This window comes from Oceanispirochaeta sp. M1 (genome assembly GCF_003346715.1).
GTDB lineage: Bacteria > Spirochaetota > Spirochaetia > DSM-2461 > DSM-2461 > Oceanispirochaeta.
In genome coordinates, this window is record NZ_QQPQ01000029.1 from 1 (window position 1) to 57671 (window position 57671).

Here is a 57671-nt window from a genome sequence, read left to right on the forward strand (position 1 = left end):
CTGTCCAAACGTTGTAGTATGATGACTCATAGCCGATTTCCTTTTGTTGTATTGTTTTAGTCGACTTAAGAATAAACGGAGATCGGCTTTTATAAAACCCCTTTCAAATTATCTTGGACAGCTGTGACTTTTAATGACTAAATTATTTACCACTATAATTTCAAATGTCTGGTAAATGTCATAGATACGACATGGTCAGAAGTCTCGATTATTGTGAAAATAATATCGGATAACAGATGTCAGTGATGTTTCTTTTTCATGCTTTTGTATCTATTAGGAGATATGTTATGAACCAACCAGAAATTGGGAACAAAGTGATCCACTTGAGGGAGTTAAAAGGAATAACTCAGGAAAGACTGGCAGAGTTATGTGAGGTGAGTACAAGAACAATTCAACGCATAGAAAATGGAGAAGTTAATCCGAGAGTCTTTACATTAAATAATCTGAGTAATTGTTTAGAATTCAACTTTAATGATGATTATAGAAGTACTGAATTAATCTGGATTATTGTTTTACACTTAAGTTCTATGTTCTGTATTGTCATTATTCCTCTTGTCATCTGGTCATTCAAAAAAACAAATAGTATTAAAATAGATGATCATGGAAAAAATGTTCTTAATTTTCAGATAACAATGACTATACTTTTGATTAGTACAGCAATTTTATCCATATTTATAATTCCAGCCCTGATTCTTTTTCTTGACCAGTACAATCTGGTCTTTCTATTTCGATATACAATAATCACTCTTATACCTTTTCTATTCTTGATTGGTATTGGTTTAATCTGCTTTTTCCAAGGTCTTATTAACGTTTTGAAAATCGTTAAAGACAAACCCTATAGATATATACCCTCAATTCCATTTCTAAAATAACTTATCATCATCCAGTGTAGAACACAAAATATGGAGAAATCTGATGGAAGTTAGAATGAAACATTTAAAGCTCATTATTGCTCTTTCTATAATAGTCGTCATTCCATTTTGCTTGATGATATGGTTTCGTATCCGTAAATCAACAGGTTTTGCATCAATTGAATTAATAGCCTATCCTCTTTTCTTTGGTGGAGGAAGTGTTGGAGTTCTCTTTCTTCTTAAAGCACATTTTCTGAAAGGAATCCTATCAGACTTTAATTTTAGACAGTCAAAATGGTTTTATGATATAGGATGGGGTGTTGCTATCTCTGTTATTTACTTTATTCTTTTCTATCTTGAAAGGATGACATTGGCCAAAGTTCTGCGATTTAATCCAAACAGAGAATTATTAGGCTTAATGCTAGATATGCGTAGAAATCCGATTCTGTTGATTTTATGGTTTGGTCCTGTTTTATGGATTGGTATCGCATTGTATGAGGAATCTATAAGAGTTTTCATTCTACTTAGCTTATGGGATTTCTCTCGAAATATTTTTTGGATAATTACAGTGATTATCTTCTCAGCGATAATCTTTGGTCTATTACATTGGAGTCAAGGATTATATGGGATTGTAACTATTTCTATTAAAAGCTTGGTAGGTGGTTTTTTTTATTTTAAAAAAAGGAGATTGGCCCCACTTATTTATGCTCATGTCTTATATGACGGTTTACAAGTTGGAAACTTGTTGCTCACATATGGAAAACCGTAAAGCGAAATATTGAGTATCATCACATTTGATAGATTACATCCCTGGATTCTGTTTCTTCAATTAGTAAGGTAATTAAGGTAGTTCTAATCCATTCTCAATGCAGTTATATATCTTTTCTGCGAGCGGGGTAGGGAGAGTAATAAAGAAACATTTCCACATTCAAAATGGCCCATTTAGAAGGGCGCAAAAACCAGAATCACAAAGCAAAAAGCGTCAATACTGGCGTCAGTCCATAAAAGGATGCTTATAAATAAAAAAGAGCAACTCGTTAAAGTTGCTCTATGCTCTTGCCCCGAAAGGGTTTAAGCGATGCGGTAGAGAGGACTTGCTGTCCAGTCAGAAGCATCGTGCTTCTTCCTTTCCAGCCCTCCTGCGTTCCTAACTCAACATCCCTGTTGAGTTTCGCTCCAAGTATTCGCGAACGTCACTCCGGTTCAAGTCCTCTTTTATAACGAAAAAAAAGATCCAAAGTACAATAAGTACTTTAGATCTTTTTATGCGGTAGAGAGGACTTGAACCTCCACGAGCTTGCGCCCACCAGCCCCTCAAGCTGGCGTGTCTACCAATTCCACCACTACCGCGTAATTGGTGTTGTGATAATACATAAGGGATAATTTTTTGTCAACGGAATTCAGCTCTTTTTTTATGTTAAGAGTTCAGGGGTTTTTTATGTCGTTTCAGCAGCCGATTTATAATAAACGGGAGTTCTTTCGTAAATACATACCTGAATGAAAAAAAACTAACCTAATCCTAACAAACGTTTAATCAAATCTAATAGTTTCGTGAGGATTATTATGAACAGATATTGTCGAAGAGTCGGCGTTTCAGAAACAAGGAATTATTGTTTGTGGCAAAATTATTGATCATAGAAGATGACTCTGATATCAGAGAACTGATCTCTTTTAATCTGGAGATGAGGGGCTACGAGATCCTGACAGACCGGGCATGAGAGTCTCCCTAAGGATGATCTTATAGATTTCACGGCGACTGAATTTTATATATTGAAGTTTCCTACAGAGAATCCAGGTCGGGTATTTTCGAGAAATCAGAATATTGACTCCCTTAAGGGCGAGGACTATCCTGTTACTGAACGGTCCGTTGATGTTCAGATTCCGGGAATCAGAAGAAAACTTGGTGATTCAGTAAGCATGATTGAAACTGTTCGTGGTATCGGCTACCGCATGAAGGGTGAGTAATGTACAAAAAATCTTTTTTTCAGCAGCTTTTCTATACAATTTTTATTCTGCTTGTGATCACTGTTACGCTCTATTTTGTTGTAACCATCACGGTGGTTAAAAAAGGGATGTACAGAGACGCTCTACAGCGTCAGATGTCTGTAACACGTATGGCTGTGAACCTTATGCCTTCTGATAGTATCAAAGACGGTGATAATGCTCAGGATTTTGCTGAGGGTCTCTCTCTGGGAACAGACGTTCGTGTGACTATTGTTGATCGCGCGGGGCTTGTTCTTGCGGATAACAAAGAAGACACATCCACTATGGATAATCATGCCTACAGACCTGAGATCCGTAAGGCCTTTATGGAAGGACAGGGAAGTTCATCACGCTACAGTGATACTCTCTCATTAATGATGCTTTACACGACTGTGTATGATGAGAATCAGGATTTAGTGGTCCGTCTTTCTCAATCGATTGAAGAGATTCAGGAGGATGTTGACCGTATTTATGAGAAGATCCTTCTTATATTCGTACTGGTTCTGGTTCTCGGCAGTCTTTTTACTGTCTTTATAGCCAGAAGACTCAGTTTTACCCTCAAATCGGTTCAGGATGTTGCCGGAGAATTTGCAAGGGGAAATTTCAATATTGAACTGGATGTCGCAGGTTCAAGAGAGGCAATTTCCCTGACACGGTCCATCAATGCCATGGGTCGTCAGCTTCAGGATAAGATCAGCACAACTACCTATCAGAAGAATGAGCTTCAGGGAATGCTCAACAGTATGAGGGAGCCTGTTCTTCTGCTGAACCATCGTCTGGAAGTCACAGAGATGAATCCTTCGGCTCAGGCCATGCTGGAGCCTGGAGACGGTCTTGCCTATCTTGGCAAAGGTCTCCTTCAGGTAATGAGATCAGTAGAGGTCTGTGAGCTTGTAGAGCAGACTCTGGCGAAAAAAGATACGGGTGAAGCCATTGTCCACTATGCCGATAAGGATCTGTTTTTACAGGTTTATACCAACTACCTGTACAGGGATGAGGATACTCCTCCAACGGTGTTGCTGGTTATGAATGATATAACCCAGATTAAGAAGCTTGAACAGATGCGTAAAGACTTTGTTGCCAATGTCTCTCATGAGCTGAAAACTCCGCTAACTTCCATCATGGGTTATGTGGAGACCCTGCGGGCCGGTGCTTTGAAATACCCTGATAAGGCGGAAGAGTTTCTTGAAATCATGTTCCACCAGACCAGAAATCTTAATACTCTGATTGATGATCTTCTGACTCTCTCCAGAGTAGAGGATGGACGTCGTCGATTTCATAAGGAACAGTTCCCTCTGGTAGATCTTTTATCCAGTGCTGTTTCAGTCTGTCAGCTGAAGGCAAAGGAGAAAGAGTCCCCCATTGAAGTAGACTGTGATTCCTCCTGCCTTGTGTCAGCACATCCTGTACTGATGGAGCAGGCTGTAACAAATCTGATTGAGAATGCGGTCAAGTACTGTCCAGAGAAGACAAGAATAACTGTTAAGGGATACTGCACTGATTCAAATATCCTTATAGAGGTGAAGGATTACGGGAATGGTATTCCTGAAGGGGATATTCCCCGTATTTTTGAACGATTCTACAGAGTTGATAAGGCCCGCAGCCGCAATATGGGGGGGACAGGTCTCGGTCTGGCCATTGTGAAGCATATATCCCAGATTCATGGTGGAACGGTTGCTGTTGACAGTTCGGAAGGGGAGGGCTGTACTTTTACCATTTCCCTTCCGAAAGTCGTAGAATCTGATTCAGAAATCTAATTTATATGAAACTAGTTTATTGAAAACTGATAGGAACTGGTGTGAGTATAAACCTCACCCGGCTTCAGTATACAGCTTGGAAACTGGGTCTGGTTTATACAGTCGGGGTAGAGCTGGGTTTCAAGACAGAAACCCCAGTTCCTTTCAAAGCTCTGACCGCCATGACCTTTGACTCCGTTCAGGAAATTTCCTGTGTAGAGCTGTACCCCGGGCTGGTCAGTAAACACATCCATAGTTCGCCCCGATGCAGGATCATAAACTGTGCCGTATTTTCTTACACCCTTTCCGGGAGGGAGGATGTAGCAGTGGTCATAACCGCCGCCTTCTACATCTTCTATTCTGGTGCCGATCTTTTCCTCTTTTGTAAAGTCCATCACTGTGCCTTTGACTGAGAGGATCTCTCCGGTAGGAATCTGTTTCTCATCAACAGGCAGGTACCAGGGGCAGTCCAGTTGAACCTGATGATCCAGAACATTCCCGTTCTCCAGACCCCTTAAGTTGAAGTAGCTGTGGTTTGTAAGGTTAACAGGGGTCGCCTTGTCTGTGACAGCCTTATAGTCGAAAATAAGCTCACCCATTGAGCTCAGGGTATAGGTCATGGTGGTACTCAGGTTTCCAGGGAATCCCTCTTCCCCATCGGGGCTGAAGGAGTTCAGGATCAGTCCTATGGCCCCTTTTCTTTCAAAGGGGGTTACATTCCAGTTCTTCCTATCGAATGTATCTGTCATACCACCGTGAAGGCAGTTGGTTCCATTATTTTGTTTTAGTGTGTATTCAGAACCATCTAGAGAAAACTTTCCATTGGCAATTCTGTTACCAACGCGGCCGATGGCGGCACCGAAGTAATTGCGGGTGTTTACATATTCGTCCAGAGTCTCGAATCCCAGGTTGATTTCTTCAACTTTTCCGTTCCTGTCGGGGCAGCGGATTGAAGTGATGATTCCACCGAAGCTTGTGACCCTTACTGTGAGGTCGTTTTCACCTGTCAGTGTATATATATCGGCTGTGCTGCCGTCAGGTAGTGTTCCGAATACTTCTTTAGTGACTTTCATATGGTTCTCCTTACACTATCAGAACTCTATTAGCGTCCTGATGTTTAATTCTCTGAGACCTAAGGGCCTTATAATAAAAAAAACTCCGGATGATTCCGGAGTTTTATTGTAATCAAAATATATCTTTAAGCCAACAGATTATTGTGTACAGATCTCAAAGGCTTTTTCAGCAGCAGTTGCCGCATCAGGTGTATAGATATCGGCACCGATTGAATCACAGAAAGACTGTGTTACAGGTGCACCACCGATCATGATAGTGATATCATCTCTGATACCTGCATCTACAGCAGCCTTAACAACATTTTCCATCTGAGTCATAGTTGTTGTCAGAAGAGCGGAAAGGGCAATGATATTTGCTCCTTCTGCCTTTGCTGTTTCAACATACTTTTCGGGGGATACATCTGTTCCCAGGTCAATTACTTCCAGACCCTTTCCTTCGAGCATTATTTTAACAAGATTTTTACCGATGTCGTGAAGGTCTCCCTTAACGGTTCCCAGAACGGCTTTTCCAGCAGCTTTTGATCCACCGGCTTCCAGTTCGGGCTTGAGAATTACCAGTCCTGCATTCATTGCTCTTGCTGCAATAAGTACTTCAGGTACGAAAACCTGATTGTTTTTGAATTTAACACCTACGATATTCATGGCAGACAGAAGGGCGTCATCGAGGACTGTCTGTGCAGCAATTCCTGCTTCCAGTGCTTCCTTACAAAGTTCCGCTACTTCTTTTGCCTTACCTTTCTGCATCAAATCAGAAATCTGTTCTAGATTAACCATTGTTTCTCCTTGGTAGAGCCCTGTTTCAGACTCTATATTAAGTAAATTGTTTGAGACATTCGACTTAATCCACGAAGTGCGAAATGCGGCATACGGCTGAGCGGTGACGCCCTGTAGACCGGTTCATAAGAAGTATCCTGACTTGCAGTTCAATCTCCCCTGAGCCTTCCCGGTCAGCAATCTGCTGCCAGTGGCATGATTCAGGTTTGTCCCTGCTCACAGTGACGGGATCGTGGAGGATTTTCACCTCACTTCCTTCCCTCTGAACGAGCTTCAGTATGCTATGACCTGAGCCAGCCGTATTGGAGAAAATTAGCTATTTTTGGTAAAAAATAGGAATAATAGATAAAAAATAATCCATATAAAAATACTAGTAATTGTTTGTCAGCTGTGGATTTCCTGGGTCTCAAGATCAATCTTTCCGCGCTTTTCACGGTATTTACCCGGAGAGAGTCCGGCCATCTTCTTAAATACCTTTGTAAAATAGCTCTGATCTTCATAACCCACCATACCGGCGATTTCTACAAGAGAAAATTTACTGTTCATTAGGAGATTTTTGCTCTTGTTGATACGAACCTGATTCAGATAGTTATTGAAGTTGCACTTCATCTCTTCTTTGAAGATTTTACTGAAGTAGGCTGGGCTCAGGTAGACAGCGGATGCAACTTCATCCAGAGTCACCTTTTCGGCATAATTTTTATTAATGTACTGAATAGTCTGATAGATGGCATCCGCATGTTTAACATCCCGCAGGTCGAAGACCAGGTCGGAGAAGCGGACAATAACACGGGCCAGCCAGCCGGCAAGGCCTTCTACAGAGTTGTAATTATTTATTTCACTCAGGTACTGGTAGTTCATACCGAATATCTGTTCTGCATCCGCACCGCCTTCCACAGCGGCTCTGGACAGGAGTACCAGAAGTTCAAGAACCCTGGCTTTCACTACATCGAATTTTCCACCTGAGGAGAAGAAAACGGCACCGAGTATTTCGTTAAGAACTGATCTGGCTTCTTTGGAGTCTCCTGTCTGAATCAGATGCAGAAGCTCCCGTTCCTTCTCAATGGGGTATTGTGCGAATTCGGTATCCTTGGTCTCCATCTCCTTAATGTACTGAATGTACTCAGAGATCTGGGCCTGCTGATCCATATTCTCTTTCTTGGAAGTGAGCTGAGAATGGTCTCCTTCAATAAGATGAGAAGCAGTAATAAGGAGCATTTCTGACAGGGCCTTTGCCTGCTCTGTGCTCAGTTTGGGTATTTCACGGACTTTCTCTTTAAGATTTGCCTTGCGGACAGACTCTGGATCAAACTTCTGGTTCAGTTCTTCTATAAGTTCCTCTGAATCAATAATAAGAGCAGGGCCTGCGATTAGAGCACCGGTCATTATTCCCTCTTCCATAAGGGGAGAGGCCCAGTGAAGCATATTGATAGGGCAGAAATAGATATAACTGCCGCCGAAACGTTCCGCCTGATAGCCGCCGTAAAGATGGGCCTGACGGCAGTCCGCTTTATTATTGCAGATCTCATTGAGAGAGTTGCAGAAGGGGCATATTGCTTCTTTGGCGCCCTCCATACTCATACGGTAGCCTTTGCTGTTTATTACAAAACACTCAATGCCTGTTGCCTTTTTATAGACATCGGCAATTGCCAGAGCTTTTTCATAGAATGGAGATATATAATTTATAGCTTTGCCGTTCATATCAGAATAGTATAGACCATTAATCAAATTCGGGAAAATACATGCTCATCATATATTCTTCCTGAAATCCCTGATTGGACGATAATTCTATATACTCGCAATGTCTGCGGATATCTTCTGTCTTTTTGAGTTCATCCTGATTGACAGCACAGCGGATAACACCGCCGCCGCAGGAGTTTCCCACTGAACTGATTTTACCCCGGAGTCCTTCCGGGAGCAGGCCGATATCCAGGGCACTCTCTTTATTTATATAAGAACCGAATCCACCGGCAATATAAACATTTTTTATATCATCAAGTTCATAACCCGACTCTTTTATCAGGGTATTTATTCCCGCAGCAATAGAGCCTTTTGCCAGCTGAACTTCTCTCAGGTCTCTCTGTCCGAAGAAGAGCGTCTTTTTTTCATCTCCCCAGGTAAAGCGGGTTTCTTCTTCAGTTTCTTCGAGGTATTCACTTCCTGCAGGAGCATTATCACCCCAGTCAGAATCATCCTGTATCCTGCCGGTATAATCGGCAATTCCGCTTCTTAGAAGATACGCTGTGATATCGATAATACCTGAACCGCATATTCCTGTTGTCTCTGCACCGGGAATAGTTTCCCAGGCAAAATCATGACCTTTTCCTTTCACAGCGCTTACGGCTCCCGGAATGCCCGCCATACCGCAGCGGATATTGGCGCCTTCAAAGGCAGGGCCGGCAGCTGTGGAGCAGCTGATCATCTTTTTCCTGTTACCAAGTACAATTTCTCCATTTGTACCTATGTCTACCAGAAGTGATAGATCATCAGATTCGGCTATCTCTGTTGAGAGTATTCCTGCCACAATATCTGCACCTATATAGGATGCAAGGGAGGGGAGAAGTATAATACGCATATGATCAGGGAGAATCGATCCTATTTCCCATGGTTTTAATCTCATTGATTCAATAGATATGGGCAGAAACGGGGCTACTGCTATGGTCTCGGGAGAGAGGCCCTGAATGATATGCATCATTGTTGTATTTCCGGCCATAAAAAGTCCAAGCAGATCATTCGAATTGATATCTGCTTTCTCCATAACTTTCTGAACAAGAGATTCAATCTGGTTTATAATCTTCTTCTGCAGCTCCAGGAGCTTAGCCGGATCATCTCCGATGTATTCAATACGGGAAACAACATCAGCTCCATAGCCTTTCTGGGCATTCAGTCCCGAAGATGTTGCTATACGGTCACCTGTTTCAAGATCTATCAGGTAGGCAACCACAGTGGTGGTGCCGATATCCACAGCTACTGCATATGTTTTTGCGGCTTTTGCGGATTCAGCAGCCTCAACTCTTGTTATCTCATCGCCGCAGAGACTGATGTTCAGTTCATATATATCCCCTTTCTGTAAAGAGGGAAGCATTGCTCTGATCTGATGACTCATAACTGTTCCATCGGGCAGAGAATCAAGAATCCTCTTTTCGTAGGATCTCTGGTCTGATATATCTCCAGAGGGCATTTTTATTATGATGCGTTTTAATAAGGGATTTATCTCACCATGATAGGGAAGGCCGCCGGATTCTTTGATACGTGCCGATCCGCTGACCCCGATTACTTTCACTGTTATAGAGCCTTTTGGGACAATCTGACATGCCAGTCTGACACCCTTTTTCAGCTCTTCTGTACTCAGTAATTTCAGTTCCTGTTCATTGGGGTCTGCCAGGTCTCCGTCAACTACAATTATTTTACATTTACCACAGGTCCCTTTACCCGCACAGGGGGATTCAATTTCCACAGACAGGGTGTTGCGCATTATTTCAAGAAGATTTTCTCCGGGAGGTATTACTTCTTTGATGATATGATCACCTGAATGTATAGTTAAAGTTGTTGAATTCATAAGTATCTCCAGCTACAGTATAGATGGAGTTAAACAGCTGGAAGACGGGAAATCTTGTAATTTACTCTTATTTTTTTGTAATAATCGGTTTCTGGAGCTGAAATGAAGAATTTATTACTATATATACTCATCTTTATACTGACATTTCCTCTTTTTGCGACTCCTGAGGAGGATTTTCTGGCAGCCTTGCGGGATTCCCGTCTTCAGGATGCCAGGTTCTTTCTTGACTCGGATAATTCTGTAGATCAGGTCATAGAAGATGGAAACAGTGCCCTTATTATAATGTGTGATGAACAGCGCAGCCATGAAGTGCGCTGGCTGATGAGTCAGGGTGCTGACCCAAATCAGACTGATTCTCTGGGCCAGACTCCTCTTATGTATGCGGCCATGAAGGGCAATAGAAATATTATTCAGATTCTTCTGCAGGAGGGAGCCATCCTCAATCTTCAGTCTCCCATGGGATATACCGCTCTGCAGATGGCTGTTAATCATGGACAGTTTGAAACAGCTGCCGATCTGGAGGCCCGGGGAGCCAATATCATTGAAGGATATTATGATCATCCCGCCTTAAGTGAAATATGGTCCCGAAGACAGCACTATGCTGTAGCCCTGGCATTAAAGGAATCCCGCTGGAAATATCATGACTTTCTGAAGGCTGTGGTGTCCGGTGATTACCGTGTTATCAGAAATATGATCGATACAGGAACTGACCCGAATGCTGCTGATACAGAAGGGGTTACAGCCCTGATGCTGACCGCTTCTGCTCCCGGTATCTATCAGGCAGAACTTCTCCTGTCAAAGGGTGCTGATCCGGCATTGCTTGATTCCATGGGCTTATCAGCACTCTGGTATGGTGCATTCCGTAATAACCTCCCCATGGTGGAGCTTCTTCTGGAAGCCGGAGTGGTGGATGATGCTCCTTATCTTGAGAATTCAGCCCTGTTCGGAGCCTTTTCATCAGGGGCTCATGAGGCGATGGTCATGCTGATAGAAGCCGGCTGGAATGCAGGTCTTACAGGACGGCTGGGAACTTCACTTGTACACTATGCCGCTTTTACCGGAGATCTTCGTACATTAAAAGAATTGAAAGAAGCCGGTATTTCTTTATTATCTGCTGATGCAGAAGGAAATACAGCTCAGGATTATCTGATACAGGGTTTTCACCTTAATGAGCAGGAATCTCTGTACATTCCGGTTGCGAGCTACCTGAAATCGGAAGAAGTCTCAGCTACAACAGATCCTTCTGTCTTGGATAATATGAGACTCTCCCGTATAATCTATTCAAAATGGTAAGAGACCTTTCCGGAAGCACCGGATTTAACTGGTCCTGCTCTGGAGTTAAAAAATGATTGATTTTATTGCTGATAATTTTTATTACGTATTTTTGGGATGGCTGGTTCTTAATCTCATTCAAAGACGTTACCGTTCTAGAGGCGCAAAAAAAAGAACAGCCACCTTGTACCAGGCTATTCTGATTTTTATTATTTACATCGGAGCCACTATCATCCGGGAAGAAAGCTTTGAAGTAAAATGGATTATCGTTCCTCTGGCTGTTGTTGCAGCTGCCATCTATTTTTTCAGAGACAGAATCCTCCCTTACAAGAGAAATTGTGTTAACTGCGATGCCAAGCTGAATATGAATCAGATTTTTATTTATGATGCAAACCTCTGTGCAGACTGTGATCCTGATGAACAGGAAGATGAGACATCTGAAGAAGATATAGAGGAAGGAACTGAAGAGGCCACGGCTGAGATCGAGGCTGATGAGGCTGAGGCTAAAGTTAAAGCCGAAAGCGAGTAACATCATGGATCTTGAAAAAGCACTGAGTGATCTGGTCGTTTCAGATGATCCGGAGAAAATCCGGCAGACTGCCGAGGCTTTGAAAGGGATGCGTTATTCTCCCATTCTCCTCAGTGATTTTGAAGAATTCCTTACTGTTGATTCCACCCGTTTCTTCCCTGAGCTGGAGCGGGTTATTAATTCTCCCGATATAGCAGAAGATCAATTACCCAGGGGTTTCGATCAGGCTGGTTTTCGGGATAAGAAAGTCAGTCTACTTTTATATCATTACAAGCTGCTCAACAGGCTGCGCCGGGGTGAACCGGAAGCCTGGGATGAAATCAATGAGCTGATGGAGGATGACTGATCAGGAAATCTCCGATCAGTCCTGCAATTATCTCGGCGGCACTGTCATTCAGATGTATGTTATCAGTAAGAAGGGTCAGTCCGTTTTTCTCTGATATATCATCCCAGCTTTTCCTCAGAACATAGCGTTTTACAGAAGCAACATTTATTGCAATATTATTTGATGCGAAGGGGATACCCCTTTTCCGCCTTTGGGCTTTTTCATAGAGTATCCTGTCCATCACCTCATGAAGAGGAAGATATATGATATCTGTTTCCTTTGCGATTTTCTTCACTATTCCCGAGTAGGATGCCGCAGAGATATAACCCTGGTGTGAAGGATCTTCAGTGACAGGGGGTAGGGATAAGACCGCAATTTCTGCATTTGTTTTACTCTTCAGTGTTAATATCAGTGATTTCAGGTTGTCTTCGAACCATTGGCTGTCGGCTTTTTGAGGAATCCCCTGGTTCTTCATGTATCTTTTCATTCTGGAATCACTTAAGGTGGCCAGTACATCATTGCTGCCTATGAGAATTGTAATATAGTCAGGATCACAGGCTACTATTCCGTCCATTCTCTGCAGTACATTCCATACGAGTTCAGCATTTATTCCTGCATTGATAAACCTGTAATCATCCTCTGAAAACCTCTCCTCAAGGCGTCTTACATAGTTGGCACTCATGGCTCCATGAGTAATACTGTCTCCAATATTAAGAACCGTTATTTCATCAGTAGGTTGAGATTTTATAAAAGTATCAGGTCGGGACTCCGGGAGTCTGTTGACCATTATGAAGGTATAAAAGAGAAGTCCGGCTATTAAGATGTATAGTACGATCATGTTATAGAAAATCTTCTTTTCATCTGCCGGTTTGTTTACTGTTATTATCTTTCATCAAAATCCTCACTGGCAGAATAACAGTTTTATGTTTTTCTCTCCATACCTTTTCTGCACAGCTTATCCATTTGAGGGCTAGGGGCAGCGGATAAATCCCTGAGCCCATAAACAGCCGCCGCAGCTGACGGGGAGACTTCCAAAGCAGTCCTCTTCGTTGGTCTCGGCCATTTCACATCCGGTACATCCTGTGCAGGGTGAAAAATCAAAATCCTGTACCTTTCTTCTGAACTCCCTGTATTCACTGCTTTTCCAGATATTCAGTAGGTCTTCCGATTGGAGTGATCCGAAAAACAGCTCCTGACTTGTTCTTTTTCGATCCTTCATGAAGTGATCATTGCTGTGAAGAAGGGGGAGGCAGGGACCAACCATTCCATCCTGTCTTACGCTGACACTTCCTCTCTTGATGAAGCTGCAGTTATTCCTGGGATTATTGAACTCATCCCCTCCAATTTCATGAAACTCATATTTTGAAAGAAGGGCAAGAATCTCATCCCGGTTTTCACTGTTTACATCCATTCTTGGAAAGATGATGGAACACTGTCTGGATTCCCTGTCGGCGGTGTAGAGAATTTCATCCTTCATATCAGAACTGTGGGGCAGCAGATTGGATACATGAAAGCTGACGGCTCCCAGGTCGTAGCTGAGTTTTATCATGGCAGGCAGATCTTTTATATTCTGTTTCATAGCCACAAAGGTTATTCCCAATTCCGGTTTCGGTCCGTTATGACTGAATTTCAGACTGTTCAGTCTTTTAATATTCTCAATTATTCCCGGAAGCTCATTGCCCAGCCTCACATCTTCATAACTGGAAGGATCAGCACCATCTATTGAAATCCACAGCCGGTCCAGATCAAGTTCGATCAGGCTTCTTGCCATCTTTTCATCCAGTAGTATTCCGTTTGAAATCAGTTCAACCGCAGCTCCCCGCCTCTTGGCTTCATAGATCATTTCCGGCAGATCAGGGTGGGAGAGAGGTTCTCCAAAACCACCGAAGAATACTTCCGGAGGAGTAGCACTTTGATCGAGAGTATCAAGAATTTTTTTATATACATCCCGGCTCATAAAACCCATGGGTTCATCCCAGGAATTACGGATACAGGTGGAACAGTCGAGATTGCAGCTGTTTGTGGGTTCCACATAGATTCTGGCCAGACGGCTTATGGTACTGTGGAGCAGAAGACCATCCCGTCCTTCCTCCAGAAGCAGTTCTTCTCCTGGATTTATGCCGTATTTATCTTTCAGATATTCAGGAAGGATAATTCTCCCCTGTTTATCAAGGCGTATTTTATGTTTTTCCATTTTTCTACCTTACATGATGATTATATTATACATAAAGGAGACTTTTAAATGATTACTGCAGATGTTCTGATAATCGGGGCTGGAGTTGTAGGCTGTGCACTTGCAAGACAGCTGAGCAGGTATGAATTAAAGATCCTTCTCCTGGAAGCTGAGGATGATGTGGGGACGGGAGCAACTAAAGCCAATTCCGGCATTGTTCATGGTGGTTATACGGCAAAAGCAGGAACCCTGAAAGGAGAGCTCTGCATCAGGGGCAATCGTATGTTCGAGGCTTTGGACAGGGAGCTCCATTTCGGATTTAAGCGAAAGGGTTCTCTGGTGCTGGCCTTTAATGATGAAGATCTGATCACCATTGAAGCTCTGAAATCTAACGGTGAGAAAAATGGTGTAAATGGGCTGGAGATACTTTCATCCACTGAAACCCTTTCCCGTTATCCTTCACTGAACCCTGATCTGAGTGCCGCTCTGTACTGTCCTGAAACAGGTATTGTCTCACCCTATGAATTCTGTATTGCTCTGGCTGAGAATGCTGTTCAGAACGGAGTGACACTCTCACTCGATAGCCGGGTTCAGGCTATCCGCAAAGAGGAGGGGCGATTCATTGTCAGAAGTGGAGAGCATACATACAGCGCAGAATATGTTGTCAATGCGGCGGGTTCCGGCAGTGCTTCTATCGCCGCTATGCTCGGTCCTCCGGGATTTTCTATAAATCCCAGAAAGGGTCAATATCTCCTACTCAGGCGTGGAAGTGGAGATCTCCTGGATACCGTCGTTTTTCAGACTCCCAGTGATAAGGGTAAGGGAATTCTTGTGACTCCCACTGTATGGGGTAACCTGCTAATAGGTCCGAATGCAGAGGATGTAAAGAGTCCGGATGAGCTGGGCACTGACCCTGAAACCCTGGCTCAAATCCTGAGTATTGCAAAGAAATCAGTTCCCGGTCTTGACCCGAAAGAGTCAATCCGTTTCTTTTCTGGCATTCGTCCCAGAGGGGACAGGGGTGACTTTATTATTGAAGAATCTTCTGTAGAGGGCTTTTTTAATCTGGGGGGAATTGAGTCTCCCGGGCTTACATCATCACCGGCCATTGCCATGAAGGTGGAAGAGCTTCTGGAAAAGAGAGGACTGGAGCTCATTGAAAAGGATGCTTTTAATCCCTTCAGAGACGAGATCTGCCATCCGGGAGCCCTGGGGAAAGTCTCTGAAGCTGCTGCAGGAGCAAAAAAAGAGTACGGAGATCCCCATAGAGTCGTCTGCCGCTGTGAGCAGGTTAAGGAGTCAGTTATTAAGGATGCTCTTGGCAGAGGCATTCCCATCCGCTCTCTTGATGCAGTAAAAAGAAGAACCAGAGCCGGTATGGGAGCATGTCAGGGAAAGTTCTGCGGACCCAGGGTACAGGAATATCTGATCAGAGAATGCGGGATTACTCTTCAGGATTTGATTCCTCCTTCAAGAAATAGTGATGAAATTCGGAAAACCGTCCTCAGAATCCAGGAAATTCTTGAAATTCAGGACTGAATTCTCATGGATTAGGCTTTCCTAAGTTCATTTTCTTGACTTCCCGATTTCTACATCCCATAGTTTAAGTAAAGTCTTACAGAATGGAGATGTATATGTCCCGGGAAAATCTTTTTTTCAAAGGTAAAAAAGTAGAATACTTCAGCCTTGTACAGTTTGCAGATGATTATGGCTTTGACCTTTCAAAGGTTCCGGTTGCCATCAAAATTCTGATGGAAAACCTCTTACGTCATAGAAAAGGCTCTTTTGTTTCGGATAAAGACATCACCGCACTTTCCTCCTGGCTGGATAACAGAGGAAAGGCATCCAGGGATATCAACTTTCATCCAGGCAGAGTGGTTATGCAGGATTTTACCGGCGTACCGGCGGTGGTTGATCTGGCTGCCATGAGAAATGCATTAGCCGAAGATGGGGGAGATCCGGCAAAAATAAATCCCGTAATACCCGTGGATATGGTTGTGGATCACTCTGTTCAGGTTGATTTCAGCGGCATGCCTTCAGCTTATTCTCTAAATGTGCAAAAGGAGTTTCAGCGCAACAGTGAGCGCTACCGCCTCCTGAACTGGGCTCAGAAAGAGTTCGAAAATTTTAGAGTTGTTCCTCCGGGCACAGGAATTGTTCATCAGGTAAATCTTGAATACCTTGCTGATGTCATCTCTGTAAGACAGGTCGATGGAAAGGATACGGCCTTTCCCGACACCCTGGTAGGTACCGACAGCCATACCACCATGATCGGTGGACTTTGTGTTCTTGGCTGGGGTGTGGGTGGTATTGAGGCTGAGGCTGCTCTCCTGGGTCAACCACTGACAATGCTGATCCCCGAGGTCATCGGGTTCAGGCTCACAGGTTCTCTTCCTGAAGGGACCACAGCGACAGATCTAGTACTTTTTGTAACACAGATGTTACGTAAAAAAGGGGTAGTTGGTAAATTTGTCGAGTTCTACGGACCCGGTCTGGATCAGCTCACTCTGGCCGACAGAGCCACCATCAGTAATATGGCTCCCGAATACGGTGCAACCTGCGGTCTATTTCCTATTGATGATGAACTTTTGAAATATCTGAAGTTAACCGGACGGCCCGAAGAGAGAATTCAACTTGTAGAGGATTATGCCAAAGCCCAGGGGCTGTGGAGAGAAGCGGGTGTGGAAGCTGAGTATACAGATAATGTAAGCCTGGAACTTAATGATGTCCGTCCCTGTCTGGCCGGGCCCAATAAACCGCAAAATCGAGTCCCTCTGGAAAATATGTCCCTGCAGTTTGAGAAGGTTCTTAAAGAAGTGTATGAAGTGAAAGATCCCGAAGCTGTTTCTCCGGTACAAGGAGAGGAATACAGTCTTCATCATGGGGATGTTGCCATAGCGGCCATAACAAGCTGCACAAATACATCCAATCCTGCAGTTCTTATTGCTGCCGGACTTGTTGCTAAAAAAGCTGTTGAGGCAGGACTGAAAAGCAGGCCCTGGGTTAAGACATCCTTTGCTCCCGGAAGCCAGGTGGTCATAAGTTACCTGGAAAAGGCAGGGCTGCTTTCTTATCTGGAGACTCTGGGATTTCATCTTGTGGGTTACGGCTGTACTACATGTATAGGCAATTCAGGACCTCTGCGTCCTGAGATAGAGAGATCAATTATTGATGGCGATCTTGTTACAGGAAATGTCCTTTCCGGTAATAGGAATTTTGCAGGCAGGGTTCATCCTGTATCCCGGGCCAGCTTTCTGGCCTCGCCTCCCCTTGTTGTATGCTACGCCCTGGCAGGTACAATCCGTAAAGATCTGACGAAAGAAGCTATTGCCCGAAATTCAAAAGGCCTGGATATTTTTCTTAAAGATCTCTGGCCCTCAAATGAAGAGATCGAGTCCTATATGGGAGACAGTGTCAAATCAGAACTGTTTCGGGAAAAATATGCTGATGTATTTAAAGGAACTCCTGAATGGGCGGCACTTTCTGACAACAGCGGCAGTCTCTACGGCTGGTCCGATGAGAGCAGTTATATCCGCCGGCCTCCCTTCTTTGACAATTTCAGGGGAGAGAAGAGGTTCCGGGATATAAAAGAGGCCCGGGTTCTGGCTATATTGCCGGATTCTACAACCACTGACCATATCTCTCCGGCGGGAGTCATACCTCATAATGAGCCTGCCGGACAGTATCTTAAGAGCCTGGGTGTTCAGACATCTGATTTCAACTCATTCGGCAGTCGTCGTGGGAACCATGAAGTTATGATGCGGGGTACCTTTGGTAATATCCGCTTGAAAAACAGGATGCTCAAGGATGTGGAAGGGGGATATACCCTGAACCGCCGGGGGGAGCAGCAAAGTATCTTTGAAAGCTCCATGGAGTATCAGGCTGAAGGAATCCCGCTTATTCTTTTTGCCGGCAAAGAATACGGTGCGGGCTCTTCCAGAGACTGGGCTGCCAAGGGAACCCTTCTACTGGGTGTTCAGGCGGTTATTGTCGAAAGTTATGAGAGAATCCACCGTTCCAATCTTGTAGGGATGGGAATACTACCCCTTGAATTTTCAGATGGAGACTCTGTGGACAGTCTCGGGATATCCGGAACCGGCAGTTATGATCTTCTTGGTATGGAGGATCTTAAGGCTAAGGGCAGCCTGACTCTTGTAATCAATGAAAAGGAACAGACCCGCAAAGTTCAGTTGAAAGTCCGTATTGATACGGGGGGAGAACTGGAATATTACAGATCAGGAGGAATTCTCAACCTCGTTCTTAAAAATATGAGTCACTGATTGTCTCCTGTCAGGAGTGTCTGAAATCATAAAAGGAAGGGCTTAGCATGGATTTTGACTATGAAGTATTGATTGTGGGTGCCGGAGGTGCCGGTCTGTATGCTGCACTTGAAGCCAGTAGAACAGGGAAAACCGCAGTTCTGACAAAAGTGTATCCCCAGAGAAGTCATACAGGGGCTGCTCAGGGAGGTATCGGTGCCGCTCTGGGTAATGTAGAAGAAGATAAACCGGAATGGCATGCCTTTGATACTGTCAAAGGGGGTGATTACCTTGTGGATCAGAACGCTGCTCTCATACTGGCTGATGATGCCGTCCGCGCAGTATATGACCTTGAAAACAGAGGTCTTCCCTTTTCCAGAACAGAGGAAGGGAAAATTGATCAGCGCCGTTTCGGCGGTCATACAAGAAACTTCGGAGAAGGGCCTGTGCGCAGGGCCTGTTATGCTGCCGACAGAACCGGTCATATGATTCTTCAGACCCTCTATCAGCAGTGTATAAAAAATGAAGTTGCCTTTTATGATGAGTTTTTTGTTCTGGATATCATGATGGACGGAGATACACCTACGGGGCTGATAGTCTTTGAGCTGGCCACGGGTAAGGTCCGTACATTTCGGGCAAAGGTCATTCTGTTTGCCACCGGTGGATTTGGACGTATGTTCAAGATCACTTCCAACGCTTATTCAAACACAGGTGACGGCCCTGCTATCCTGGCGAGAAACGGTATTCCCCTGATGGATATGGAGTTTTTTCAGATTCACCCCACAGGAATAAGAGATATGGGAATCCTCATTACTGAAGGAGTCCGGGGAGAGGGTGGTATTCTTTACAACTCCCAAGGGGAAGCATTTATGAAACGTTATGCTCCCACCATGCTTGATCTGGCCCCCCGGGACATGATCAGCCGGGCTATTATGACAGAAATATTTGAAGGCAGAGGCATCAAGGGAAACCGCAAAATTGATGACTATGTCTATCTGGATGCCAGTCACCTGGGCAGGAAGAAAGTTGAAGAGAAAATCCCTGATATTGCAGAATTCTGCAGAACATACCTTGATGTTGATCCGGCAGATGCTCCCATGCCTGTTCAACCCACAGCACATTATGCCATGGGAGGAATACCCACTAATATTGACGGTCAGGTCTGGACCGGAGAAAAACAGTACATGGGTCTCTATGCCGCAGGTGAATGCGCCTGTGTTTCGGTTCATGGAGCCAACAGGCTGGGAACCAACAGCCTGGTAGATCTTGTGGTCTTCGGCCGGCGGGCCGGGCAGCATATCGCTGAATATGTAAAGGATGCCCCCACAGGCCAAGCGGACAGCGACAAGGCTGCCTGGTGGGAAGACAGAATTGAGAAACTGAAATCATCCAGGGGGAATCATCCCGGTGAAATCTTTGATTCCATGCAGGAAACCATGATGGGGAAAGTAGGAGTCTACAGAACAGGATCAGAAATGGAGAAGGCTGTTAAGTCACTACAGGATCTCCGACTTGCCTATGAGAATGTCTCTGTTCATGCCAAAGCCGAAAACTTCAATGCCGAGGTTCAGACGGTTCTTGAACTGGGTAATCTTCTGGATCTCGCCCTCCATACCGCAGCCTCTGCTCTGAACAGGGAGGAGAGCCGGGGGGCCCACAGCAGAGATGATTTCCCCGAAAGAAATGATGAGGATTGGCTGAAACACAGTCTGAGTACCCTTAAAGAAAATAAGGTGACCTTTCGCTACAGAGCTGTGGATGTACATAAATGGGAACCCAAACCCCGGGTCTATTAAGATGAGGAGATTTGCATGAAAGTAGAACTAAAGATATTCAGATTCAACCCTGAGACAGATAAAAAATCCCGTTTTGATACATATAAAGTAGATGCAGAGCCCACAGACCGGGTATTGGATTCCCTGATGCATGTCTACAGAAATGAAGACGGCTCCCTGGCCTTCCGCAAGAGCTGTGCCCACGGGGTCTGCGGTTCCGATGCCATGAGGATCAACGGAAAAGAGAGGCTGGCCTGTAAAACCCTGATTCAGGATGTGGCAGATGCTGAGGGGGATACCATTCTTATTGAACCCTTAAGGCATATGACTGTTCAAAAAGATCTGATGGTGGATCAGAGTGAGTTTCTGGAGCGTTTTAAAAAAGTCTCACCTTTTCTTATACCCCTTGAAGAGGCTCCGGAAAAGGGTGAGTATATTCAGAGCCAGATACAGAGAGATGCCATAGACGATGCTACAAAATGCATCAACTGCGGTGCCTGTTATTCTGCCTGCCCCATTCTGGAAACAAATCCTGACTTTCTGGGACCTGCCGCTCTGGTTCATGCGTCCCGTTTTATCTATGACAGTAGGGATAAGGGACTGGACACCCGTCTGGAAATACTGGATCAGCCCAATGGTGTGTGGGCCTGTGACAGTCACTTCGAATGTACAAGGGTCTGCCCCAGAGGGATTAAAATTACCAAACTTATCAATATGACCAAGAGGGAAATCAAAAAGAGAAAAGGAGAATAGAGCTCCATGAATATTCATGAATATCAGGCTAAAGAACTGTTTCAGTCCTATGGGATACCCATCAAACCCTTCCGCCTTGTCACAGAAGTTTCCGGGCTGGCACAGGCTGCCGTAGAACTGGGGGGAGAGACCATTGTCAAAGCCCAGGTACTTTCCGGGGGGCGGGGTAAAGCCGGTGGTGTAAAGTATGCCAAAACCGTGGATGACGCCGTCCGCTACGGTAAAGAGATCTTCAATCTGACGATCAAAGGATTTCCTGTTGAGAAGATCATCCTCACAGAAGCCGCGGATATAAAGAAGGAATTCTACGCGGGTTTTATCACGAACCGGAACAGCAAAGCTGTTACCCTTATGCTCAGCAAGGCCGGGGGGATGGATATCGAGGATCTGGCGCTTAATGCGCCCGAAGAGATTCTTAAAGTCGATTTTTTTGCCGAGGATGGTGCTGACCCGGATCTTTATGATTCGGCATTAAAAGAAATCTTTGAAAGGGAAACTCATATTGCACAGGCCCGTGATATTCTGGATAAACTCTATCGGCTCTTTCTGGACAAGGACTGCAGCCTGACCGAAATCAATCCCCTTTCCATTGTGGATGATGATACTCTTATGGCCATTGATGCCAAGATGAGTTTTGATGATAACGCCCTTTTTGCCCATCCCGAAATCCAGGCTCTGGAAAATCCTGAAGAATCCAGTCAGGACGAAAAGGACGCCCGTGATGCGGGACTCAGTTTTGTCTCCCTTGATGGAGAGATAGGCTGCATCGTCAATGGAGCCGGACTGGCCATGGCTACCCTGGATATCATCAAACTGGCCGGAGGGGAACCCGCCAATTTTCTGGATGTTGGGGGGAGCTCCAATCCTAACAAAGTTCTCACTGCATTAAAAATAATTACCCGGAATCCATCTGTCAGTGCAATCCTTATAAATATTTTCGGAGGTATTACACGCTGTGATGATATTGCCAAAGGCCTTCTTATGGCCAGGGAACAGATCAAAATGGATCTGCCCCTGGTAATCAGACTGGTGGGAACCAATCAGGATGAAGGCCGGGCTCTACTGGAAGAAGCCGGTCTCAAGGCCTATGACGGCCTGAGTGAATCAGTTGATAAAGTTGTGAAACTTGCCTATTCCCGGGAAGAGAATGGAGGAAATCAATGAGCATACTCCTTGATGAAAATACAAGAGTCATCGTACAGGGCATAACCGGAAGAGACGGTTCTTTTCATACAAAGACCATGGTTCAGGACGGGACAAATATTGTCGCCGGCGTGACTCCCGGAAAGGGCGGTCAATCCATGGATGGGATAACTGTTTACAACAGCGTTGAGGACTGTCTGAAAGAACATGAAGTAGATGCCTCTGTCATCTTCGTTCCCGCTCCTTTTGCAGCCGGAGCCGCCCGTGAAGCCATTGATGCCGGAATAGCACTGGTTGTCTGCATCACCGAGGGTGTCCCCGTGCAGGAGATGACAGAGCTCTACCACAGAGCCCGTAAAAAGGGTTCTGTACTGATCGGTCCCAACTGTCCCGGTCTGATATCCCCCGGAAAAAGCAAGATAGGTATTATGCCTCTGAGAATCCATAAAGCCGGTGGAATCGGTGTAATTTCCCGAAGCGGTACTCTGACCTATGAAGTTGTCAATGAACTGACACTGGCTGGCATGGGTCAGTCCAGCTGTATCGGTATCGGGGGGGACCCCATAGTCGGTTCCGGATTTGTAGATCTTCTGGAGCGATTTGAAGCGGATACTGATACAACGGCTGTGGTGCTGATTGGAGAAATCGGCGGGGAAGCGGAGGAGGAAGCGGCTCTCTATATTAAAGAAAAAATGACAAAACCTGTTGTTTCCTTTATTTCGGGAAGATCCGCTCCCAAAGGGAAGAGGATGGGTCATGCGGGTGCCATCATCTCCGGCGGGAAGGGTACGGCCGAGGCCAAGGTGGCTGCATTTATAGCCGCTGGTGTGGATGTAGCTGATAAACCGGATGAGATCCCCGGTCTTCTAAGGAAAAAAATGATCTAGAGGAAAAGTAATCAATGGCAGACATGGGACTATCAATAGACAATCTGGCCTATCTTGAATCTCTTCTTGAACATGCTCCGGAACTATTGGAAGGGCTGGAAGAATCCCTGCCCACAGAAAGGGGTCTTCCCGTACTCAGCTCTGGAGACTCGGATAAGCAGAGCCGTTTAAATGCCATGATATGGGCCTATCGGGATGGAGGTTATCTTCACGGTCATCTGAATCCCCTGGGTTCCTATATGACCAAAGAGATGAAATATCTCTTTCTAACCATGAAAGGCGGTGTGGAATCTTTGAAACCCGAACAGTTCGGGCTGGACTCTTCCGATAGGAACCAATTGTTTAATCCCGGACGTTTTTTTAAAGAAGATTCCGTCCCCCTGGCTGAGATAGTCAAGAGGATGGATGAGACCTACTGCGGTACTCTGGGAGCGGAGATCCTTCATATTCAGAATCAGTCCATGCGGAACTGGCTTATCAGCAATATGGAAAATCCTGATAAGTCTGTTTCCATAGATCCTTCATTGCAGAGAGAGATTCAGGAAGACCTTATCCGTGCAGAGGAATTTGAGAAATTCATAAACAGCAGTTTTGTGGGGCAGAAACGATTTTCCCTGGAAGGGGGAGAGGCCGTTATTCCTGCTCTGAAGTATCTGTTTAAGAAATCAATCAGCCTGGGTATCCGGGAAGTTGTCATCGGAATGGCTCACCGGGGACGGTTGAATGTTCTTGTAAATGCCATCAGTAAACCCGCGGCGGAAATATTCGCCATGTTTCAGAACAATTATCAGCCCTATGTCTACGGCGGCAGCGGGGATGTCAAATATCATATGGGACAGAGCTGTGATTTCTTTGATGAAGAAGGGCGAAGTCTCCATATCTCCCTTGTCTCCAATCCAAGCCATCTTGAAGCGGTAAATCCGGTGGTTGAGGGTAAAACCAGAGGAATCCAGAGGAGACGGGGGGATGAAAACAGGAAAAAAGTCATGCCCGTACTTATTCACGGGGATGCCGCCTTTTCCGGACAGGGTGTGGTGTATGAAACCCTCAATCTCTCTCAGTTGAAGGGATACCGGACAGGGGGTACCATACACATTATCATCAATAACCAGATCGGATTCACCACGGCCTCCCGTGATTCAAGGTCCACCTATTTTGCAACGGATGTCGCCAAGTCTCTCCCCATTCCTATTTTTCATGCCAACGGGGATGATCCTGAATCGGTGATCAAGGCCATGGATCTGGCCGTCCGCTGGCGGCACAAATTCGGCTACGATGTCATTGTGGATATCATCTGCTACCGCCGACTGGGGCATAATGAAGCCGATGAGCCATCTTTTACTCATCCCATCATGTATCAGCTTATTAAACAGCATAAGAGTGTCACCTTTATTTATGGTGAATTCCTCAAAGAGAATAATATTTTAAGCAAGACTGATCTGGAGAGTTTCAAGACATCCTATATCACAGAATTAACTGCTGATTTTGAGCTTGCAAAGGGTTATGCCGACTATCAGTGGAATAATGCCTTCCGAAAGGGAGACTGGAAGGGAATGACCTTTGACTATTTTTTTGAATTTCCCCATACCGGTGTGAAACCGGATCGTCTGAGACGCATTGCCGGGGTTCTAACCCATATTCCCGAAGGCTTTACTGCTCATTCCAAACTGCAGCGGTTTGTTAAAAACAGACGGAAAGCCCTGGATGAGAAAAAGGGCATCGACTGGGCCTTCGCCGAGTCCCTGGCATTCGGCAGTCTCCTGGCCGATGGTTACCATGTCCGTCTCTCCGGTGAGGATTGCGGACGGGGAACTTTTTCACAGAGGCATGCCCGCTGGTGGGACGTCTCTGTAGACAACCCCGACTCCTATGTCCCTTTAAAACATCTGGAAAAAGAATCCACAGGACCCATGGGTGTCTTCTCGGTATATAACAGTCCCTTATCAGAATTTTCTGTTCTGGGTTTCGAATACGGTTACTCCCTGGCTATGCCTAAAGTTCTGGTTCTCTGGGAAGCCCAGTTTGGTGATTTCGCCAATGGTGCCCAGACAATCATCGATCAGTTTATCTGCTCAGGAGAGCAGAAATGGTTCCGTTCCAGTGGAATGGTTCTCCTCCTTCCCCATGGCTATGAAGGTCAGGGTCCCGAACATTCCAATGCCTACCTTGAACGATATCTCAGTCTCTGCGCCGAGGATAATATGCAGGTATGCAATCTGACGACACCGGCACAGTATTTCCATCTGATCCGGAAGCAGATGATTCAGCCCTTCAGGAAACCCCTGATTCTTATGACCCCCAAAAGCCTTCTCCGCCATAAAAAAGCAGTTTCTGATCTGAAGGATCTGGAGCAGGGGAAATTCCAGACAGTCCTTGATGACCGGGATGAATACAAAGGGGCTGAGATACTCCTCCTGTGTTCAGGAAAAGTCTATTACGATCTTCTGGAAAGACGGGAAGAACTGGGAAGCAGAAAGGCTGCCATCCTTCGGCTGGAACAGATCTACCCCTTTCCGGCGGAGAGCCTGAAAGAGATCATTCAATATTATGGATCAGTGAAGCAGCTGCGCTGGGTTCAGGAAGAACCACGCAACAAGGGCAGCTGGTCTTTTGTCCATGAGCCCCTGAATCAATTGGGACGGCGAAAATGGTCCTATGTGGGAAGACTGCCCTCGGCAAGCTCCTCCACAGGAGCCCATAATAAGAATATGGAAGAGCTGGAAGCTTTGCTCCAGGATGCATTTGATGAGGTGAAAAACAAATGACTGAATTGAAAATACCGGAAATGGGTGAATCTGTGAGCACAGGTTATCTGGCCGTCTGGCTCAAACAGGATGGAGATTCCGTCGAGGCGGGAGAAGAAGTTCTGGAGCTGGAAACAGACAAGGCGACACTGTCCATTCCGTCACCCGCAACAGGAATCCTTAAAATCCTGATCATGGAGGGGGAGGAAGTGGAGATCGGTCAGACCGTAGGGCATCTTGAAGATACAGCTATGCTGTCCGGGGCCGTTTCCGGGGAAGATCATTATTCACCTTCTGTCCGTCAACTGCTGCACAGCTATGGTCTGAGTTCTTTTGAGGGACAGGGCAGCGGCAAAAAAGGGCATGTCACCAGGGAGGATGTTCTGAGTCATATAAAATCCAAGGGACTTCAGCCTGTTCAAGTCCCTGAGACTGAATCTGTTTCCCCTGCTCCAGCTGCTGTTCAGAGCCCCCCCACTGCAGCTCCGGCTCCGCAGAGTTCCCCCGGCGCGTCTCCTGAAGCCTTCACCAGGAAAAAAATGAGTCGTATACGTCAGAAGATCGCCGCCAATCTTGTTCAATCAAAACAACAGTCGGCTCATCTGACAACCTTCAATGAGGTGGATATGTCGGCAGTCATGGAGATCAGAACCCTGTATAAGGATGATTTTCTGAAGAAAAAGGGAGTCAAACTCGGGTATATGAGTTTCTTTGTCAAAGCCGTCTGTTCTGCCCTGGCTGAGTATCCCCAGATCAATGCCATCATTGACGGTGAGGATCTCCTTTTCAGGAACCATCTCAATATCGGTATTGCCGTCTCCACGGACAAGGGGCTGATCACACCGGTCCTGAGGCAGGCCGACGGATTGAGCTTCGTGGAAATAGAATCTCAGATTATTTCCTTTGCCCGTCGTGCCAATGAGCGGAAACTGTTACCCGATGAACTCAGGGGAGGTACCTTTACCATTACCAACGGCGGCATATTCGGAAGTCTTCTCTCCACACCCATCCCCTCTCCCGGCCAGTCGGGTATTCTGGGCATGCATTCCATCGTGAAAAAGCCGGTTGTCCGGGATGATGAAGTGGTCATCCGTCCCATGATGTTTGTTGCCCTGACCTACGATCATCGAATTGTAGACGGACGGGAAGCCGTCGGGTTTCTGAATATTGTGAAAAACAGCATTGAAGATCCCAGGAGGATGCTGATCGATTTTTAGCAAAAAACGAATTCCGGATATCTTCACGGGATTCCAGCATAAAGAATTTAAAAGGAGTTTGATGATGTCAGAAGAAGTCATACACAAAGGTCTGGAAGGTGTTATTGTCGCAAAGAGCAGTATATGCAAGGTCAATGGTGAAGAGGGCAAACTGTACTACTATGGATATTCCATAGATGTTCTGGAGAAGTACTCAAGCTATGAAGAAACCGCCTACCTTCTCCTTTATGGTCATCTTCCCAATAAGGAAGAGCTTGACGATTTCACTACTAAGATGAGAACTTCCCGTAGGATCAGTCCTCCCATTCTGGATATGATCAAGAGCTTTCCCCGGGACTCCCATCCCATGGAACTGCTGCAGTCGGCCATCAATTTTCTCAGTGGTTATGTGGATCATAAGATAGAACATTCAGCCTACTGTAACTGCCGGCAGACCCTGCATCAGGTGGCACAGCTTCCCACCATCATCGCCGCCTTTTACAGAATAAAAAACGGACAGGAATATATTCCACCCCGGGATGATCTGAATCATGGGGCCAACTTCCTGTATATGCTCCGGGGAGAAGCTCCTTCACAGGAAGAGGGGGATATCATGGACAAATGTCTGATCCTCCATGCGGAACACGGACTGAATGCCTCGACATTTACGGCCCGGGTTGTGGCCTCTTCCCTGTCCACCTGTTACTGCAGTATCTCCGCTGCCATCGGATCTCTCTATGGATCTCTCCATGGAGGTGCCAATGAGAAGGTTGTGAATATGCTTAAGGAGATTGACTCTGTAAAAGATGTGCGTCCCTTTCTGGAAGAGGCCAACCGGACAAAAAGAAAGGTTATGGGCATGGGACACCGGGTATATAAGGCCATGGACCCCCGGGCTGTTCTTATGGAAGGTTATTTGAAAACACTGTCACAGCAGAAAGACAACTATGTAAACTATAATATTCTTAAAGAGATTCAGCTTGTGTTCCGGGAAATGATGGATGCAAAGGAAAAGGCTATCTATCCCAATGTAGATTTCTTCTCAGGCTCCGTGTATGCCCTTTTGGATATACCCCCTTCTCTGTTTACTCCCATCTTTGCCATGTCCAGAGCCTCAGGATGGCTCTCCCATATTCTGGAACAGAGACAGGATAACAGGATTTTCCGTCCCAAGGCCCTTTTTGAAGGGAAGCTTGATAGAAAATATATAGCCCTTGGAGATCGCTGATGTGTTATGATTTCAGAACTGTGTTCGGCATAACCATAAGAAAAAGGAGTCTCCAGTGATCTGGGTCTGTAATGCCTGCGGTTATATTTATGATCCCTCCGAGGGGGACCCGGAGCAGAATATCCCCGAGGGGATTCCCTTTGAAAAACTCCCTGAGGACTGGGTCTGCCCGGTCTGCGGGGCTCCCCGTTCTGAGTTTTCTCCCGAGAAGCCGGAATCTTGAATCTGTATAAATTGTAAGGAGAATCAAATGGAGTATTCCTATCTGGGAAAAACCGGAATTCAGGTTTCCAGTTTATGTTTCGGAACCATGTCTTTTGCCGGAGATGCAGATGAAAAGACCTCTCTTCAGATGTATGAACTATGCAGGGATAGGGGAGTCAACTTTTTTGACTGTGCCAATGTATATCAGAAGGGCAGGGCGGAAGAGGTTCTGGGCCGTTGCATCAAGGGACACAGGAATGAGATTGTTCTGACCAGTAAGGCCTGCGGTTCCATGTCAGAAGATATTAATAACCGGGGGGCCTCACGTAAAAGTTTGAGACGGGCTCTGGAAGATAGCCTCAGACGTCTGAATACAGACTATCTTGATATATATTTCATGCATCGCTTTGACGATAACACTCCCATTGAAGAAACCCTTTCTGTGCTGGATCAATTTGTCCGGGAAGGGAAAATACTATATCCTGCCGCCAGTAATTATTCTGCCTGGCAGGTCATGAAGGCCCTGGGAGTTTCTGCCCGGGAAGGGCTGGCTTCCTTCAAATGTATTCAGCCCATGTACAGTCTGCTAAAAAGACAGGCAGAAGTGGAAATCTTTCCCATGGCTCAATCCGAAGGTCTTGGAGTCATAACTTACAGCCCCCTGGGCGGTGGATTGCTGAGCGGGAAGTATGCGGGTAAAAGCCCTGTGAGTGAGGGGCGGTTCACGACGAATACCGCGTATCAGAGCCGCTACAGGGATAAGAATAATCAGGTAATTGTAGATGATTTCATATCTCTGGCCAGGGAACTTACGGTCTCTCCCGTTTCTCTTGCTCTGGCCTGGGCCGGGAGCCATCCTGCTGTTACTGCGCCCATCATGGGAGCCAGAAATATATCTCAGCTGAAAGAAGCCCTCGATTCTCTGGATGTGGACATGACGGATGCCTTAGGGCAGAGGATTTCAGAGCTGAGTGCAACAGTACCATCGGCGACAGATCGATCAGAAATATGAGTTGCTTTTATCACACTCTTATCGATTTAATGAGGAATAAGAATTGTGTTTTATGGGATAGGCTGTTTGATTTTTTACTGATTATCGGGATATGATCAGTTCATCATGGCAAATAAACGTCCGGGCAGCAAAGCTCTTATTAAAGATATAAATAAAATACTTGTGCTCAGTACCATCCGGGAGCATGGTCCGGTCAGCCGAACAGAGGTGGCCAGGATCACCAAACTCAATCTATCCACCATATCCAAAATCTGTGATGAACTTTACAGGCAGAATATGCTTTTTGATATTGGAGAAGGCATTTCATCAGGTGGACGCAGACCCATACAAATGTTGTTTAATAATAATCTGGGTTACATCCTCAGTGTTAAGATTGAAGAGAGTCATCTTCAAATCGCCCTGACGAATCTTAAACCGAGTATTATTGATTATCATGAGTATCTCTATGATCATGGACAGGATTATCCCTCGGTTCTGAAATTGATAGTAGAGAAAATTATTGAGATCTCTGATGAACTAAGGGATAAAGAAAAATCTCTTCTCGGTATCGGTATAGCTTTGTCGGGAATCATCAATCAGGATAGGGGGGAGCTTCTCAGCTCCACCTTTCTGGGTTGGGAAAACGAGACCCTGGTTGAAGATCTGAAAAAGAATATAGACACTCCGGTTTTTATCGATAATGATGTGAATTGTTATGCTCTGGCTCAACATTGGCTGGGTAGCGGTAAGGGACATAGTAATTTTATCTGCCTGACCATTGGAGAGGGAATCGGTGGAGCCTTGTTCATTCGTAACCGGCTCTACAGAGGTCACAGGGGCGGTGCTGGTGAATTGGGACATATGATTATTCAGACCGACGGAAAGCCCTGTTACTGCGGTCAGAAGGGATGTCTGGAGGCCTATGCCTCCTATCCTGCTATCGTATCCCGTATGAAGGAACTGACGGACAGGAGTTTTAACATTTCAGAAATTGCACAACTGGCAGAAGAGGGAGATTCCGATGCCCGAGTTGTCATGCGGCAGGCCGGGAAATATCTGGGCTCTGCGCTGATAAACCTGGCAATGACATGTAATCCGGAACTGATAATCATTGGGGGAGAGGGGATTAAGGAGTTGAAAAGTTTTCTTCCCTCTATTCAAAATCAGTTTGATGAAAACTGGTTTACCCGCTCCGGTCTGGATAATACACCGATTCTATTTGACGAACCGGGCAACCGATTTTTCCTTCTCGGTGCAGCCCTGCTTGTGATTGATCATCTCTTTGGTGCACCCCTCTATGAGACTGAAAATCCACTGTTGTAATTTCCGTTCATAAAGGACTATTCCCTGTCTTAATTAATAACGATCTCTCTGGAAAATTGAAACTCCATGATGCTTCCGCAGAAAGGAATCTTTTCATCTTCCAGTTTCAAAACTTCTTCCTCTCCTCCTGTCTGTATCATAATTTCCTTAATTGATGAATATAGACCGAAACGGACAGTGCAGGGGGCATAGCCCGTTTTAATAGAATCAATAGTCACCTGCATTTTCCCGGCATGAGAGGATATCTGAACTCTGAATTCTCCAAAACCTTTATTCTTATATTCATAGCCGTTTCCCCGGTCGTAGCGATAGGTATAGGATGATGTACAATTATCTGGTTCCGGGAAGATAAGGAGATCCACTTCATTCAACTCTCCTTCGGCTCTGCCGGCCCGTTTGACGGGGAGGATAGATCCGGCTCTGATAAACAGGGGCGTCTGCTCCTCTTCTACCGGGCAGTCAAGCTGACAGGGACCGGGAATCCATTGGGATCTATTGATATCCAGCCAGTATCCTTCGGGAAGAACAAGGGTTCTGATATTCAGCGGCTCTTCTGACAGGTCCTGCAGTACAGGGGCCTGGAGGATAGATTCTCCCACTAAAAACTGATCATCTATCAAATCAAAACCTTCATAGTTATAAAGAAGAGGACGGATAAGGGGGGCTCCCGTCTGCTCCTGAGTGATAAAGAGGTTGTAGATATAGGGTAGGAGTGCATAACGGGCCCTGATAAACGTCCTGCTCAGCTCAAGGGCGAGGGGGCCCATATTCCAGGGTTCCTGTTTTTTCTGTCCGTCGGCACAGTGATTCCTGAAAAAGGGAAAGAGAAAACAGGCTTTGTGCCAGGCGATGAAGTTGGCATCAGAAGCATCCCCCCCGAAACCACCGATATCGGCACCAAAAAAGGCCATACCCGATAGTGATAGGTTGAGAGCCATCTCTATTGTCTTTCTCAAATGGTGCCAGTTGGAGATATTATCACCCATCCAGACGGCTCCCCAACGGTTTGTGCCTATAAATCCGCTGCGGCTGAGAACAAAGGGGCGTTCCTCGGGCATGCTCTGTTTCAGACCGTCCCAGGTTGCCTTATGCATGGCTACGCTGTACTGATTATGGAATGCCTCATGGGGCAGGGTTCCCTTTTGAAATCGCATCCCCTCCAGTTCGGCAGAACCGGCACTGGGATCATTCATATCGATCCAGAAGGCAGGGAATCCCAGATCTGCCATCTCCTGTGTTTTGGAAGCCCACCAGGAGCGGACTTCAGGGAGAGAAAAATCGGGGAAATAGGATGCTCCCGGCCAGACAAAACCTATATAAGGCCGGTTTTCTTCATTCAGGCAGAACAGTCCCTGTTCGAGGCCTTCCCTGCAGGCGGAATATTCAGGATCTGCCTTAACTCCGGGATCAAGAATCGGTACCACCCGCCTGCCGTGGGAAGCGATAGTCTTAACAGTCTGGTCCAGAGCGGGAAATTTTTCCCTGTCTATGGTAAATACACGGTACCCGATCAGATAGTCTATATCCATCCATATCCCGTCACAGGGGATCTCATGTTCTTCCATCTTTTCATCAATCTCAAGCAGATCACTGTCACAGGCATAGCCCCAGCGGGACTGCTGATAACCCAGAGACCAGAGAGGAGGGAGGGGAGAGGTTCCACAAAGTCTGTAAAGCCGCTGTGTGACATCTTCGGCGCTCATCCCTGCAATGATAAATAGATCCGGTTCCCCGTCTGTGGAGCCGATATAAAATTCGCCGCCCCCCTCGTTTGTCTCCTGAACACCTTCTATGACCTGACCGGCTCCGGTATTCATAAATACGGGGTAGGGATTATTTACCTGAATCCCATACCAGAACTTCCCTCTTTTCAGAAGAAGATAGGGGAGGGATATGTACATGGGGTCAGTAATACCATTTTCTATCTGATCTCCCGAGAAATCCGCCCACACATCGGTGTTCCAGAATTTGCTGCGGATACGGCTTTTTTCAAATCCGTTATTCTTCTCACCCATGCCGTAAAACCGGTCACAGCTGTTAAGACGGAATCGAAGTATCCATTTGCTTCCGCAGACTCCGAAAGGCATCTCCGGGAGGGTTTCGAGACTCCCATTTTCTTCCGGAATCAGAGAGAATCCTCCTGCAGTGCTCAGGTCGCTTCGGCAGAATGACTCTTTGTTTCCGAAGTCCAGGGTGTCGAATTCCGCCTGACTCGGATTACCCTCCCAGCGGGCACCCTCCACCCAATAATGGTAGACATTGTCTCCCAGTGATTTCCAGTTGTATTCCAGCTCCCCCTCCCGGGGAGAGTAGAAATTCATAGGATGTTCATATTTATGAAAGTACATGTTATACCTCGAAGAGTCTTTTTATTTCAGATTATCAAATAGTCCGGGAGAGAGAAAATCAGAGGGTGAACTGCGGACAAACAGCGGCAGACTGTCAAGGGGAGTCTCACAGTTGATGGTACAGGGACCGCTGTATTTTTCTTCACTCCAGGCATCAGTCCATAGGCCTTCCGGCAGATATACTGTCCGTTCCAGAGCCCCCTCGCTAAACTGCGGAGCAACCAGGAGGGACCGTCCGAAGAGGAACTGGTCTGTTAATTCTCTGGCCCGGGAATCCTCCCAGAAGTCAATCAGCATGGGGCGGATCAGGGGTTCTCCTGTTTCGGTACAATAGGCAGCCTCCGAAACAATATAGGGCAGCAGTCTGTCCCTCAGTTTTGCCCATTTTCTGAATATGGGAATAACTTCGGGTGCCTTCTGCTGCTGGGCAATATTCCAGGGGGTCCGGTCGATGCAGGGTTCCTGCCATTCGTTATTTTCTGTGTGATACTGCATGATGGGGCAGAATACTGAGGCAGCGGCTGATCGGAGGTAGAGTTCGGCTGTGGGGATCTCACCGCTGAAGCCTCCAATATCCCAGCCGATAAAGGGAATACCCGAAAGGCCGCTGTTCATCATGGCCATAAAGGCGGAACGATAGGCCAGCCATGTGGAGTTCTGATCTCCGGCCCAGTGACAGGGAGAAGATTGAATTCCCGTATATCCTGAGCGGCTGAAAGTCAGCCCGTCATCTCCCTTTACCCGGCGGACAAAATCAGAGTAGGCACGGATATAGGTTTCGGGGTAGGAGTTGATCATCTGATCTCCCTTCTTTCCGTTGGAGAAAGAGACTCCCTCTCCCCAGAGGTGCTCCCCGCCATCGGTTTTAAATCCGTCGACTCCCATCTCTTTCAGCAGGTATTCCCGCCGGGACATCCACCAGGGAGCCGTTTCAGGATTAGTGAAATCAGCCAGAAGACTTCCCTTGAACCATCCCGGCCGAACATTGTAGGGCTCACCTTGTTCATCCATGGCGCAGAGTCCATTGGATTTTACGTATTCCTCATCCAATCTGTGCTGTGGATTTTCATCATCCGTAGCCTTGACCACCGGAATCTGCCAGAGAACCAGCTTTATCCCCTGACTGTGAAGTTTCTCAATCATTCTTTTGGGATCTTTCCAGTATGTACTCTGTGAAAAATCAAAGTCCTTCAGCTCCGGTGCCTTCCGGGGATCCCGGGGGGCATAGTTCGCACCATTCCAGATATAAAAGGTGGTTTCATCACTCCATGCTTCTATTACAAGTACTTTTACGGGAATATCCAGCTCTTCTGTCCTGGCGGCTACCTCTTCCACCCTTTTCTGGGTGTTCCATTCATTAGCGCTCATCCAGAGGCCGAAGGCCCAGTCAGGCAGGGCGGCGGGTTTTCCCGTCAACTCTGTAAAATCCCGTATCATCCGGGCCGGTTTTCCAAGGAAGACAGAAACCCTCAAATGTTCATCTCCTTCCTGTTCAGCCCTGAAACTCCATCTGTTTTCGGAAAAAGAACAGAGGTCAAAGCGTATATTTCTTTCCGTATCAATAAAGATCCCCGACTGACGGGATGTAAAGAGGAAGGGGATGGGCATATAGGTTTTCAGGCGTTGATTTGTATACTGTTCATATACACGGTTGTAGAGAACCTGTCCTCTCTGGTTCAGGCAGTTGTAACGTTCTCCCATTCCATAAAATCCCTCATCAGGGAGTGCCTTGAAAAATAGTTCTGTTTCCCATAGTCCACTCTTATCCTGGAGAACTTCCGCCTCTCCGGAGAAGTACAGCTCACCGCCCCTTGTATCATGAGTAATTCTGAAGGCACCCCTCTCTTTTTCAATACTCAGGGTGAATCCACCGGATTTATAGAGAAAAATACTGTCATTTTCATTTTCATCTTCAATAATAAAGGAGGATTTTTCAGTAGACCTCTGCCTGTCAAAACCTAAGGAATAGCTGAAAGCCCCGTCATCACTGCAGCTTAAACAGATTTGCAGTTCAGGACTGTTCTTCTCCGAATCATCAAGACCGCTCTCATATATCAGATAGACATGGCCCTCATGAATCTCACAGGAAGAGAGAGTCTTATACTGGATTTTTCGGAGGGGGGTAAAAGTAAAATCCTCTGTTGAAACCTGACTCAGGCCCGAGTTGGCTACTAATTTGTATACAATCTCATCATCAGAGCTCTGGCCGGGAATCATGGCTGTCCAATATCGGTCTGTGCCTCTGTTTCCCACACTGTCACTGTTCCCAAGGCAGGATGCTTCAGAATAGAGTGTTGTCTTCCAATTATCTCTGCTCCAGAGCAGAGTCACACGCTCTGCAGCATCTACAGGATCGCTCATGGCGCAGAAGGCTACCGGATCTCCTTCCACCGGCCGGCGGGGAAGCCTCTCTATTGTTTGTTGGCAGTAGGGTTGTTCATTCCCTGATGGTATATGGTGGAGAGAAAAATTCTGATATTCCATAATTGATTCCTATTGTATAAACTGTCTGGCAGGCAGGTCTGTGTTGAAGGAACCTGCCTGCTCTTGTAGCAAGGGGACTGAATAGTATTTATTCAGTCCCTTTTTTTATAGTTTGATTTTTGCTTCAGCTTCTTTCTGAGCAGCATCGAGGGCTTCTTTAGGTTCCAGCATTCCAAGACGGACCTGTTCCAGCCGGGGATTGAGAATCTCAACCAGCTCTTGAAACTGTTCCAGTGCGGGGGGCTTCACAGCATACTCAAGTGAGTTGAAAACAGCTATTTTGTTATCCGGGGGGGTGATGGCGAGATACTGTTTCATCAGGCTGGCGTCTTTTATTGTAGGCAGTTCCCACTGGGCATCCAGGCGCATCTGTACAGAAAGGGGATCACTGGCAATAAAGTTAAGGAATTTCACTGCTTCCATATCATTAGTGGTATCCCGGGACAGACAGGACACATTTGCAAAAAAGTGTGTCGCCTTCTTTGTGTTTCCGGGTTCGACCTCAACGGACCAGGGGAACTCACAGCGATTGGCAAAATCTGTGAAGGCCCATACACCTGTGCTGATCATGGCAAGTTTTCCATCGACAAAGAGATCCCAGTCTCCACGACCGGCTAATTCTGTATCGCTGGGCATGACGTGATGTTTCTGAATCCTGTCCACCATGTATTGCAGTGTCTCCAGGTTCTGGGGGCTGTTGATGGTGAATTTACTGCCGTCGGGAGTCATCACTCCACCGCCGTTCTGTTGGGTAACCTTGTAGAATTCCCAGAACTGGACAGGATTGAAGGTTCCCCATATATCATTTTCCGGATCAGCTATCTTTTTTGATGCCTCCAGAGACTCTTTCCATGTCCAGTCTTCTTGAGGGTAGGATGCACCGGCCGCATCAAAAAGATCTTTATTGTAGATGAGAAGGACTGTGGAAAACATCTGAGGAATCGCATAGGTCTGTCCATTATAACTACAGGCATCCAGGACACCGGCGGCGTATGTTTCCTTCAGGTTTATTCCAGCATCGGCTGCAATATCATCGATAGGTTTAACGGCTCCCCGGATCGCGTATGCCAGAAAGTTTTCCATGTTCAGCTCAAATGTATCAGGCGCGTCACCCGAGGCAATTTTGGTTACGAGCTGAGTGAAGTGTTCGCCGTACCCGGTTATTTCATTCTCAATAATAATTCCGGGATTGGCCTCCTGGAAGGCATCAATCATAGCCTGTTGAGTGGCCGCATTATCCTCTCCTGCAGAAAAACTGGCATAGCGAAGGGTTACGGGACCGCTTTCATCCTGAGCACCTGTGGCAAAAAGGGCCAGGGGAACCATCAGTAACAGAAAAACAATACTTAAATTCTTCATCATAAACTCCTTTGAAAATATTTCTACCGGCTTTCAATGATTGCCGGATATGAACGAATTATCCTTTGACACCTCCCAGTGTCACACCTTCCTCTACAAACTTCTGAGTAAATATATAGACAATCACTATGGGCACTATTGAGATCAGGGCTCCCGCCATCATGATATGATAGGAATTTCCAAACTGGGTATTCATGACCCCCAGGGCGACCTGCAGAGTCCATTTTGTTTTTTTTGAAAGAACAATAAGGGGCCAGAGATAGTCATTCCAGCTGCCCATAAATCCAAACAGTACCAGAGTGAAAATGGCCGGTCGGGACAGAGGGAGTATGATCTTCCTGAAACTGAAGCGCAGAGAGGCACCGTCTATCATGGCTGCTTCCAGGTAGGCATCGTCAATTCCTATCATGTACTGCCGCAGTATGAAGATATACAGTCCTTCCAGGAGAGAGGGGAGAATCAAACCCGTATAACTATTAAGGAGATGCATATTTTTCAGTATCAGGTAGTTGGGAATCATCACAACAGTACCGGGAATCATCATGGTTGCCAGAACCATAAGAAACAGGATGTTCCGTCCCCTGAAAGGTACTTTGGCAAAAATAAATGCAGCCATTGAACAGATGATAATCTGTCCTGATGTTCTCAGAAGGGAGTAGGCAATGCTGTTGTAAAAGGCCTTAAGAAAGTCCACATTGCTTAATCCCAATATGCTTCTGTAGCCCTCCAGTGTCGGTTCTTCGGGTATCCAGCGGATGGGAATGGTCTGTATTGCTTCGTTGCTCTTGAAGGAGGCGGAAATCATCCACAGAAACGGGATTATCACCAGAAATGCAATAATCGACAGTATTATATAGAAAATGATACGTTGGATTTTCCTTTTATCGATCATAGTTAACCTTCTTTTCAAAGCGGAATTGAATTAATGTGACAAAAAGGATCAAAAGGAACAGAATCCAGGTGAGGGCCGAGGCATAACCCATCTTGTAAATCCGGAAGGCATATCTGTAAATTCTTTCCACGACCACAGTCGTCGCATTGGCCGGTCCGCCGTCTGTCATGATAAATACGGGTTCGAAAATCTGGAATCCGGAGATCACATTGAATATGATCAGGAGAAACAGAGTGGGAGAAATCAGGGGGATGGTGATTTTAAAAAACTGAGTGAATGCTCCTGCACCATCTACTGTGGCAGCCTCATAGTAGTTTTTATCAACACTTTTCAGGGCCGACAGTACGATGAGGGCATAAAACCCCGTATCCTTCCACAGAGCGGCAAGGACAACTCCGGGCATGGCCCAGAATGGATCTTCCAGCCAGTTGGGACCTTCAATTCCTATGAGAGAAAGCCATTGGTTCAAATAGCCGTATTTTCCATTGAGTACAAAGCCCCATATGATGGCACCCGCAACCCAGGAGCTGACTACAGGCAGGTAGAAGCATATTTTATACAGCTTAAGTCCACCCAGCTCCTGATTCAGAACCGATGCTTCCAGAACAGCCAGGACGATGATCCAGGGTATGTAAAGAATCATATAGGTCAGGGTGTGTTTCAACATCACAAAAAGTTCTCCGCCGAGAATCCAGTTCCGATAGTTTTCAAATCCGATGAATTCTGCGGAACTGAAGGGTCGAAGAATATCCCAGTCCAGGAGACTCAGATATCCGGATATGAGAATCGGAGCCAGTTTGAATATAAGGAAGATTCCGACAGCGGGTGCCAGGAAGAGAACAATGGTTAGATATTTATCTTTTTTTGATCCCAGATACATGCTTAGCTTACCTCCCTGCGAAGAATCAGATACATGCTGTGGGCCCATAAATCCGGGGATTGCTGTGGTCCCCATTTTTCCACCCAGTAGGAGATTCGGGAAGGATCATTGACCGAATTACAGACTTGTTCAGGAAGCAGGTTTTTTTCATCAAACTGCTGTTCAATCCAATCCAGCAGCTCAATTGCCTTCTCCTTTTTTCCTGTATAAAAGTAATGAAGTGCCAGTAAAGCACTGCAGAAAATCCATTCTCCACCACCATAGTAGCTATCCGTTTTAAAACGCTTTACGCCGCCTGTTCCATCTGAGACCAGATCCGCTTCAATTTTTGTCACTGTCGAGAGATATAAAGGATTATCCATGGGCAGCAGCCGAAAGAGGGTGGATATCAGTAATATGGAGGAATCCACTTCAGAGCTTCCAATCGTTTTTGGTATCCACCCGACTGGTTTGCTTGATTCCATAATGAACATAAGAATGTTTTCCACCAGATCATTGATCTCTTTTTCTGCCAGAACGTTATTGATTTTCTTCAAGCCACCGGCCACACAGGCCAGGGTGGATGGATGAACCCCCAGGGGATTTTCTTCCCAGCAGTCATAACAGGGCTGATTCCAGAAAGTACTGAGATATTTCACAATAAGACGGATGGATTCCTCCATTCCGGTTATTCCCCTGTGATCACCGGTACGGGAGGCATACTCTCCCAGACACCATAACCAGGTACCATAGCCGTCAATCTGAGATCCCGGCCAATCATCACTGTGAGGTGTACCGTCAGGCATGTATCTGGAGGGGAGGAGTTCTTTGACTTCAATGGTAAGGTTCTGCTCTTTCTTCTTTATCAGATTAAGGATGGATTGACTCTGCGCACATATGGCCCTGTCTCCCCACTCCAGATAGGCTTTGCAGGAATCCACTTCTCCATTAAGAAGCATGGAATAGGCAATGAAGCTGGAATCACGGAACCAGCAGTACTGATACTCCCGGTATGTGGGGGATGTGATATAGGCCCCGCTGGGATTCTGATTCTTCAAGATCAGATCAATACTGCTCTTTTCAATTAGTTTTTGATTAAGCATAATCCATTAATAACATACTTTCTTCAATAAAGAAAGTATGTATTTTGTGAAAATGAAGAAAATATCCACCAATCTTATTTACGGATAACTCAATCCTGATTCAGCATGTGTATGGGATGGAATTTCTCATGAAAACTCCGGGGAACGAGAAAATTCAGAGCCTCGGGTTCCACTTCGATCCGGATATCTCCCTCTGTCTCCTTCAGCTCGCCATCAATATGAAACATTCTCCCGGGCATCCCCTTCAGGGTCATCTCTTTTATTTTGTAATGTTCGATCAGGGGTAAACCCCGTTTCGCATTCCATTGGTTGATTCTCTGATACAGACCATTCCATAGATTAAAAAGCTGAAAGGGTATACTCAAGGGACTCGTTATATTGAAGAGGTAAACATCAAAGCGTCCGTCATTGCACACCACATCCGGACATATCTTGTAGTACCAGCCGAAATAGGGGCGGACGCCCAGTTCGATAAGGGGTGCCCATGTTTTAATATGGTAGTTATTAAAGGGAAATTCAGCATTGCTTCTAGTCCCCCTGAAGGCGAAGCGGCCCTCTTTCATCTCAAGAAACTGGGGCTCCTCCAACAGTCTGGTTTCATTCCAGATTATTTTTACGGCGGGGATAACATAGGGAATAAAGCCGGGGTGGGGGGCCCTGTCACCCTGGATTCTTTTATTCATGTTTCTGGCTTGAAGAATCTTTGCATCAAGACCCGTTCCGAAGAGCTGACCATATCTTTCTTTATCATCATAACTGATCTTCAAGAGATCTACTTTTTGTGTCAGCTCCTCTGCCATGCTGATGAGATATGTTTTAACCTGAGCCGATAATCCCTTGGGTACCTCATAACTGTCCTGAATACCGTTGCCGCTGCCACCTCTTAAGAAACCAACGGCTATCTGTTTTCTTCTTTCCGGGTCTGTTTCCTTCATAAGACAGTTGAGAGCCAGGTTTGCCGTTCCGTCTCCCCCCCAGATCAGAAGATAAGAGTTATCCGAGGCTATGAATTGACGAATCAGTTCCTCAAAATGCTCGGGGCTTTTACTTTCTACGATAGTTCCGCCATGAACATAGCGCATCAACTTTTTCAGTTCTTTTGCAAACCAGGGATAGCGGCCGGGATTTATGATGAGATGAAAGTTTTTGTTCATTCAGAATATCCTCTCCCATTCAGTATAGTGAAAATATAGCAGGGCTGAGGGGAAATCCTGATATTCATACCCTTACAGGACTGAAACAGGCTGTCCTGTTGAACCGGACATTACATCTTCTTTTGCATCGTTTGCTGTCTGAAAGATAATCGTACTGAGGGCAATCAAAGCTATCAGGTTGGGAAGGGCCATCAGACCGTTGAATGTGTCCGACAGATCCCAGACAATCCCGATTTTTAGTACCGTTCCCACAAGGGCTGAGGCCAGAAATAAAACTTTATACACGACAATAGATTTTGTCCCTGCTATGTATTCGAGACATTTGGAGCCATAGTAGTACCATCCCAGAATCGTTGAGAAGGCAAAGAAGATCAGGCCGAGAGATACAAGGTATTTTCCGATGCCCGGCAGTGATGCATCAAAGGCTCTTGTTGTCAGAGCGGCTCCGTTCAGACCGTCTACAACCGTCATCATGCCGTCTGCGCCAATGCTTACCAGTCCTGAGACAAGAATTACCAGCGCGGTCATGGTACAGATAATAAGGGTATCAATAAATGATCCCAGAGATGCAATCAGTCCCTGTGTATAGGGATTGTTGTTTGAGGATGCCGCATGGGCAATGGGAGCACTTCCCAGACCGGCTTCATTGGAGAAAACGCCTCTGGCTACACCCAGTCTGATGACTGTTCCCACCAGCCCGCCAGTGACGGCACTGCTGTTAAAGGCATTTGAGAAAATCATGGAGAAAGCTGCGGGAATGCGGGATGCCTGGCCGACAAGAACAGCCAGTGAACCGGCTACAAAAAACAGTGCCATAAGTGGGACTATCTTTGAAGTCACCTTTGCAATGGATTTAATTCCGCCCACAATCACAAGGGCTGTGAGAACGGTCAGAATAATCCCTGTCCAGAGGGGAGGAATGTCGAATCCAGTATTCAGAGCAGCCGCAACAGAGTTGGACTGAACCATGCTTCCGATTCCGAAGGAGGCAAATACACCGAAGAAGGCAAATAGCCAGCCAAGCCATCCCCAGTTTCCGCCGAATTTGTCTTTCATACCGTTTTTGATATAGTACATGGGACCGCCGGACTGTTCGCCTTTGTCATTGGTTTCCCTGTATTTAATAGCCAGAACAGCTTCACCGAATTTTGTGGCACCACCGAAGGCCGCGGTCATCCACATCCAAAATACGGCTCCGGGACCACCCAGGGCTATGGCTGTTGCTACACCGGCAATATTTCCGGTTCCGATTGTGGCTGACAGGGATGTCATGAGGGCCTGAAAAGGTGTTATATCACCTGTGCCTGCATGATCCTTTGAGAAGAGAAGGCGAAAGGCCTTTCCCAGTTTTCTGAATTGAACAAATCTGGTTCCCACAGAGAGTAGAATCCCTGTACCTACAAGAAAAATGATCATAACAGGACCCCAGGCAAAGCTGTTGATCCTGGATATAAGAGATGAGAAAAGTTCCAAAAGAAGGCTCCTTCATAGAGATTACAATAGGAATTGATCATATTTCTTAGAGTATTTCCCTGTATTGATCAAGCAGTCAGAGGAGTAGGTGAATGCATGAAACATAGTTTATTATTATAAAACATTCGTTATTCGTAATAATCATTTCCTTAATCTTATATATTCGAAAATTCAAAGATTTTAATTGATGAGATTAGAATTCTCAAAATATTTTTTAAATTAAAATCAGAATACTGACAGGCCCCAAAAGAATTCATTTCTGTATGGATAATCAGATTTTCATTAGACATTCCTAACATAAGTAGCTATAGTGTTATTAATATAATAGTTAAAAGGTATTATATATGGAGTTCACAGATTATGCCAGAAAATTTTAATGACTATCTCAAGGGATATCAGAAAAGTCTGAAACAGCTGTTTCAAGACCAGTCCTTTCAGGATAATACAGATCATAAGAGAGGAATTCCTTCCTCCATTATGGATCAAATTTCCACTCTTTCTCCCTCATCAGTTTCAATCCCCGAGAGTTTTGGAGGGCGAGGGAGTCATCCTTCTGAAATTCTGAGCCTCCTGGAGTGTACATCCTATGAATCACTCCCCCTATCTCTTATTCTCGGAATCAATGGTGCCCTTTTTCTGGAGCCATTAGCCAAATATGGGCATGAGACTGCAAAAGAAGAAACATTCAAAAAATTCATTGAAAATCATTCTCTGGGTGGATTGATGATTACTGAGCCGGATCACGGCACGGATGCTCTTGCCATGAAGACCAGCTGGCAGAAGAGTGACAGGGGTTATACCATTGAAGGGCAGAAACACTGGGCCGGCCTGAGCGGCAGGGCCGATTACTGGTTAATGACAGCCCGGGAAAAGAAATCAGGTACAGAGCTCAAGCGGGATATTGATTTTTTTATATGTGATACATCAGATCCACGGCAGTATGTGAAGCCTGTCGAGGAATTTTCAAACCTGGGTCTCTATATGATCCCCTATGCCTTGAATCAAGTGGATGTGGAAGTACCTTCCCATCACAGGCTGGTACCGGTTAAATCAGGTATACGATTGATGCAGGATCTTCTTCATCGAAGCCGCATGAGATTTCCAGGGATGGCTTCCGGTTTTATTCACCGTATGCTGGATGAGGCTGTCAAACATACTCAGGAACGATTTGTCAGCGGTAAAGCCCTCAATTCTTATGATCAGGTGCAGAAACGTCTTTCAGACCTTCAGGCGGATTATACCATCGCATCCGCATTCTGCCGTCATTCCGCTGGAATTTCTTCCATTGAGAATGATCTGTCGGGTCGATCTCTGGAAGCCAATATTCATAAAACGGTTCTCAGTGATATGATGCAGAATGCCTCCCAGTCCCTGTTGCAGCTTGTGGGAGCGAAAGGGTATAAGCTGAATCACATTGCCGGACGATCAGTTGTGGACAGCCGCCCCTTTCAGATCTTTGAAGGTTCCAATGATGTCATATACCAGCAGGTGGCCGATCAATTCATCAAGCATATGAATTTAATGAAGGAATTTGATCTCTATAGAGCTCTCAATACACACCCTCTCACAGGAAAGATTGCAGATCGTTTAAGGAAAATTACAAATTTATCAATTAATCCCAATATGATTCAAAGGAAAAAAGTCGAATTGGGAAAAATACTGGGAAGAATAACCAGCCTGGAATGGACTCTGGATCTGGAGATCGCAGGATATGATCCGTCTCTGATTAAGCAGGCATTGGATTCCATGACAGAAAGAATACAGGCCCTCCTGGGCAGCTTCCATGGTATGAATCAATCCTCATATATTCCAGTGGCGTTGAACAGGACCGCCGCCTGGCAGGATACCCTTTTATAATGTGATCACCCCTTTTTGTGTGTTGTATAATGATTCAATGTCTGTCCCAATTGTTATTCTTTATTAGAAGATGACAGGTATGAAGGAGAATCATATGAATGCAGATAAGAAGAATGAAGACAAAAGCAGCTGGGCTACAGGAGGAGGGGTGCTCCTGGGATTGGGTATCGGATTCTTTTTTCTTCAAACATCTGTCTTTGCCTTTATAGGTTGTATGCTCGCCGGACTGGGGCTGGGACTGATCCTGACTGCAATATTATCAAAATCAAAGTGATGGATCAGGGTATAATCAGCTTTTTCATTCTCTTATTCCTGTGAGCCTTTTTCTTTGTTCGCCGTCCATTCAGCAGGCTGTACATTATGGGTGTTACAAAGAGAGTAATCACCGTACTCACAGCCAGACCGCCCACAACGGTCTGACCGATGGGGCGGATAAACTCTGTACCTTCCCCGGGAAAAAATCCCATGGGGAGCATACCCAGTATTGTCGTCAGGCTGGTCATCAGGATCGGTCTGAAACGGTTCTGTCCCGCATTGAGAATAGCTTGAGTCAGCTCCTCTCCCCGGCTGCGAAGCAGGTTGGTATAGTCTACAAGGACAATTCCATTGTTAACGACTATTCCCGCAAGGACTACGATACCCACAGCAGAAAAGATACTGAAAGCTTCTCCTGAGATTTTATATACACCTACAACTCCGATCAGGAGCAGAGGTATTGAGAAGAAGATAATCAAAGGATCAACAAGGGACTCAAAGAGACTGGCCATTACGGCAAATACCATTATCACGGCTACAACAATGATGATTACAAAAGGTGCACTGAACTGCTCAATCTCTCTGGATTCTCCTCCGTAGGAGATCTCAACACCTTCAGGAACAACGTATTGAGTCTTGAGAAGCTCCTCAATTACAGGCTGAATCTCAGTCACGGCAACACCGTCAGCCAGGCCGGCAGTTACATGAAGGACCCTTGTCTCATTTTCTCTGTTGATGCTTCTGGGGCCGACAGTCTCTTCAAGACTTGCCAGGTTCATCAGAGCTATCATGTCTCCTGATGCTGTCCGTATATACTGAGATTGAAGGTCTCCCAGGGTCGTTCTGTTATCTTCATTCAGCTGAACATGAATATCCAGCTCTGTACCGTCTTTCCAGTAGGTTGTTGCAGTTCTGCCGTCTACCAGATTCCTGATGGTGGAGGCTATGGTGGAACTGCTGAGACCCAGTCCTGAGGCTCTATCTGTATTTATGCGTATACGGTATTCCGGCCCACCGTCTTCCATGGAGGAGGCCGGGTCTTCTACCTGAGGCAGGTTTTCCTTCAGGAGGTCCCTGATTTCCAGAGCCGTTTCACTGGCCAGATCCAGATCATTGGAATATATTTCGATGTCCACGGGAGAGCTGCTTCTCATCCTTCGGCCGGAGGAGAAGGAAAACGTCGCTTCGGGAAACTGATTAAGGTAAGGTCTCAATTTATTCTGGATATCACTGGGCGTGTCTATCTGGCTTCCAAGTTCAGGCAGATTTATCTCAATTCTTCCCGTATTGCTGCTGCTGCCGGAGCCGATGTTGAGGATCAGGTTTTCATACCCTTCCACCTCTTCTTCAACGATTTTTCTCATCTCCTGGATAAAAATCTCTGTTCTCTCAAGAGTTGTCCCCATGGGCATGGTCAGGTTGATTGATACTCTGTCATCCGTTCTGGGTCTGGGCTGCAGATTGATTCCCAGAGTCGTGAAGAGCTGGACTGAGATAATCAGTATAACAACTACGAGAGTCAGGATAAGAGCTCTGTTTTTCAGGGCGAAGATGAGGGCCTTTCTGTATCCCTTTTCTACACTGATCAGAAAGTCTTCAAGTTTCGTATCCAGGAAGAGAAGAAACCTGTTTTTTAGAGGTTTCTGTTTTCTTGAGTCAAGCTTAAGAAAGTGACTGCTCAGGGCCGGTACAAGAGTGACAGCTGTGATCAGGGAGATAATCAGGGAGAGGACTACAGTGAAGATCATATCTTCAAACATCTGTCCCATCATTTCCAGATTGTCCTTCCATATAATCAGAGGGATAAAAACACAGAGGGTTGTCATTGTAGAGGCCATAATCGCCGTTACCATCTCCCTTGAGCCGAGGATAGCGGCAGGACCCAGTTTTGCGCCCCTCTCTCTGTAGCGGTAGATATTTTCAAGGATAACAATGGAATTGTCCACGATCATCCCAAGACCCAGTATTAATCCGGTGAGGCTTATCATATTCAGTGTCAGACCGAAGAAATACATTCCCATCATGGTTACCAGAAGGGCAATGGGAATGGAGAGTCCGATTATAAGGGTACTCTTTATATTTCGGAGAAAGAAGAAGAGTACCAGCATCGCCAAAATAGCCCCCTGAATGGCTGACTTATAGACCTGTCCCAGGGTATTTCTGATCATGGTTGTGTTGTCATACAGGATAGAGAGTTTTATGCCCGAAGGTAATTGTTGATTGATTTCCGGCAGGGCTTTTATGATCTGATCGGAAACCTGAACGGTATTACTTCCTGACTCATTCTGGATAGACAGAGATATAGAGGGGCTGCCGTTTACATAAACAATGGATTGTATATCCTTATTTGTCTCGTAAATATCTGCGATGTCCTCCAGCCGAACCACTCGGGAGCGGTTGATGGATTTTGATGTTTCAGAGGAGTTCAGAGTTGTTATAACTGTCCTTCTTATCTCCTCAAGACTGCTGTATTTCTCATCAACCCGCAAAGTGTATTCCAGTCCATCTTTTGATACAGTTCCGGCACCCGACTGAATATTCCGGGAGGATAGAGCCGAGGATATCTGAGAGAGGGTGAGATTGTAGGCTTCCAGACGGCTTTGTGAAACATCAACCTTGATCTGCTTTGTATCTCCACCCCTTACTTCTGCAGATGAGACACCTTCCAGCCTTTCAAGAAGGGGCTGAACTGTATCTTCGGCAATGGATTTCAGCTTATCCGAAGGTTCATTCCCCTGGACAATAAGAGTCATAATTGCCTGACTGGACAGATCAAACTTGAAGATGGATGGTGAGTCTGCGCCGTCGGGGAGTGCTCTGGTGACTCTTTCAAGGGAATCCCGTACATCTGTAGTGGCTTCATCCAGGTCGGTGCTGTAATCAAATTCCAGCCTGATACTGCTTCTGCCCTCACTGGAGGTCGAGTTCAGCTCTTTCAAACCCGATACATTGGACAACTGTTTTTCAAGCAGTCTTGTGACACTCTCCTCAACTTCAAGAGGACCCGCTCCAGTGTAGGAGGTTCTTATAGAAATAAAGGGAGGGCTAACAGAGGGATAAAGATCTACTGCAAGGTCGGGTACCATAAAGATTGCAAGACCGACAAAGAGTGCAGTCAGAATAATAATTGTGACCGGACGTTTTACGGCAAGCTCGGTTATATTCATTGTCTGGCCTCAAGGTCCACAGTTCTCACTTGTGTACCATCGGTCAGTTTATTCTGCCCCTGGGTTATTACGAGTTCTCCCTCTCTGATTCCATCAAGAATCTCAATCTGTTCATCAGATGATAGCCCGGTTGAGACGATCCGTCGCCGGGCCAGTCCATTTTCGTCAATGACATAAACAGCGGAATCACCATAATAGGAGAAGAGCGCCTGGCTGGGGATGCCCAGAGTATTCAGACTCTCTCTGGTTATCAGTTTCATTGTAGAGAACATTCCGGGGCGAATACGGCTGTCTCTCTTCATCAGTTTCAATTTTACCGAAAGAGTTCTTGTATTGGCATCCATCACAGGATTTATTTCTATAATTGCAGCCTTGAAATTCTCTCCCGGGAAGGCATCGAATGTGACGCTTGCAGTCAGTCCTTTCTTCAGGGTTGATACAAACCGTTCGGGGATGTAAGTCATAATTACCAGATCATCAAGATCACCGATGGTGGCAATGGGGCTGGAAGTTGTGACCTTGTCTCCCACCTGTAAGGGGAGCTCAATAACGGTTCCGGAAATAGTACTGCGAACGGTGCTGGCACTGTAGTTCTGTCCCGGAAGAGAGGGGTCCACAGAGGCGATTATTTCTCCCTTCTCAATGCTGTCTCCCAGGCTGATTTTCCGGGAAACAAGTTTTCCATTTGTATCGGAATATATCTCTACGGAAGTCTCGACAGTCACATCACCGTTTATCTTGATATACTGATTTACATCTGTTATTTTGACTTTGTAGGTCTCTACTGCAACTGCATTTTCACTTCTGGCGGAAGAGTCTGAAGGGCGTTGGCTGTTCGCCGGGCGCTGATTCTCTGTAGGACGCTGACCTTCTGTGGAGGACGGCCTTTCAGTCCCCTGAGCAGATGAGGGTCGTCCCCCACCATAGGCTGAAGATTTCGAAGACCCTTTTCCTGAATCTCCAGCTGATATATTTAAAAAGATCATTACGCTGATTCCTGATGCAATCATAAGCAGCAGGATGATCTGTACTAGACGATCAGTCCTATTTTTGTCAGCCATTATATTGTCCTCCACTTGTTGTTGATTAGAATATCTCTTCTATAGAATCCAGATTTAATGCATATTTTAAATCTATCAGTCCGGACAGATACTGGTATTGACTGCTCAGTTTCTGCTGTATTGCACTGAGATAACTCTGCTGTGCATCCTCCACTTCAAGGCGTTCCATAACTCCCTGGTTATAACTTTCCTCGGTCATCTCATAGGATTTTTGTGCCAGAATCACATTCAGACCGGCAAGTTCTATCTTTTCCTGGGAGGTCATAAGATTCTGTGTCAGGTTCAGAATCTCAGTTCTAGCACTGTCCATCATTGCCGACAGGCTTATTTTTGCCTGATCAATGCGGTCCTGTGTCTGACTGACTGCTGTCTTCTGAGCTGAGCCGGGAATGTATCCATCCAGAGGAATACGCAGGCTGAGCCCGAGATTAGCCGTATCGGACCATGTATCAGGAAGCCATCCGTCATTCAGAAAGGGATCATTCACTGAGGTACTCCATCCTCCAGAGAGAGTTAAATTGGGGCTGAATCCCGAAGCTCTTGTACTCTTTCTGCTGTTTTCCATTGATTCAATCTTATTCTGCTGTGCCTGAATATCCTGACGTGAGCCGATATATCTATTGATAAGTTCAGAAGAATCAAGCCGGACTGCAGCCTGTTCCAGATTTCCTGTGAGTTCAACACTACTTTCGGGGTCCATTCCCAGAAGGATCAGAAAGCTTCGTTGCCTGGTATCATAGTCACTACGGGACTGGCTGAGTTCGGGCTTATAATCGGCTGCAGAGACCTGAGCCTGTAATACCCGCAGCTCCGAAGCAAATCCGTTTTTATAGTTTTCCAGAGTCTGCCTGTAGCGTTTTTCCGCTAATTCCTGATTTTTTTCCATAATATCAAGATTGGTTCTGATCGCCAGAAGGTAATAGAACTCTTTTTCTACATCACGGATCAGTTGTTTCTGAGCTGTTTCGTAAGAAATCCTGCTTGATTCAAAATCAATTCTGGTCTGTTCCATCTTATAGATCAGTCCGGTATTCAGAGGAAGAGATAAGGAGAGTCCCGCATTGAATGTCAGCGGGCTTCCTGAATCGATGACTGAGGAGTTTGTTAAATTGGAGATTGCAGTATCTCTGTATGCCAGCCCTGTGGAGGCACTGATTCCCGGTATCAGAGAATTCCATCTGTTGTCATAACTTTTTTGGGAAGATTCAGTCTGAAGGCCTGTTATCTGAAAGTTTTTATTCTGCTCCAGGGCTGATTTGACACTGTCTTCAACATTTAGATTCACAATTTCCTGAGCAGACAAGGCTGCTGTGAATAAGATTAAAAGACCCATAGCGGTTAATCTTTTATTCGTCATATTTTCTCCAGATGCTCTTATTGTCCACAGTATACCCTGAGTGAGGGAGTGAAGAAAATCAGAATTGAATATAACAGGTATATTTTTTCAGGATTACAGCAGACTATTCTACCTGGATACTGAGCTTCTCATAGTCGATAGTTCCCGCATTTACCAATACCCTTAGATAGGATGTAGAGCTGTGAACCAGAGGTTCCAGAATTATATACTGTACACCCTTGATCTCTCTTGAATCCCAATGATGATTATGTCCTGTAAAAACTATATCTACACCATTTTCAGAAAAGAGATTCATCAGTTTATAGATCTCTTCAGGAGAGGAGAACTGCACCACCGTATTGATTCCGGTGGAAAAGAAGTTCGAATGGGTAAAAACAACAATATGGTCCCAGTTTTCGGCTTCTTCTGCCAGTGTCTCTTCCAGCCATTTCATCTGTCTGCCACCCAGAGTGCTGTTTCCCGAATCCAGGCTGATTGCCAGAAGGGATCCCTCAGCGCCTCTGTTTCCCACAGAAAAGGTATATACCGTTCGTCCCAGTATATTCCTGTAGTTATTCCAGCCTTTAAAATAGAGATCATGATTACCGATGGACTGGAACCAGGGAAGTCCTGAGCTGTCCAATGAGTTTTTGTAATTCTGAATCTGCTCTGAAGTACCGCTTTGAGTACTGTCTCCGCAATCCAGTATGAATAAGTCACTGTTTCCTGAAGGAGGGGCGATCTCCCTTTGTATAAAATCTCTCAACCTGCTGTCAGCAGATCCATCTATATGAACATCTGATATCACAGTGAAACTGTAGGATGCCGGGGCGTCCTTCAGTGACAATGAATTCTGTCTGTATTCTTCAGAATGATAGGGGAGGGAGCCGCTCTCAGCAAAACGTTCATCAGGACTTGATTCACTTGAGAAGAACCCCAGAAAATCGACTCCCATGGAGCAGCCCGATAAACAGAGAATCAGGGAAATGAGCAGTGCCAACTTCATCTTAATCATCATAAAAATACCCTGATGCCTATTTCAGCGAAAAAAGCTGTGAGGTATGAGCTGAAAGCGGCCTGACCGGCATCATGGAGTCCGAAATCTGCAGTGATCATCCAGTTCTCATTTATAGGAAATCTATTACCCAGGGTGTGATACAGAGTTGTTACATTATCTGCCCTGAATAAATCGAAATTAGCCATTTTGTAGTAAAGCTCCCAGTGTTTTATGTTCAGGATATTCAGCTGGAGGCGATAGAGGATATGCGCTGAAAATACATTGTCGGAATAACTGGTCCAGCGGAAACTGCTTCCCAGTTCAATTTCTACAAAGCGGCTGAGTAGAGCGATAGTGGGAAACAGGGATATCTCCCTTATTTCATACTGTGGAAAGTCCCGTATCAGAACAGTCAGATTATAACTGAGAAATGACGGTAGATTTCCTACAGAGGCAGTAATATACAATCTCTCAGGAAAGGCATGAAAGGCAGTTGAAAAACCGCTGCCCATACTTAGGAATTCATTGACATCGAAATCGCTCTGAAAAAACAGTTCATTACGGACGCCCAGGGTTCGGTGATACTCGTATCTGTAAGAACTTCCCATAGAAGCTGTTGTATCATCATCCCCTGCAAGTGGTAGAGTGATGAACAGCATCAATAGGGGGATTCCGATATGAAGTGATTTCATACTCACATACTATATTTTCTACTTCCCTTTGTCAAAAAACAGACCAACCCGGAGTTCATCATTGATAAAGAATGTAAAAATGAATAAGTACAATTATTCGTAATTTATTACCTATACTGTTTAAATATAAGGAGGTTAGTATTAATAATCTTAATATAACGGGAGAATCATATTAAATGGCAGAGCGCATAAAGTTTTATAAAACAGCAGTAGACAGGGATAAATTGAGAGCATTGACAAAAAGAAGAGATCTTCCCGGTCTGATCCAGTGTTTAAGCCTCCTTTTTATCTACCTTTTTACAACAGCAGTGAGTGTCTATTTCTTTAATATGAAAATGTGGATACTCATGATTATCGCCTGTTATATCCATGCTATGTTCAGTGGATTTCTGGGTATGTCTTCCTCTATTCATGAACTAAGTCATAAAACACCCTTTAAGACAAAAGCACTTAATGAGTTTTTCTATTACCTGTTTGCCTTTCTGAGCTGGAATAATCCGGTTCATTTCAGAGAAAGCCATACCAGACACCATCACCTTACTGTATTTAAGGGAAGAGACAAAGAAGTTGTCCTCTCTCCGGCTCCCTTCGGCTTTATTGATTTTCTGAGCTGGTTTACATTTGATTACAAGAAGTTTCATCTCATTATGAGAGGTCATATCAGCTATTTTTTCGGCAAAGATATGCCGGATACTTTTTTCTGGGACCCTCTGTTTGAAAATAAGGATGATCCAAAACGTAAAGATATGTTCAAATGGTCCCGGATTGAGATTATCGGGCACCTCCTGTTTGCAGCTCTTTTTATCCTGACAGGTCAGTGGGTGCTGATTTTTACCTTCACCAGCAGTTATTTTTTTGCAGACTTTCTAAACAGAGCCTGTGAGATGACACAGCATGTTGGAATGGCTTCTGACATACCCGACTGGAGAATTACATGTCATACCATGGTATTCGGTCCTGTGATCTCTTACTTCTACTGGAACATGAATTATCATATTGAGCACCATATGTTTGCAGCCGTCCCTTTCTATAATCTTAAAAAACTTCATGAGCTCATTGCCCATGATACTCCGGAGCCCGTACTGGGATACTTCGGTGGAATTGCAAAGATCAAAGATCTAATGAAAAAGCAGAGGGCAGATTCCCAGTGGTGTTATATTCCTGTTCTTCCTGAAACTGCAGCTCCTGCAAAAATGACTGAATGACATATTAAAAGTGATTTGAAGGATATTGATATGAAAGTTGAGTTTTACTGTCCCATCTGGGGAAGAGCAGAGCAGCCTTTTGAAGAATTCTGCCAGGATGCAAAAGATGCCGGCTATGACGGGGTGGAGATGCCTTTTTCTCTGGTGGAAAAGGAACGGGATTCTCAGCTCAGTATTCTGAAAGATTCCGGTCTTAAACTCATTTCCCAGCATTGGGAGACCTTTGAGCCTGATTTTGAAAAACATAAGACAGAATATAAGATGCGGCTGAGAAATCTTCTAAAAACAGAGCCTGAATTTATCAGCTCTCAGACGGGACGGGACTGGTTCAGTTTTGAACAAAACCTCGAAATCCTGGCTCTGGCTGCATCAGTAGCTGAAGAGAGCGGAGTCAAGATTACTCATGAAACCCATAGGGGAAAGATGATGTTTGCCGCCCATATTACAAGGCTTTTTCTGGAAAAACTTCCAGCCCTGAGACTGACCCTCGATATAAGTCATTGGTGTAATGTTGCCGAAACTCTTCTTCATGATCAGGAGGATGCGGTTGCTCTGGCTCTTTCCCGAACAGATCATATTCATGCACGGGTAGGATTCGCAGAGAGTCCCCAGGTCCCTGATCCTGCAGCCCCTGAATGGGAAGAGGCTCTGAACCGACATCTGGGCTGGTGGGATGAAGTGATCCGTCAGGCTTCTGAGGCAGGCCGGGAGACTCTTACAATTACCAGCGAATTCGGTCCCTATCCCTATATGATTCATACTCCCTATGAAAATAAACCCATTGCCGATCAGTGGCAGATAAACAGATATATGAAGGATCTGCTGAAAAATCGCTATATGGGCTGAAAAGTTTCACCCTGAACCGCTTATTCTGCTCCATTCCGCCGGGGCAGGGTGTATAATTAGAGTATGTTCCGGCGGCAGTTTTTATTGCTGATGTCAGTTCTCATTTTACTGGGATCAGGAACGGTTCTTTTCGGGCTGGACCCGGGTGATGATTACAAGGCTGAATATAAAGAATCAGGACTCAGAACGGGTGCACTGATTACAGGCTCAGTAATCGGAGCGGGAGTTCTTACCTTTTATTCATTCGGACCCTATACAGGGCTTGATTTCAATAATCATCCTGGAGCCTCTACGCTTATGGTGGGTACCAGCAGCTCCTTTATGATGAGCGGTTCCATTCTTCACAGTAATCTTCTTGCAAGATCCATATACAAAAAAGATAACAGTATTCTGGGTGGTGCATTTAAGGGTGCCTGGACAGGAGCTCTGGCAGGAGGAGTTTCAAACGGTCTGGCTTTTGCAAGTATGCTGGGAATCGGAGTATCCTCAGGAGTTATCAGCTTCAATGATCCCAGTATGAATGGTACTCAGGCCATGTTTACCGGATTTGCGGGAGGGTTTCTCTATGGTGCCGGCTTCGGTGCCCTTATAGGCTGTATTGAAGGAATTATTTACGCCGCAGTTCAAGAGAAAGTCAGGCGTGAAGATCGATAAAGGTCCTGATTTTAGTGAATAACTCATCCCTTATACTGTCGTAAAGGAAAAGCGCATGCCGGCTGTGATCCCAGGCAGATAGATCGGGAGTCCATAACTCCTGCTTTTTAGAGGAAGTGGAGGATCCAATCTTCCAGATGTTTTCAAAGGGAACCTTCTTATCACCTCTGGCATGGATAAGAAGGTGGGGCAGGCTAATTTTCTGCAGTTTGTTTTTAACATGGACCATTGCCATAAAGGTGGAGTAGGCAGGAGGAAGACAGAGTTCCTCATAACCCAGCCAGTTCTCTCCACCGTCAGTTTCCCGGGACAGTCCATCCTTCGTTTTCAGCTTGAAAATAGGTATAACCCAGCTCATTGTTCTTACCAGGCTCAGCCGGGGATCTGTAAGCCTTACCGGGGTGGCCAGGGTGACAATAGAGTTGGGGGCATAGGGACCGATTGAATGCTGTTCGGCCAGTTTCAGGGTCAGTACTCCCCCCATGGAGACACCTATAATATGAAAGGATTCATACTGAGGACGGGATTCTATAAGCAGTTTTTCCACATATCTGTAATACTGTGTGAAACTGCTTTTTATAAAGGTTTCCTTGTTTACACCGTGTCCCGGCAGGCGAGGAGCCAGCACATCGTATCCTGCAGCAACAAAAAGCGGGATATGCTTATGAAAGAGCCATGGAGTGCTGGAAAAACCGTGTATTAGCAGAACAGCTTTAGTATTTCCCTTTTTTATGGATACAGCAGCAGCTTTTTCATCCATAAGAACCGGATTTTCATCCTCATCACAAAATCTTTCTTTGTGGAAGATGGGAGTTGCATTAATCAGTCCGGTAAGTGCAAATAGCAGAAGTATAATTGATATGCCACGGATTGAGCTTGCAGGAAAAGTTATATAGGCAAATAATGAGATGACTGTCAGCGTTGTAAATAATGTATATCTTTTTATCATAATAAATTAAGCCGCTTTTCTATTCCTGCATTTATGGGAGCACTATTCAGTATATCATAAATGAATGGGCAGTTAATCTCCTATCCTGTAAGTTTTTACGAAGAAATAGAGTTGTAATCTGAACATATTTTTAACTTATATGTGATATTCTGTTCATTTTCTATTCTGTTTGATGCTATAATCCGTGTTAATTCTTTGATTTGTTGATTTTATCTTCATAAAGTCAGCAAGAATTAAATAAGCATACGGATTACATATCAATACTCGTTATTATTGAAAAATCCTCTGGAGAAGTGTATGAAAAAGATTCTGAGTCTTCTAATTTTAAGCCTGCTGTTATTCAGTGGTTGTACCAAGAAGGAAGAAAGTGCAGGAAGCACTGTAAAAAAGAAAACGTACAAGTTTAATTATGCTGTATTCTTTCCAGCCACCCACCTGCAGGCTCAAACTGCCGAAGCCTGGGCAAAAGAGGTTGAGTCCAGAACTGATGGTCAGATTCAGATTACCCTATTCCCCGGAGGCACACTTTCCAAAGCCGCTCAGACCTATGAAGCCGTCGTAACCGGCGTTGCCGATATGGGTATGAGTGTATTCGCCTATTCCAGAGGACGCTTTCCTCTGCTCGAGGGACTCGATCTTCCCGTCGGTTATCCCGATGGTGTCACTGCAACTAAAATTGCCAATGAAATGGTTAAAAAATATCAGCCTGAAGAACTCTCTGATGTGCATGTCCTTTATCTGCATGCCCACGGACCGGGAGTCCTTGCCAGCAGGAAGGAAGTAAGTTCTCCTTCAGATATAGCTTCAATGAAAATCAGAGCAACCGGCCTTTCTGCAAAGATTGTAACGGCACTGGGCGGAACTCCTATCTCAATGAGTCAGGGAGATACCTATGAATCCCTTCAGAAAGGTGTTGTGGATGCCACATTCTGTCCAATTGAGACACTCAAGGGATGGAAACAGGGTGAGGTTATCGACTATGTGGTGGATACCAAGGCCATCGGTTATACAACAACCATGTTTGTCGTCATGAACAATGATAAATGGGCATCCCTTCCTGAAGATCTTCAGAAAATCCTGACAGAAGTCAGTGAAGAATGGATCTATGAACAGGGCGCTGCCTGGGATGAGAGTGATAAACAGGGCGAAGCCTTTGTTAAGGAGCTTGGAAAAAGCTTTGTAACTCTCAGCGATTCTGATAACAAGGCACTCGTAGATGCGATGGCTCCGGTCTATGCAGAATATACTGCGGCAGCAGCCGAGAAGGGACTTCCCGGTGAGGATTTCCTGAATGATCTACGGGGGATGCTGAAATAATCATGAAGTTTTTTTCCTGGATAAGCCGTCTTATTCTGGCACTGGCCTATATTGCAGGGGGAGCGATCCTCCTGATGATGGGAGTCACAGTGCTGGATGTTATTTTAAGAATCTTCAATGTCGGAATCACCGGGGCCTATGATCTTGTCAGAGCCTTCGGTGTTATTGCGGTTTCCTGTGCTCTGCCCTATGTTACGGCAAGCAAGGGACATATCGCCATCGAGTTTTTCTACCATAAGTGCGGCAGAACCGGTCGTTTTATTCTGGATTTCATTTTCAGAGTCTCGGCACTGATCATATTCGGACTTCTTACTGTACATACCTTCAGCCACGGAATATCACTGTTTCAGAGTGGAGAAGTCTTTCCAAATCTGGGTATGCCCGTATTCTGGATTCCCTTTGTTATCAGTCTGAACTGTTTTCTTATGATGATTGTATTTGTTTTTCATCTGATTCATCCCGGTAAGGAGTACATCAAACCATGAGCCCCGTACAAATCGGAATAATCGGAACCCTTATTTTATTTGGACTGCTTTTTACCAGCATGCCCGTTGCCTTTGCCATGATTGCATCAGGTGTACTCGGCTTTGCTTTGATCATCAGCCCTCAGGCAGCCTTCAGCATGGTTATTGCTGAACTGTTTGAAACGTTCTCAGCCTATAATCTCACAGTCATACCTCTGTTTGTAATGATGGGGCAGGTCTCCTTTCATGCGGGAATCAGCAAGCGCCTTTTTCACACCACCTATGTCTGGCTGGGACACCTCAAGGGCGGGCTGGCCATGGCTACCGTGGGAGCTTGTGCCGGATTCGGTGCCATCTGCGGTTCAGGACCGGCTACAGCGGCAACAATGGCCTCTGTGGCTCTGCCTGAGATGAAGCGCTACGG

General features: G+C 45.5%; 47 protein-coding genes, 1 tRNA gene and 1 riboswitch (1 of these 49 running past the window's edge). Of the genes, 27 read left to right on the top strand and 21 right to left on the bottom strand.

What is annotated here, in order from left to right; all coding sequences use genetic code 11:
- Positions 1-287: 287 nt before the first annotated feature.
- Positions 288-872 carry a helix-turn-helix domain-containing protein gene (locus tag DV872_RS18255; RefSeq protein WP_158547045.1) on the top strand — a complete coding sequence of 195 codons (585 nt, stop codon included), beginning with the start codon at positions 288-290 and terminating at the stop codon, positions 870-872.
- 43 nt (positions 873-915) lie between these two features.
- Positions 916-1620 carry a CPBP family intramembrane glutamic endopeptidase gene (locus DV872_RS18260; RefSeq protein ID WP_114631396.1) on the top strand — a complete coding sequence of 235 codons (705 nt, stop codon included), beginning with the start codon at positions 916-918 and terminating at the stop codon, positions 1618-1620.
- Positions 1621-2117: 497 nt separating this feature from the next.
- On the opposite strand, the gene DV872_RS18265 is transcribed toward DV872_RS18260, so the two are convergent.
- A tRNA-Leu gene (locus DV872_RS18265) sits at positions 2118-2201 on the bottom strand.
- A 390-nt stretch (positions 2202-2591) separates the two neighbouring features.
- Between DV872_RS18265 and DV872_RS18270 the strand changes: the two genes are divergently transcribed.
- Both DV872_RS18270 and DV872_RS18275 read left to right on the top strand, forming a co-directional pair.
- Positions 2592-2816 carry a winged helix-turn-helix domain-containing protein gene (locus DV872_RS18270; protein ID WP_114631397.1) on the top strand — a complete coding sequence of 75 codons (225 nt, stop codon included), beginning with the start codon at positions 2592-2594 and terminating at the stop codon, positions 2814-2816.
- Entirely contained in the window at positions 2816-4591 is a 1776-nt protein-coding gene (locus DV872_RS18275; RefSeq protein WP_114631398.1) for an ATP-binding protein, read from the top strand. Before DV872_RS18270 ends, DV872_RS18275 begins: the two co-directional genes overlap by 1 nt.
- Before the next feature lie 11 nt (positions 4592-4602).
- Here DV872_RS18275 and DV872_RS18280 read toward each other — a convergent pair whose 3' ends face one another.
- From DV872_RS18280 to DV872_RS18295, 4 genes are all read right to left on the bottom strand, one after another.
- Positions 4603-5643 (bottom strand): aldose epimerase family protein, encoded by a 1041-nt coding sequence (locus DV872_RS18280; protein WP_114631399.1) that lies wholly within the window; start codon positions 5641-5643, stop codon positions 4603-4605.
- 138 nt (positions 5644-5781) lie between these two features.
- Entirely contained in the window at positions 5782-6417 is a 636-nt protein-coding gene (locus tag DV872_RS18285) for a corrinoid protein (protein ID WP_114631400.1), read from the bottom strand.
- Between the two features lie 109 nt (positions 6418-6526).
- Positions 6527-6709: riboswitch (cobalamin riboswitch) on the bottom strand.
- Positions 6710-6801: 92 nt separating this feature from the next.
- The gene (locus tag DV872_RS18290) at positions 6802-8115 is read right to left on the bottom strand and encodes a PocR ligand-binding domain-containing protein (RefSeq protein WP_147283208.1); all 1314 of its coding nucleotides are present in this window, start codon (positions 8113-8115) and stop codon (positions 6802-6804) included.
- A 19-nt stretch (positions 8116-8134) separates the two neighbouring features.
- The gene (locus tag DV872_RS18295; protein WP_114631402.1) at positions 8135-9973 is read right to left on the bottom strand and encodes an ASKHA domain-containing protein; all 1839 of its coding nucleotides are present in this window, start codon (positions 9971-9973) and stop codon (positions 8135-8137) included.
- 102 nt (positions 9974-10075) lie between these two features.
- Between DV872_RS18295 and DV872_RS18300 the strand changes: the two genes are divergently transcribed.
- Genes DV872_RS18300 through DV872_RS18310 form a run of 3 tightly spaced genes read left to right on the top strand, consistent with a single transcriptional unit; the run spans position 10076 to position 12120 of the window.
- The gene (locus tag DV872_RS18300) at positions 10076-11266 is read left to right on the top strand and encodes an ankyrin repeat domain-containing protein (RefSeq protein WP_114631403.1); all 1191 of its coding nucleotides are present in this window, start codon (positions 10076-10078) and stop codon (positions 11264-11266) included.
- Between the two features lie 52 nt (positions 11267-11318).
- Entirely contained in the window at positions 11319-11774 is a 456-nt protein-coding gene (locus tag DV872_RS18305) for a hypothetical protein (protein WP_114631404.1), read from the top strand.
- Positions 11775-11778: 4 nt separating this feature from the next.
- Complete coding sequence (locus DV872_RS18310) at positions 11779-12120, top strand: hypothetical protein (protein WP_114631405.1); 342 nt, start codon at positions 11779-11781, stop codon at positions 12118-12120.
- Here DV872_RS18310 and DV872_RS18315 read toward each other — a convergent pair.
- Both DV872_RS18315 and DV872_RS18320 read right to left on the bottom strand, forming a co-directional pair.
- The gene (locus DV872_RS18315; protein ID WP_114631406.1) at positions 12095-12937 is read right to left on the bottom strand and encodes a GDSL-type esterase/lipase family protein; all 843 of its coding nucleotides are present in this window, start codon (positions 12935-12937) and stop codon (positions 12095-12097) included. The genes DV872_RS18310 and DV872_RS18315 overlap by 26 nt on opposite strands.
- Positions 12938-13069: 132 nt before the next feature.
- Positions 13070-14293 (bottom strand): radical SAM protein, encoded by a 1224-nt coding sequence (locus DV872_RS18320; protein WP_114631407.1) that lies wholly within the window; start codon positions 14291-14293, stop codon positions 13070-13072.
- A gap of 48 nt (positions 14294-14341) precedes the next feature.
- On the opposite strand from DV872_RS18320, the gene DV872_RS18325 reads away from it, so the two are divergent.
- The 12 genes from DV872_RS18325 to DV872_RS18380 all read left to right on the top strand — a co-directional run bounded on the left by DV872_RS18325 (position 14342) and on the right by DV872_RS18380 (position 30775).
- The gene (locus tag DV872_RS18325) at positions 14342-15811 is read left to right on the top strand and encodes an NAD(P)/FAD-dependent oxidoreductase (protein ID WP_114631408.1); all 1470 of its coding nucleotides are present in this window, start codon (positions 14342-14344) and stop codon (positions 15809-15811) included.
- Positions 15812-15906: 95 nt separating this feature from the next.
- The gene (acnA, locus tag DV872_RS18330; RefSeq protein ID WP_199563514.1) at positions 15907-18552 is read left to right on the top strand and encodes an aconitate hydratase AcnA; all 2646 of its coding nucleotides are present in this window, start codon (positions 15907-15909) and stop codon (positions 18550-18552) included.
- Positions 18553-18599: 47 nt separating this feature from the next.
- A complete protein-coding gene (gene sdhA / locus DV872_RS18335; protein WP_114631410.1) occupies positions 18600-20327 on the top strand; it encodes a succinate dehydrogenase flavoprotein subunit in 1728 nt (575 codons plus the stop codon).
- 15 nt (positions 20328-20342) lie between these two features.
- Positions 20343-21059 carry a succinate dehydrogenase/fumarate reductase iron-sulfur subunit gene (locus tag DV872_RS18340; protein WP_114631411.1) on the top strand — a complete coding sequence of 239 codons (717 nt, stop codon included), beginning with the start codon at positions 20343-20345 and terminating at the stop codon, positions 21057-21059.
- A 6-nt stretch (positions 21060-21065) separates the two neighbouring features.
- Positions 21066-22223 carry an ADP-forming succinate--CoA ligase subunit beta gene (gene sucC / locus DV872_RS18345; RefSeq protein ID WP_114631412.1) on the top strand — a complete coding sequence of 386 codons (1158 nt, stop codon included), beginning with the start codon at positions 21066-21068 and terminating at the stop codon, positions 22221-22223.
- On the top strand, positions 22220-23089 hold the full coding sequence (sucD, locus tag DV872_RS18350; RefSeq protein ID WP_114631413.1) for a succinate--CoA ligase subunit alpha: 870 nt from the start codon (positions 22220-22222) through the stop codon (positions 23087-23089). The genes sucC and sucD overlap by 4 nt, the downstream gene beginning before the upstream one ends.
- Positions 23090-23103: 14 nt before the next feature.
- On the top strand, positions 23104-25854 hold the full coding sequence (locus tag DV872_RS18355) for a 2-oxoglutarate dehydrogenase E1 component (protein WP_114631414.1): 2751 nt from the start codon (positions 23104-23106) through the stop codon (positions 25852-25854).
- Complete coding sequence (gene sucB / locus DV872_RS18360) at positions 25851-27050, top strand: dihydrolipoyllysine-residue succinyltransferase (protein ID WP_114631415.1); 1200 nt, start codon at positions 25851-25853, stop codon at positions 27048-27050. The genes DV872_RS18355 and sucB overlap by 4 nt, the downstream gene beginning before the upstream one ends.
- A gap of 64 nt (positions 27051-27114) precedes the next feature.
- Positions 27115-28257, top strand: a complete 1143-nt coding sequence (locus DV872_RS18365; RefSeq protein ID WP_158547046.1) for a citrate/2-methylcitrate synthase — start codon at positions 27115-27117, stop codon at positions 28255-28257.
- Positions 28258-28312: 55 nt separating this feature from the next.
- Positions 28313-28480, top strand: coding sequence for a rubredoxin (locus tag DV872_RS18370; RefSeq protein ID WP_114631417.1), 168 nt, complete (start codon positions 28313-28315; stop codon positions 28478-28480).
- Between the two features lie 27 nt (positions 28481-28507).
- Positions 28508-29473 (top strand): aldo/keto reductase, encoded by a 966-nt coding sequence (locus tag DV872_RS18375; RefSeq protein WP_114631418.1) that lies wholly within the window; start codon positions 28508-28510, stop codon positions 29471-29473.
- A gap of 105 nt (positions 29474-29578) precedes the next feature.
- Positions 29579-30775 (top strand): ROK family protein, encoded by a 1197-nt coding sequence (locus tag DV872_RS18380; RefSeq protein ID WP_114631419.1) that lies wholly within the window; start codon positions 29579-29581, stop codon positions 30773-30775.
- Between the two features lie 29 nt (positions 30776-30804).
- Here the strand turns inward: DV872_RS18380 and DV872_RS18385 are convergent, their stop codons facing one another.
- The 8 genes from DV872_RS18385 to DV872_RS18420 all read right to left on the bottom strand — a co-directional run bounded on the left by DV872_RS18385 (position 30805) and on the right by DV872_RS18420 (position 42447).
- Positions 30805-33123 (bottom strand): glycoside hydrolase family 31 protein, encoded by a 2319-nt coding sequence (locus DV872_RS18385; protein WP_114631420.1) that lies wholly within the window; start codon positions 33121-33123, stop codon positions 30805-30807.
- Positions 33124-33144: 21 nt separating this feature from the next.
- Entirely contained in the window at positions 33145-35607 is a 2463-nt protein-coding gene (locus DV872_RS18390; protein WP_114631421.1) for a TIM-barrel domain-containing protein, read from the bottom strand.
- 105 nt (positions 35608-35712) lie between these two features.
- Positions 35713-36966, bottom strand: a complete 1254-nt coding sequence (locus DV872_RS18395) for a sugar ABC transporter substrate-binding protein (protein WP_158547047.1) — start codon at positions 36964-36966, stop codon at positions 35713-35715.
- 58 nt (positions 36967-37024) lie between these two features.
- The gene (locus DV872_RS18400) at positions 37025-37858 is read right to left on the bottom strand and encodes a carbohydrate ABC transporter permease (RefSeq protein WP_114631423.1); all 834 of its coding nucleotides are present in this window, start codon (positions 37856-37858) and stop codon (positions 37025-37027) included.
- Entirely contained in the window at positions 37848-38738 is an 891-nt protein-coding gene (locus tag DV872_RS18405) for a carbohydrate ABC transporter permease (RefSeq protein WP_158547048.1), read from the bottom strand. The genes DV872_RS18400 and DV872_RS18405 overlap by 11 nt, the downstream gene beginning before the upstream one ends.
- Before the next feature lie 2 nt (positions 38739-38740).
- Positions 38741-39820 carry a glycoside hydrolase family 15 protein gene (locus tag DV872_RS18410; protein WP_114631425.1) on the bottom strand — a complete coding sequence of 360 codons (1080 nt, stop codon included), beginning with the start codon at positions 39818-39820 and terminating at the stop codon, positions 38741-38743.
- 89 nt (positions 39821-39909) lie between these two features.
- Complete coding sequence (locus DV872_RS18415) at positions 39910-40974, bottom strand: diacylglycerol kinase family protein (protein WP_114631426.1); 1065 nt, start codon at positions 40972-40974, stop codon at positions 39910-39912.
- Between the two features lie 72 nt (positions 40975-41046).
- A complete protein-coding gene (locus tag DV872_RS18420) occupies positions 41047-42447 on the bottom strand; it encodes a sodium:alanine symporter family protein (protein WP_230391602.1) in 1401 nt (466 codons plus the stop codon).
- Positions 42448-42807: 360 nt separating this feature from the next.
- Here DV872_RS18420 and DV872_RS18425 point away from each other — a divergent pair, with 360 nt between their 5' ends.
- Both DV872_RS18425 and DV872_RS18430 read left to right on the top strand, forming a co-directional pair.
- Positions 42808-44304, top strand: a complete 1497-nt coding sequence (locus DV872_RS18425) for an acyl-CoA dehydrogenase family protein (protein WP_114631427.1) — start codon at positions 42808-42810, stop codon at positions 44302-44304.
- A 94-nt stretch (positions 44305-44398) separates the two neighbouring features.
- Positions 44399-44578 carry a hypothetical protein gene (locus DV872_RS18430; RefSeq protein WP_114631428.1) on the top strand — a complete coding sequence of 60 codons (180 nt, stop codon included), beginning with the start codon at positions 44399-44401 and terminating at the stop codon, positions 44576-44578.
- Between the two features lie 4 nt (positions 44579-44582).
- Here the strand turns inward: DV872_RS18430 and DV872_RS18435 are convergent, their stop codons facing one another.
- From DV872_RS18435 to DV872_RS18455, 5 genes are all read right to left on the bottom strand, one after another.
- Positions 44583-47726: an efflux RND transporter permease subunit gene (locus DV872_RS18435; protein ID WP_114631429.1), complete on the bottom strand. Its 3144-nt coding sequence runs from the start codon at positions 47724-47726 to the stop codon at positions 44583-44585.
- Complete coding sequence (locus tag DV872_RS18440; protein WP_114631430.1) at positions 47723-48787, bottom strand: efflux RND transporter periplasmic adaptor subunit; 1065 nt, start codon at positions 48785-48787, stop codon at positions 47723-47725. The genes DV872_RS18435 and DV872_RS18440 overlap by 4 nt, the downstream gene beginning before the upstream one ends.
- 25 nt (positions 48788-48812) lie before the next feature.
- Positions 48813-50144, bottom strand: a complete 1332-nt coding sequence (locus tag DV872_RS18445; RefSeq protein ID WP_114631431.1) for a TolC family protein — start codon at positions 50142-50144, stop codon at positions 48813-48815.
- 103 nt (positions 50145-50247) lie between these two features.
- Positions 50248-51141 carry a metallophosphoesterase gene (locus DV872_RS18450; RefSeq protein ID WP_114631432.1) on the bottom strand — a complete coding sequence of 298 codons (894 nt, stop codon included), beginning with the start codon at positions 51139-51141 and terminating at the stop codon, positions 50248-50250.
- Complete coding sequence (locus DV872_RS18455) at positions 51138-51812, bottom strand: hypothetical protein (RefSeq protein WP_114631433.1); 675 nt, start codon at positions 51810-51812, stop codon at positions 51138-51140. The genes DV872_RS18450 and DV872_RS18455 overlap by 4 nt, the downstream gene beginning before the upstream one ends.
- Before the next feature lie 176 nt (positions 51813-51988).
- Between DV872_RS18455 and DV872_RS18460 the strand changes: the two genes are divergently transcribed.
- The 3 genes from DV872_RS18460 to DV872_RS18470 all read left to right on the top strand — a co-directional run bounded on the left by DV872_RS18460 (position 51989) and on the right by DV872_RS18470 (position 54517).
- Positions 51989-53017 (top strand): fatty acid desaturase, encoded by a 1029-nt coding sequence (locus tag DV872_RS18460; protein ID WP_114631434.1) that lies wholly within the window; start codon positions 51989-51991, stop codon positions 53015-53017.
- A 30-nt stretch (positions 53018-53047) separates the two neighbouring features.
- Positions 53048-53863 carry a sugar phosphate isomerase/epimerase gene (locus tag DV872_RS18465; protein ID WP_114631435.1) on the top strand — a complete coding sequence of 272 codons (816 nt, stop codon included), beginning with the start codon at positions 53048-53050 and terminating at the stop codon, positions 53861-53863.
- Between the two features lie 63 nt (positions 53864-53926).
- Positions 53927-54517 (top strand): hypothetical protein, encoded by a 591-nt coding sequence (locus DV872_RS18470; RefSeq protein ID WP_114631436.1) that lies wholly within the window; start codon positions 53927-53929, stop codon positions 54515-54517.
- Here DV872_RS18470 and DV872_RS18475 read toward each other — a convergent pair.
- Positions 54498-55466 carry a carboxylesterase gene (locus DV872_RS18475; protein ID WP_114631437.1) on the bottom strand — a complete coding sequence of 323 codons (969 nt, stop codon included), beginning with the start codon at positions 55464-55466 and terminating at the stop codon, positions 54498-54500. The two genes, DV872_RS18470 and DV872_RS18475, sit on opposite strands and share 20 nt — an antisense overlap.
- 297 nt (positions 55467-55763) lie before the next feature.
- Here DV872_RS18475 and DV872_RS18480 point away from each other — a divergent pair, with 297 nt between their 5' ends.
- The 3 genes in view from DV872_RS18480 to DV872_RS18490 are tightly spaced (at most 2 nt apart) and all read left to right on the top strand, a layout consistent with a single transcriptional unit that may run on beyond the window.
- Positions 55764-56783 carry a TRAP transporter substrate-binding protein gene (locus DV872_RS18480; protein ID WP_114631438.1) on the top strand — a complete coding sequence of 340 codons (1020 nt, stop codon included), beginning with the start codon at positions 55764-55766 and terminating at the stop codon, positions 56781-56783.
- A 2-nt stretch (positions 56784-56785) separates the two neighbouring features.
- Positions 56786-57268 (top strand): TRAP transporter small permease, encoded by a 483-nt coding sequence (locus DV872_RS18485; RefSeq protein WP_114631439.1) that lies wholly within the window; start codon positions 56786-56788, stop codon positions 57266-57268.
- On the top strand, positions 57265-57671 hold the beginning of the coding sequence (locus DV872_RS18490; protein WP_114631440.1) for a TRAP transporter large permease. 901 nt of this gene lie beyond the right edge of the window; 407 of the gene's 1308 nt are visible here — the first part of the coding sequence; the start codon lies at positions 57265-57267; the stop codon falls past the right edge of the window. Before DV872_RS18485 ends, DV872_RS18490 begins: the two co-directional genes overlap by 4 nt.

Excerpts from the sequence above, each read along its gene's own strand:
- DV872_RS18480 (WP_114631438.1), top strand. The coding sequence starts at position 55,764 with ATGAAAAAGATTCTGAGTCTTCTAATTTTAAGCCTGCTGTTATTCAGT.
- DV872_RS18295 (WP_114631402.1), bottom strand. The coding sequence starts at position 9,973 with ATGAATTCAACAACTTTAACTATACATTCAGGTGATCATATCATCAAA.
- DV872_RS18425 (WP_114631427.1), top strand. The coding sequence starts at position 42,808 with ATGCCAGAAAATTTTAATGACTATCTCAAGGGATATCAGAAAAGTCTG.
- DV872_RS18415 (WP_114631426.1), bottom strand. The coding sequence starts at position 40,974 with ATGAACAAAAACTTTCATCTCATCATAAATCCCGGCCGCTATCCCTGG.
- DV872_RS18280 (WP_114631399.1), bottom strand. The coding sequence starts at position 5,643 with ATGAAAGTCACTAAAGAAGTATTCGGAACACTACCTGACGGCAGCACA.
- DV872_RS18485 (WP_114631439.1), top strand. The coding sequence starts at position 56,786 with ATGAAGTTTTTTTCCTGGATAAGCCGTCTTATTCTGGCACTGGCCTAT.
- DV872_RS18375 (WP_114631418.1), top strand. The coding sequence starts at position 28,508 with ATGGAGTATTCCTATCTGGGAAAAACCGGAATTCAGGTTTCCAGTTTA.
- DV872_RS18315 (WP_114631406.1), bottom strand. The coding sequence starts at position 12,937 with ATGATCGTACTATACATCTTAATAGCCGGACTTCTCTTTTATACCTTC.
- DV872_RS18340 (WP_114631411.1), top strand. The coding sequence starts at position 20,343 with ATGAAAGTAGAACTAAAGATATTCAGATTCAACCCTGAGACAGATAAA.
- DV872_RS18260 (WP_114631396.1), top strand. The coding sequence starts at position 916 with ATGGAAGTTAGAATGAAACATTTAAAGCTCATTATTGCTCTTTCTATA.
- DV872_RS18465 (WP_114631435.1), top strand. The coding sequence starts at position 53,048 with ATGAAAGTTGAGTTTTACTGTCCCATCTGGGGAAGAGCAGAGCAGCCT.
- DV872_RS18410 (WP_114631425.1), bottom strand. The coding sequence starts at position 39,820 with ATGCTTAATCAAAAACTAATTGAAAAGAGCAGTATTGATCTGATCTTG.
- DV872_RS18440 (WP_114631430.1), bottom strand. The coding sequence starts at position 48,787 with ATGGCTGACAAAAATAGGACTGATCGTCTAGTACAGATCATCCTGCTG.
- DV872_RS18385 (WP_114631420.1), bottom strand. The coding sequence starts at position 33,123 with ATGTACTTTCATAAATATGAACATCCTATGAATTTCTACTCTCCCCGG.
- DV872_RS18430 (WP_114631428.1), top strand. The coding sequence starts at position 44,399 with ATGAATGCAGATAAGAAGAATGAAGACAAAAGCAGCTGGGCTACAGGA.
- DV872_RS18285 (WP_114631400.1), bottom strand. The coding sequence starts at position 6,417 with ATGGTTAATCTAGAACAGATTTCTGATTTGATGCAGAAAGGTAAGGCA.
- DV872_RS18455 (WP_114631433.1), bottom strand. The coding sequence starts at position 51,812 with ATGAAATCACTTCATATCGGAATCCCCCTATTGATGCTGTTCATCACT.
- sucD (WP_114631413.1), top strand. The coding sequence starts at position 22,220 with ATGAGCATACTCCTTGATGAAAATACAAGAGTCATCGTACAGGGCATA.
- DV872_RS18305 (WP_114631404.1), top strand. The coding sequence starts at position 11,319 with ATGATTGATTTTATTGCTGATAATTTTTATTACGTATTTTTGGGATGG.
- sucC (WP_114631412.1), top strand. The coding sequence starts at position 21,066 with ATGAATATTCATGAATATCAGGCTAAAGAACTGTTTCAGTCCTATGGG.
- DV872_RS18300 (WP_114631403.1), top strand. The coding sequence starts at position 10,076 with ATGAAGAATTTATTACTATATATACTCATCTTTATACTGACATTTCCT.
- sdhA (WP_114631410.1), top strand. The coding sequence starts at position 18,600 with ATGGATTTTGACTATGAAGTATTGATTGTGGGTGCCGGAGGTGCCGGT.
- DV872_RS18355 (WP_114631414.1), top strand. The coding sequence starts at position 23,104 with ATGGCAGACATGGGACTATCAATAGACAATCTGGCCTATCTTGAATCT.
- DV872_RS18365 (WP_158547046.1), top strand. The coding sequence starts at position 27,115 with ATGTCAGAAGAAGTCATACACAAAGGTCTGGAAGGTGTTATTGTCGCA.
- DV872_RS18255 (WP_158547045.1), top strand. The coding sequence starts at position 288 with ATGAACCAACCAGAAATTGGGAACAAAGTGATCCACTTGAGGGAGTTA.
- DV872_RS18400 (WP_114631423.1), bottom strand. The coding sequence starts at position 37,858 with ATGATCGATAAAAGGAAAATCCAACGTATCATTTTCTATATAATACTG.
- sucB (WP_114631415.1), top strand. The coding sequence starts at position 25,851 with ATGACTGAATTGAAAATACCGGAAATGGGTGAATCTGTGAGCACAGGT.
- DV872_RS18310 (WP_114631405.1), top strand. The coding sequence starts at position 11,779 with ATGGATCTTGAAAAAGCACTGAGTGATCTGGTCGTTTCAGATGATCCG.
- DV872_RS18290 (WP_147283208.1), bottom strand. The coding sequence starts at position 8,115 with ATGAACGGCAAAGCTATAAATTATATATCTCCATTCTATGAAAAAGCT.
- acnA (WP_199563514.1), top strand. The coding sequence starts at position 15,907 with ATGTCCCGGGAAAATCTTTTTTTCAAAGGTAAAAAAGTAGAATACTTC.
- DV872_RS18445 (WP_114631431.1), bottom strand. The coding sequence starts at position 50,144 with ATGACGAATAAAAGATTAACCGCTATGGGTCTTTTAATCTTATTCACA.
- DV872_RS18450 (WP_114631432.1), bottom strand. The coding sequence starts at position 51,141 with ATGATGATTAAGATGAAGTTGGCACTGCTCATTTCCCTGATTCTCTGT.
- DV872_RS18470 (WP_114631436.1), top strand. The coding sequence starts at position 53,927 with ATGTTCCGGCGGCAGTTTTTATTGCTGATGTCAGTTCTCATTTTACTG.
- DV872_RS18325 (WP_114631408.1), top strand. The coding sequence starts at position 14,342 with ATGATTACTGCAGATGTTCTGATAATCGGGGCTGGAGTTGTAGGCTGT.
- DV872_RS18475 (WP_114631437.1), bottom strand. The coding sequence starts at position 55,466 with ATGATAAAAAGATATACATTATTTACAACGCTGACAGTCATCTCATTA.
- DV872_RS18405 (WP_158547048.1), bottom strand. The coding sequence starts at position 38,738 with ATGTATCTGGGATCAAAAAAAGATAAATATCTAACCATTGTTCTCTTC.
- DV872_RS18275 (WP_114631398.1), top strand. The coding sequence starts at position 2,816 with ATGTACAAAAAATCTTTTTTTCAGCAGCTTTTCTATACAATTTTTATT.
- DV872_RS18380 (WP_114631419.1), top strand. The coding sequence starts at position 29,579 with ATGGCAAATAAACGTCCGGGCAGCAAAGCTCTTATTAAAGATATAAAT.
- DV872_RS18395 (WP_158547047.1), bottom strand. The coding sequence starts at position 36,966 with ATGAAGAATTTAAGTATTGTTTTTCTGTTACTGATGGTTCCCCTGGCC.
- DV872_RS18390 (WP_114631421.1), bottom strand. The coding sequence starts at position 35,607 with ATGGAATATCAGAATTTTTCTCTCCACCATATACCATCAGGGAATGAA.
- DV872_RS18320 (WP_114631407.1), bottom strand. The coding sequence starts at position 14,293 with ATGGAAAAACATAAAATACGCCTTGATAAACAGGGGAGAATTATCCTT.
- DV872_RS18460 (WP_114631434.1), top strand. The coding sequence starts at position 51,989 with ATGGCAGAGCGCATAAAGTTTTATAAAACAGCAGTAGACAGGGATAAA.
- DV872_RS18435 (WP_114631429.1), bottom strand. The coding sequence starts at position 47,726 with ATGAATATAACCGAGCTTGCCGTAAAACGTCCGGTCACAATTATTATT.